Origin of the sequence: Acinetobacter sp. OYA S30 (assembly GCF_033599315.1) — a bacterium.
In the GTDB taxonomy this organism is placed as follows: Bacteria; Pseudomonadota; Gammaproteobacteria; order Pseudomonadales; family Moraxellaceae; genus Acinetobacter; species Acinetobacter baumannii.
In genome coordinates, this window is sequence record NZ_JAWVAV010000007.1 from 1 (window position 1) to 57,671 (window position 57,671).

General features: G+C 39.4%; 55 protein-coding genes and 1 tRNA gene (1 of these 56 running past the window's edge). 24 read left to right on the top strand and 32 right to left on the bottom strand.

What is annotated here, in order from left to right; all coding sequences use genetic code 11:
• Positions 1-162: 162 nt before the first annotated feature.
• The 3 genes from R5R67_RS05315 to R5R67_RS05325 form a co-directional block, all read right to left on the bottom strand.
• Positions 163-1,536, bottom strand: coding sequence for a dihydrolipoyl dehydrogenase (locus R5R67_RS05315; RefSeq protein WP_000459892.1), 1,374 nt, complete (start codon positions 1,534-1,536; stop codon positions 163-165).
• Between the two features lie 86 nt (positions 1,537-1,622).
• On the bottom strand, positions 1,623-2,816 hold the full coding sequence (locus R5R67_RS05320) for a hypothetical protein (RefSeq protein ID WP_000779314.1): 1,194 nt from the start codon (positions 2,814-2,816) through the stop codon (positions 1,623-1,625).
• A gap of 357 nt (positions 2,817-3,173) precedes the next feature.
• The gene (locus R5R67_RS05325; RefSeq protein ID WP_001293924.1) at positions 3,174-3,509 is read right to left on the bottom strand and encodes a TIGR01244 family sulfur transferase; all 336 of its coding nucleotides are present in this window, start codon (positions 3,507-3,509) and stop codon (positions 3,174-3,176) included.
• Between the two features lie 192 nt (positions 3,510-3,701).
• On the opposite strand from R5R67_RS05325, the gene R5R67_RS05330 reads away from it, so the two are divergent.
• Genes R5R67_RS05330 through R5R67_RS05340 form a run of 3 tightly spaced genes read left to right on the top strand, consistent with a single transcriptional unit; the run spans position 3,702 to position 5,460 of the window.
• Complete coding sequence (locus R5R67_RS05330) at positions 3,702-4,598, top strand: alpha/beta hydrolase (protein WP_000543478.1); 897 nt, start codon at positions 3,702-3,704, stop codon at positions 4,596-4,598.
• A complete protein-coding gene (gene trxC, locus R5R67_RS05335; RefSeq protein WP_000587652.1) occupies positions 4,599-5,036 on the top strand; it encodes a thioredoxin TrxC in 438 nt (145 codons plus the stop codon).
• A 1-nt stretch (position 5,037) separates the two neighbouring features.
• Positions 5,038-5,460 carry an acyl-CoA thioesterase gene (locus R5R67_RS05340; RefSeq protein ID WP_001287657.1) on the top strand — a complete coding sequence of 141 codons (423 nt, stop codon included), beginning with the start codon at positions 5,038-5,040 and terminating at the stop codon, positions 5,458-5,460.
• Between the two features lie 39 nt (positions 5,461-5,499).
• Here the strand turns inward: R5R67_RS05340 and R5R67_RS05345 are convergent, their stop codons facing one another.
• Together R5R67_RS05345 and R5R67_RS05350 are read right to left on the bottom strand one after the other, a co-directional pair.
• Positions 5,500-5,994, bottom strand: a complete 495-nt coding sequence (locus tag R5R67_RS05345) for a DUF4442 domain-containing protein (RefSeq protein WP_000083574.1) — start codon at positions 5,992-5,994, stop codon at positions 5,500-5,502.
• Between the two features lie 35 nt (positions 5,995-6,029).
• Positions 6,030-6,518, bottom strand: coding sequence for a YajQ family cyclic di-GMP-binding protein (locus R5R67_RS05350; protein WP_001138893.1), 489 nt, complete (start codon positions 6,516-6,518; stop codon positions 6,030-6,032).
• A 91-nt stretch (positions 6,519-6,609) separates the two neighbouring features.
• On the opposite strand from R5R67_RS05350, the gene R5R67_RS05355 reads away from it, so the two are divergent.
• On the top strand, positions 6,610-6,924 hold the full coding sequence (locus R5R67_RS05355; RefSeq protein WP_000619820.1) for a rhodanese-like domain-containing protein: 315 nt from the start codon (positions 6,610-6,612) through the stop codon (positions 6,922-6,924).
• 51 nt (positions 6,925-6,975) lie between these two features.
• Here the strand turns inward: R5R67_RS05355 and mnmC are convergent, their stop codons facing one another.
• Genes mnmC through R5R67_RS05375 form a run of 4 tightly spaced genes read right to left on the bottom strand, consistent with a single transcriptional unit; the run spans position 6,976 to position 10,306 of the window.
• Complete coding sequence (gene mnmC / locus R5R67_RS05360; protein WP_002098102.1) at positions 6,976-8,847, bottom strand: FAD-dependent 5-carboxymethylaminomethyl-2-thiouridine(34) oxidoreductase MnmC; 1,872 nt, start codon at positions 8,845-8,847, stop codon at positions 6,976-6,978.
• Positions 8,848-8,870: 23 nt separating this feature from the next.
• Positions 8,871-9,350 (bottom strand): hypothetical protein, encoded by a 480-nt coding sequence (locus R5R67_RS05365; RefSeq protein ID WP_001175201.1) that lies wholly within the window; start codon positions 9,348-9,350, stop codon positions 8,871-8,873.
• Positions 9,351-9,354: 4 nt separating this feature from the next.
• Positions 9,355-9,657: a YciI family protein gene (locus R5R67_RS05370; protein WP_001115787.1), complete on the bottom strand. Its 303-nt coding sequence runs from the start codon at positions 9,655-9,657 to the stop codon at positions 9,355-9,357.
• A 34-nt stretch (positions 9,658-9,691) separates the two neighbouring features.
• Complete coding sequence (locus R5R67_RS05375) at positions 9,692-10,306, bottom strand: septation protein IspZ (protein ID WP_000645707.1); 615 nt, start codon at positions 10,304-10,306, stop codon at positions 9,692-9,694.
• Between the two features lie 44 nt (positions 10,307-10,350).
• Between R5R67_RS05375 and R5R67_RS05380 the strand changes: the two genes are divergently transcribed.
• Positions 10,351-11,202 carry a PHP domain-containing protein gene (locus R5R67_RS05380; RefSeq protein ID WP_001161525.1) on the top strand — a complete coding sequence of 284 codons (852 nt, stop codon included), beginning with the start codon at positions 10,351-10,353 and terminating at the stop codon, positions 11,200-11,202.
• A 7-nt stretch (positions 11,203-11,209) separates the two neighbouring features.
• Here the strand turns inward: R5R67_RS05380 and R5R67_RS05385 are convergent, their stop codons facing one another.
• A complete protein-coding gene (locus R5R67_RS05385; protein ID WP_000637023.1) occupies positions 11,210-12,121 on the bottom strand; it encodes a bestrophin family protein in 912 nt (303 codons plus the stop codon).
• Between the two features lie 61 nt (positions 12,122-12,182).
• Positions 12,183-12,902: a RadC family protein gene (radC, locus tag R5R67_RS05390; protein WP_085920667.1), complete on the bottom strand. Its 720-nt coding sequence runs from the start codon at positions 12,900-12,902 to the stop codon at positions 12,183-12,185.
• A gap of 100 nt (positions 12,903-13,002) precedes the next feature.
• Between radC and coaBC the strand changes: the two genes are divergently transcribed.
• Positions 13,003-14,256: a bifunctional phosphopantothenoylcysteine decarboxylase/phosphopantothenate--cysteine ligase CoaBC gene (gene coaBC / locus R5R67_RS05395; RefSeq protein ID WP_000006958.1), complete on the top strand. Its 1,254-nt coding sequence runs from the start codon at positions 13,003-13,005 to the stop codon at positions 14,254-14,256.
• A 63-nt stretch (positions 14,257-14,319) separates the two neighbouring features.
• On the opposite strand, the gene secF is transcribed toward coaBC, so the two are convergent.
• The 7 genes from secF to queA form a co-directional block, all read right to left on the bottom strand.
• Positions 14,320-15,285 (bottom strand): protein translocase subunit SecF, encoded by a 966-nt coding sequence (secF, locus tag R5R67_RS05400; RefSeq protein WP_002040532.1) that lies wholly within the window; start codon positions 15,283-15,285, stop codon positions 14,320-14,322.
• An 8-nt stretch (positions 15,286-15,293) separates the two neighbouring features.
• A complete protein-coding gene (gene secD, locus R5R67_RS05405) occupies positions 15,294-17,195 on the bottom strand; it encodes a protein translocase subunit SecD (RefSeq protein ID WP_001270222.1) in 1,902 nt (633 codons plus the stop codon).
• 51 nt (positions 17,196-17,246) lie between these two features.
• Entirely contained in the window at positions 17,247-17,576 is a 330-nt protein-coding gene (yajC, locus tag R5R67_RS05410) for a preprotein translocase subunit YajC (protein ID WP_000051669.1), read from the bottom strand.
• 98 nt (positions 17,577-17,674) lie between these two features.
• The gene (gene tgt / locus R5R67_RS05415) at positions 17,675-18,808 is read right to left on the bottom strand and encodes a tRNA guanosine(34) transglycosylase Tgt (RefSeq protein WP_000667229.1); all 1,134 of its coding nucleotides are present in this window, start codon (positions 18,806-18,808) and stop codon (positions 17,675-17,677) included.
• Between the two features lie 175 nt (positions 18,809-18,983).
• Positions 18,984-19,553: a LemA family protein gene (locus R5R67_RS05420; RefSeq protein ID WP_000147159.1), complete on the bottom strand. Its 570-nt coding sequence runs from the start codon at positions 19,551-19,553 to the stop codon at positions 18,984-18,986.
• Positions 19,554-19,645: 92 nt separating this feature from the next.
• On the bottom strand, positions 19,646-20,674 hold the full coding sequence (locus R5R67_RS05425; RefSeq protein WP_001121104.1) for a hypothetical protein: 1,029 nt from the start codon (positions 20,672-20,674) through the stop codon (positions 19,646-19,648).
• Between the two features lie 153 nt (positions 20,675-20,827).
• Positions 20,828-21,865: a tRNA preQ1(34) S-adenosylmethionine ribosyltransferase-isomerase QueA gene (gene queA, locus R5R67_RS05430; protein WP_001177136.1), complete on the bottom strand. Its 1,038-nt coding sequence runs from the start codon at positions 21,863-21,865 to the stop codon at positions 20,828-20,830.
• Positions 21,866-22,047: 182 nt separating this feature from the next.
• Here queA and R5R67_RS05435 point away from each other — a divergent pair.
• The 12 genes from R5R67_RS05435 to rfbC all read left to right on the top strand — a co-directional run bounded on the left by R5R67_RS05435 (position 22,048) and on the right by rfbC (position 35,054).
• Positions 22,048-22,134: transfer RNA gene (locus R5R67_RS05435), tRNA-Leu, on the top strand.
• 534 nt (positions 22,135-22,668) lie between these two features.
• Positions 22,669-23,937, top strand: a complete 1,269-nt coding sequence (locus tag R5R67_RS05440) for a sensor histidine kinase (RefSeq protein WP_000194115.1) — start codon at positions 22,669-22,671, stop codon at positions 23,935-23,937.
• A 68-nt stretch (positions 23,938-24,005) separates the two neighbouring features.
• A complete protein-coding gene (gene glnE / locus R5R67_RS05445) occupies positions 24,006-26,756 on the top strand; it encodes a bifunctional [glutamate--ammonia ligase]-adenylyl-L-tyrosine phosphorylase/[glutamate--ammonia-ligase] adenylyltransferase (RefSeq protein ID WP_000990837.1) in 2,751 nt (916 codons plus the stop codon).
• Between the two features lie 24 nt (positions 26,757-26,780).
• Positions 26,781-27,707 (top strand): branched-chain amino acid transaminase, encoded by a 927-nt coding sequence (locus tag R5R67_RS05450; protein WP_001046506.1) that lies wholly within the window; start codon positions 26,781-26,783, stop codon positions 27,705-27,707.
• Between the two features lie 67 nt (positions 27,708-27,774).
• Positions 27,775-28,662, top strand: a complete 888-nt coding sequence (locus R5R67_RS05455; RefSeq protein ID WP_000548416.1) for a mitochondrial fission ELM1 family protein — start codon at positions 27,775-27,777, stop codon at positions 28,660-28,662.
• 13 nt (positions 28,663-28,675) lie between these two features.
• On the top strand, positions 28,676-29,485 hold the full coding sequence (locus R5R67_RS05460) for a polysaccharide deacetylase family protein (RefSeq protein WP_000639362.1): 810 nt from the start codon (positions 28,676-28,678) through the stop codon (positions 29,483-29,485).
• A 2-nt stretch (positions 29,486-29,487) separates the two neighbouring features.
• Positions 29,488-30,471, top strand: coding sequence for a glycosyltransferase (locus R5R67_RS05465; RefSeq protein WP_000705224.1), 984 nt, complete (start codon positions 29,488-29,490; stop codon positions 30,469-30,471).
• Between the two features lie 12 nt (positions 30,472-30,483).
• Complete coding sequence (locus R5R67_RS05470) at positions 30,484-31,527, top strand: ELM1/GtrOC1 family putative glycosyltransferase (RefSeq protein WP_000068590.1); 1,044 nt, start codon at positions 30,484-30,486, stop codon at positions 31,525-31,527.
• Positions 31,528-31,662: 135 nt separating this feature from the next.
• The gene (gene rfbB, locus R5R67_RS05475; protein WP_000670932.1) at positions 31,663-32,730 is read left to right on the top strand and encodes a dTDP-glucose 4,6-dehydratase; all 1,068 of its coding nucleotides are present in this window, start codon (positions 31,663-31,665) and stop codon (positions 32,728-32,730) included.
• Positions 32,731-32,732: 2 nt separating this feature from the next.
• A complete protein-coding gene (rfbD, locus tag R5R67_RS05480; RefSeq protein ID WP_000698332.1) occupies positions 32,733-33,626 on the top strand; it encodes a dTDP-4-dehydrorhamnose reductase in 894 nt (297 codons plus the stop codon).
• On the top strand, positions 33,623-34,513 hold the full coding sequence (gene rfbA / locus R5R67_RS05485; RefSeq protein WP_000054001.1) for a glucose-1-phosphate thymidylyltransferase RfbA: 891 nt from the start codon (positions 33,623-33,625) through the stop codon (positions 34,511-34,513). The genes rfbD and rfbA overlap by 4 nt, the downstream gene beginning before the upstream one ends.
• Positions 34,503-35,054 (top strand): dTDP-4-dehydrorhamnose 3,5-epimerase, encoded by a 552-nt coding sequence (gene rfbC / locus R5R67_RS05490; RefSeq protein ID WP_001195722.1) that lies wholly within the window; start codon positions 34,503-34,505, stop codon positions 35,052-35,054. The genes rfbA and rfbC overlap by 11 nt, the downstream gene beginning before the upstream one ends.
• A 27-nt stretch (positions 35,055-35,081) precedes the next feature.
• Here rfbC and R5R67_RS05495 read toward each other — a convergent pair whose 3' ends face one another.
• The 5 genes from R5R67_RS05495 to R5R67_RS05515 all read right to left on the bottom strand — a co-directional run bounded on the left by R5R67_RS05495 (position 35,082) and on the right by R5R67_RS05515 (position 40,147).
• On the bottom strand, positions 35,082-36,101 hold the full coding sequence (locus R5R67_RS05495; RefSeq protein WP_000498151.1) for a glycosyltransferase family 2 protein: 1,020 nt from the start codon (positions 36,099-36,101) through the stop codon (positions 35,082-35,084).
• 37 nt (positions 36,102-36,138) lie between these two features.
• Entirely contained in the window at positions 36,139-37,077 is a 939-nt protein-coding gene (locus R5R67_RS05500) for a glycosyltransferase (protein ID WP_001170031.1), read from the bottom strand.
• Positions 37,077-37,295 (bottom strand): hypothetical protein, encoded by a 219-nt coding sequence (locus R5R67_RS05505; RefSeq protein WP_001251491.1) that lies wholly within the window; start codon positions 37,293-37,295, stop codon positions 37,077-37,079. Before R5R67_RS05505 ends, R5R67_RS05500 begins: the two co-directional genes overlap by 1 nt.
• Positions 37,296-37,433: 138 nt before the next feature.
• Positions 37,434-39,212, bottom strand: coding sequence for an aspartate--tRNA ligase (aspS, locus tag R5R67_RS05510; protein WP_000986451.1), 1,779 nt, complete (start codon positions 39,210-39,212; stop codon positions 37,434-37,436).
• 170 nt (positions 39,213-39,382) lie between these two features.
• Positions 39,383-40,147, bottom strand: a complete 765-nt coding sequence (locus R5R67_RS05515) for a DUF4184 family protein (protein ID WP_001116951.1) — start codon at positions 40,145-40,147, stop codon at positions 39,383-39,385.
• A 135-nt stretch (positions 40,148-40,282) separates the two neighbouring features.
• Here R5R67_RS05515 and znuD point away from each other — a divergent pair, with 135 nt between their 5' ends.
• Positions 40,283-42,358 carry a zinc piracy TonB-dependent receptor ZnuD gene (znuD, locus tag R5R67_RS05520; RefSeq protein ID WP_000899879.1) on the top strand — a complete coding sequence of 692 codons (2,076 nt, stop codon included), beginning with the start codon at positions 40,283-40,285 and terminating at the stop codon, positions 42,356-42,358.
• Between the two features lie 75 nt (positions 42,359-42,433).
• Positions 42,434-43,897 (top strand): phospholipase D family protein, encoded by a 1,464-nt coding sequence (locus R5R67_RS05525; RefSeq protein WP_001218064.1) that lies wholly within the window; start codon positions 42,434-42,436, stop codon positions 43,895-43,897.
• A gap of 315 nt (positions 43,898-44,212) precedes the next feature.
• Here the strand turns inward: R5R67_RS05525 and R5R67_RS05530 are convergent, their stop codons facing one another.
• Positions 44,213-44,659, bottom strand: coding sequence for a hypothetical protein (locus R5R67_RS05530; protein WP_001290064.1), 447 nt, complete (start codon positions 44,657-44,659; stop codon positions 44,213-44,215).
• Positions 44,660-44,823: 164 nt separating this feature from the next.
• On the opposite strand from R5R67_RS05530, the gene R5R67_RS05535 reads away from it, so the two are divergent.
• Complete coding sequence (locus tag R5R67_RS05535) at positions 44,824-45,207, top strand: RcnB family protein (protein WP_000743005.1); 384 nt, start codon at positions 44,824-44,826, stop codon at positions 45,205-45,207.
• Between the two features lie 37 nt (positions 45,208-45,244).
• On the opposite strand, the gene R5R67_RS05540 is transcribed toward R5R67_RS05535, so the two are convergent.
• The 4 genes from R5R67_RS05540 to R5R67_RS05555 all read right to left on the bottom strand — a co-directional run bounded on the left by R5R67_RS05540 (position 45,245) and on the right by R5R67_RS05555 (position 50,267).
• Positions 45,245-45,727, bottom strand: coding sequence for a phosphate-starvation-inducible protein PsiE (locus tag R5R67_RS05540; RefSeq protein ID WP_001113289.1), 483 nt, complete (start codon positions 45,725-45,727; stop codon positions 45,245-45,247).
• A 118-nt stretch (positions 45,728-45,845) separates the two neighbouring features.
• Positions 45,846-47,627 carry an acyl-CoA dehydrogenase C-terminal domain-containing protein gene (locus tag R5R67_RS05545; protein WP_001123421.1) on the bottom strand — a complete coding sequence of 594 codons (1,782 nt, stop codon included), beginning with the start codon at positions 47,625-47,627 and terminating at the stop codon, positions 45,846-45,848.
• Positions 47,628-47,794: 167 nt separating this feature from the next.
• Entirely contained in the window at positions 47,795-49,597 is a 1,803-nt protein-coding gene (locus R5R67_RS05550) for an acyl-CoA dehydrogenase C-terminal domain-containing protein (protein ID WP_001136744.1), read from the bottom strand.
• A gap of 289 nt (positions 49,598-49,886) precedes the next feature.
• On the bottom strand, positions 49,887-50,267 hold the full coding sequence (locus R5R67_RS05555; RefSeq protein WP_000784268.1) for a hypothetical protein: 381 nt from the start codon (positions 50,265-50,267) through the stop codon (positions 49,887-49,889).
• A gap of 131 nt (positions 50,268-50,398) precedes the next feature.
• Here R5R67_RS05555 and baeS point away from each other — a divergent pair, with 131 nt between their 5' ends.
• Entirely contained in the window at positions 50,399-52,057 is a 1,659-nt protein-coding gene (gene baeS / locus R5R67_RS05560) for a sensor histidine kinase efflux regulator BaeS (protein WP_005119692.1), read from the top strand.
• A gap of 19 nt (positions 52,058-52,076) precedes the next feature.
• Positions 52,077-52,763, top strand: coding sequence for a response regulator (locus tag R5R67_RS05565; protein ID WP_000680577.1), 687 nt, complete (start codon positions 52,077-52,079; stop codon positions 52,761-52,763).
• A gap of 63 nt (positions 52,764-52,826) precedes the next feature.
• Here the strand turns inward: R5R67_RS05565 and R5R67_RS05570 are convergent, their stop codons facing one another.
• Positions 52,827-54,269, bottom strand: a complete 1,443-nt coding sequence (locus tag R5R67_RS05570) for a protein adenylyltransferase SelO (protein ID WP_001160199.1) — start codon at positions 54,267-54,269, stop codon at positions 52,827-52,829.
• Between the two features lie 113 nt (positions 54,270-54,382).
• Positions 54,383-55,555 (bottom strand): acyl-CoA desaturase, encoded by a 1,173-nt coding sequence (locus tag R5R67_RS05575; RefSeq protein WP_000199593.1) that lies wholly within the window; start codon positions 55,553-55,555, stop codon positions 54,383-54,385.
• A gap of 208 nt (positions 55,556-55,763) precedes the next feature.
• Between R5R67_RS05575 and R5R67_RS05580 the strand changes: the two genes are divergently transcribed.
• The gene (locus tag R5R67_RS05580) at positions 55,764-56,294 is read left to right on the top strand and encodes an META domain-containing protein (RefSeq protein ID WP_000701693.1); all 531 of its coding nucleotides are present in this window, start codon (positions 55,764-55,766) and stop codon (positions 56,292-56,294) included.
• A 28-nt stretch (positions 56,295-56,322) separates the two neighbouring features.
• Here R5R67_RS05580 and R5R67_RS05585 read toward each other — a convergent pair whose 3' ends face one another.
• Both R5R67_RS05585 and R5R67_RS05590 read right to left on the bottom strand, forming a co-directional pair.
• A complete protein-coding gene (locus R5R67_RS05585; RefSeq protein WP_001220104.1) occupies positions 56,323-57,036 on the bottom strand; it encodes a glycerophosphodiester phosphodiesterase in 714 nt (237 codons plus the stop codon).
• A 72-nt stretch (positions 57,037-57,108) separates the two neighbouring features.
• Positions 57,109-57,671, bottom strand: partial view of a cob(I)yrinic acid a,c-diamide adenosyltransferase gene (locus tag R5R67_RS05590; RefSeq protein ID WP_000509974.1) — the 3' portion only. It continues 16 nt past the right edge of the window; 563 of the gene's 579 nt are visible here — the last part of the coding sequence; its start codon lies beyond the right edge, outside the window; the stop codon is at positions 57,109-57,111.

The following is a 57,671-nucleotide window of genomic DNA, read 5'->3' on the forward strand; positions in this document are numbered from 1 at the left end:
GTATGGAAAAGGGGTAAAAGTGGCTAGGTAATAAAAATAAACTGTGTATTATCTAGCTGAACAAACTTAGCCTCAATCAAGCAAAAATGTAGCACTCAACAGAAGAAGGCTTCTTGAAGTATAAAGAGCTAACTTTGCAAGAGAGCTCTCTTTTAATAATAATTATTTCAACTGTCTGCGAGCATGTTTAAGAGCAGTACGCAGGCCTTCTTCTAGTGTTGGGTGATAGAAAGGTTTCTCTAAAATATCATTTAAAGTTAGCTCTTCTCCAATAATCCAGCTTAATAGATGAGCCATATGTTCTGTAGCTTCGGTAAATAACTCTGCACCAAGCAATTTCTGACTTTCTCGCTCTATATAAACTTCAATAGCACCCTTATTTTTCCCGAGTACGATAGCTCTACCTTGTCTTTCATAAGATGCTTCACCTGTAACAAAATCTAGTCCATTATCTTTAAGTTGTTTATAACTTTGTCCCACAATTGCCATTTCTGGATGACTAAATACAATTCCTAAGGGAGGGAGGGTCTTAACTGAATTAAGCTGTGGATAATTTAAACAGTTATGAACAACTTTTTTGCCTTCATGGGCAGCTTCATGTTGTAAAGGCGTAGAGGTGTACGCATCACCAGCAATAAAAATTGGATAGTTATCTAATTGTTTAGTTTTTGCATTTACAGGTAGTAATTTAATATCTTTAAAAGATTTATCAATATTTTCTAGCTTTAGCGTGTCAAGTAAGCTAGAACGACCTGTTGCAGATAACACATACTCAGTTTGGATAGATTCCTCTTTTTCATCAATTTTATAATTCAATATAACGCCATCAGAAGTAGACTTAACCTCATGAGGCAATGTCTCAAATAAAAAATTTAACTCTTTACTCAGTTCTTCTTGAGCGAGCTGTTGTAGCTTAGGACTAGTAAATATCCCGATTCTTTTACTACGAGCAAATATAGTGGTTTCTATACCCAAACGATGCATGGCTTGGGCAATCTCTAAGGCAATTACTCCACTTCCAATAATAGCAATAGACTTGGGTAGGGTGTTTAATTCAAATATTTGATCTGTAGTAATAAGACAATCACCTAATTCTTGTTTCCAACTTTGGTCATAATTAGGTGTAGAGCCTACTGCTAAAATAAAACCTTTTGACTGATACCGTTTACCATTTACTTCAATAGTTTTTGCATCAATAAAATGAGCTTTACCCGAAATTTTATGTTCAGTGGGCCATTGTTCGACATCTTTTACTGCGGCCTTAGTAAAACGATCACGTAAGGTTCTCACATGCTCCATAACCTGATCAGTATTAATATCTGCTGAAGCACTCAGCCCAACCTCTTGAGCATTTTGTATATCATGCATACGGTTTGCAGTAGAGATTAAGACTTTACTTGGCATACATCCTACACGTGCGCAAGTGGTATCCCAAGGGCCATCATTTATAATTAAAAGATTATTAGTGTATTTTACTGCTTCTTTATAAGCGCTAATACCAGCCGTACCCGCGCCAATGATAATAAGATCGAACATTCTTAATGGGCTGTTTTTTAGAGATAGACATATAGAATATATAGAAAAACCCTCCTAAGCAGAGGGTTTGTTTTGCTTATTTTGACTTAAAATGTAAATTTTTCCGCGAATGGTGATTTTAAAGTAGTTGAAACAACTCCATTTTGATTAGTAGATTGACCTTCAATACTTACGCCATTAATTACATGTTTAAAGTCTAAAGTACTTCCATTCAAATCTTGTTTAAAAGTAAAAATATTTTGTCCTTCTAAATAAATACTACCATTAAACTTCTGTATATTCGTCGTTGGAGCCTCATTCTCAACTCTACTTCCTTCAATACCAGTAATATTTGGTAAGCTTAATACTTGATTCTTACCTAATCTCACTCTATATGTTGCGTTATTCGTATTGCCAGGAGTTGAGTTTACAACAAATGATATTGGTTCTGCGAAAGGAACATTAGGATTATCATTGATAAGTACATTGAAACCAGAACCACCTTGGATTACATAGAGATCGCCATCAGTTGAGGTATTATCTTTATATACGCTCATTGCGCCTGTGGTAACTTCTTTTTCATTTGGCTGGCCTGTCTGTGGATCTTGGACCATGGTAGTTGTAGTAATTTTATAATCGCTTGTGGTTGAGTTAATTAAGACAAATCTTTTTTGTTTAGTTTGTTGAAGTCCCCATGACTGTTGGAATGGATATGCAAAGGCTCCAGTAATAGTCACATCCTGGAAGTTTTTATCCTTATTTTCATTCTCAAAAATATAAATTCTGGTATTAGATTGATATTCCTGTAAATTTGGAGAAATATTATCAGAAGCAAGCTTAATATTCTTTAAATCATCTGCTGTAATATCAAAATCCCAATCATTATAACCTGTAAGTAAGGATTTAATTTCTTCACCTTTAAATACGTAGCAAGCGCGATAATCTGTAGTACTATTAATAAAACATTTTTCACGATAATGATCATTATATTTAGTAAGGTCCACTTTTCTAATATCTAAAGTTAACTTGAGCGGGCCTTGTGCAAAAGTATCTAATGCATGATCGATATAACCTTTTGATAAGCTTTCATTATTAAGATCATATGAACCAAATAAATATTTTCCTTCTTGCTTTACACTATTTAAAACAGAATTAGCAAGTTCTTGATCGGTTGAAGGTGTAGTTGGTGTTGTCGTTGAACCCGAGTCTGAGTTTTGATTATAGTAGCCATCACCACCTCCACCACAAGCTGATAAGAAAACAGCTAAAGTAAGCCCACATACCCCTTGAGTAAGTTTCATCATTATCCCCATTAAAATGATAAGTTATTTAAAATAATTTTTAGTTTTACAAAATAACATATATTTCATGAGCTTGCTCAGGATATTTACATCAAGAAAATTTAATTAAATGCTTGTTCCCATACTTACCCCGACAGTAGGGCGTACTTGCATAGATGAACATGCGCTGAGAATAAGGCAGCTTACTAATAACAAAATCAATTTATTCATAAAATAACTAAGAAAATAAAAAGTAACTTAACTACTTTAGCTGAAGACTGTTTGTATATCTGTTGAATTGATGCAGTTGTATATATTTTTTATTAAAAAAAGCTCTATCTTTAAATAAAAATAGAGCTTATGAATTTATTTATTCATTTAATCATCTAACAAATCCATTTGTTTGGCTAATTGATAAAGATTGTTTGAACGGTTTCCAGTACGGCAGAACATGAGAACCGGTTTCGGAAGTTCATTATAGTGATTTGCAAAAGTACGAACATCAAGTTCAGTAATTTGGCCAGCTACAACAGGCTGATAAACATAATCTAGGCCAGCTTGGCGTGCTGCTTCTTCAATTTGAGCACTGGTAGGTTGTTCCGGACCACCTTCCATGTCAGGGCGGTTATTAATAATAGATTTAAAGCCTTTTTCTACAACTTGACCCACATGTTCTGGGCCAATTTGACCTGCGAAACCAACATTCTCTGACATTTCGTCACTCCAAAATTTAATAAAACCTCTTATGCTGTATCATAGCATTAAGCTTAACCTGAGATACAAGACACTAAAACGTTGTTCCTACATAGATAAAATTTATGTAAAAGAACAGCTCTAGATTTTTAAAAGGCGATCAGGATGTTTTTTGTAAATTCATTACTTCGACCATAATGCCACGGAGCACATATGCACGCTTATACGGTTGAGCCTTTATATGTTCCATGTGATCAGGAAATGATTGCAGCTGACTTTTATATTCCAAAAACAAATAATAAATCTGCGGTAATTATCATGGCACATGGTTTTGCCGGATTGCGTCAATTCAAACTCATTCAATATGCCCAGCGTTTTGCTCAAGCTGGCTATGCGGTTATTTTATTTGATTACCGATATTGGGGTGGAAGTACAGGTAAGCCCCGAGAGATGATTTCTATCAACTCTCAACTAGAAGACTGGAAGACCATGATCCAATACGCTTCTACGTGTAAATTTATAGATAACCGAAGAATTGTGTTGTGGGGAACATCCTTAAGTGGGGGATATGCTTTAAGCCTAGCTTCTGAATTAAAGAATATTCAGGCCATTATGGTACAAATTCCATATGTTGATGGTGCGGAAACAGCAAAATTATATCCACTACAGCGTTATCCCCAAGCTTTAAAGTTGTCGAGCCAAGATTATATGGGTTCAAAAATGGGCCTTAACCCTAAAAGGTTGCCTGTGGTAGATCAATATAAATTGTGCTTTATGCCAACAGCAGATAGCTATTATGGTTATTTATCGATTGTGAATCCGGATTATTACTGGAGTGGAGAAGTCCCGGCACGCGTGTTTTTTAATTTGATGCGTTATCGCCCAATTCAACTTGTACGTCAAATTAATATTCCAGTTTTATTTATTGCGGCTCAGCATGATTCTTTGATTCCAATTGAGTCTAGTCGTGAAGCTGCGACTAATATTGCTCCTTTTGTGAGTTATCATGAATGGGATATGAAACATTTTGATATCTATCACGGTTCATGGTTTGAAAAAGCAGTGACGACCCAATTAGAATTTTTACATCAGCATATAGGAGTGATGTAAATGATTATTGTATGTGCATCGTGCGGTGCAAAAAATAGAGTACCAGAGGAAAAACTTACCGCTCAACCGAGTTGTGGACAATGTCATCAGCCATTACTCCCGCTTGAGCCAATTGAGTTAAATGAACAAAACTTTAGCAACTACATCACAAATAGTGATCTGCCTATTTTGATAGATTTATGGGCAGAATGGTGCGGACCTTGTAAAATGATGGCGCCACATTTTGCACAAGTTGCAAAACAAAATCCACGTGTCATTTTTGCCAAGATTAATACCGAAGAGTCTCCTCGCTTAAGCCAAGCATTTAATGTGAGAAGTATTCCTACCCTTGTATTAATGAATAAAACCACAGAAGTTGCTCGAATGAGCGGCGCATTACGCGCGCCTGAATTGCAACAGTGGCTAGATCAACAACTTCAAACGAATTTCGGGAGCTAAGGTGTCAGAAGCTTATACCAAACCAGAAGGAATTTTATCCTTACAAACGATTGCCATGCCAGCAGATACAAACTGGAGTGGTGATGTGTTTGGTGGGTGGATCGTGTCACAAATGGACTTGGCTGGAGCAATTCACGCGGAGCGTTTTAGTCGTGGTCGCTGTGCTACGATTTCCATTAATCAGATGACCTTTTTGGTTCCGGTAAAAGTAGGTTTTGTCATTAGCTGCTATACCAAAATCCTAAAAGTGGGTAATACCTCTATTCAAATGCAAATTGAAGTTTGGGATAGCCATGATGACTCTCGTGCCCCAATTCGTATTACTGAAGGGGTCTTTACCTTTGTTGCAGTAGATGTAAAAGGCAACAAACGTCAGATTCCTGAGGAAGCGAAACAGAAATTTCTTGCCTCTCAAGAATCGTAATAAAAAAGCCCAAATTTGAATTTGGGCTTTTTTATATCTTTATTTCTTACGTTTAGGTAACCATGCCCATAACATTTGGCATTGAATCGGTTCATTACCTGCATCATCAATGACCGTAACTGGAATAACAAGTTCACCTTTCTCATAATCAGCAATATATTTTTGCTGTTCGGTAGAGAGAGTCGCTGTTGCTGTTAAACCACCTTCAACCACTTTTAAATAATCAACATGTAATGATTTGATTAATAAAATACGGTTATCTGGAATATGTAAACCCGTTAGAAAACCTGTTGCAGTTTCTGCTAAAAGTGCCATAGCCGCAGCATGGACTCCTTTAATATGGTTCTGCATATTTTTTTGATTTTCTAAGCGAACCGTCACATGGTTTACATCTACTTCCAGATAGCGAATGTTTGCTGTACCCACCATTGGCACAATGCGGCCAAATGCCTTGCTCCAAAGCGTACTCCGAATACCTTTAGGGAATTTTGAAGTTGCTTTTACCAGTTTTAATAGACGATTGGATTGAGACATGGGATTACCTTAATTGGGAATGTCATGCTAAGACATTAATCTTTAAAGTTATTAAATTGTAATGGCAGACCAAATTGTTGTTCACGTAAAAAAGCCATCACTTGTTGTAAAGTGTCACGCTTTTTATCAGTTACACGGATTTTATCGCCTTGAATAGATGATTGCACTTTGATACCACTTTCTTTAATGGCTTTATTAATTTTTTTTGCTGTATCAGAGTCAAGGCCATCTTTTAGTTTAATCACTTGTACAAAATTTTTGCCTGATGCTGTTGCTTTCTGTGGATCAAGCGCTTGCACATCAATTTTACGTTTATAAAAGTGATTTTCTAACATGTTATAAACTTGTTCACACTGGAAATCACTTTCTGTACTGATTTTTATCTCTTTATTTTTTTCATTTAATTCGATAGAAACATCATGACCACGGAAGTCAAAACGTGTTGCAATCTCTTTTTGGGTGTTTTGTACAGCGTGATTAACTTCAAATAACTCTAATTCAGAAACAATATCGAAAGAAGGCATAGTTTAGACCTTTACAAAGTGAAAGAATATTTGAGATGCTAAGAGGGTTTTCTTCATTTGCCAAGTGTTGTTTACATCAAAGGAGTGCACAATGATCCGTAAACAAGAAATTACAACATTTGAGTTCCCAGAAAATGCTGTTATCTGGGATGTCCGTGATTCAAGTGCTTATGCAGAAGGGCATGTTAAAGGTGCGGTAAGCCGCCCAATTAATGATTTAAATGCTGATATTTTGAACCAGGTCGCTGCGGATCAGCCGATTTATATTTTATGTGGTGGTGGTAGCAAAGCTCCTCGTGCAGCTGAGAAACTAGAAGGCTTAGATGCCTCGCGTGAATATGTCGTGCTGATGGGAGGGACGCGTGCAGCTCGTGACGCAGGTTTACCTCTAGAGCAGGGCGCATAAAAAAAGCACCTTCGGGTGCTTTTTTATTGGGACCAAATTTTCTCAAGTGCACTATTGAGATTTAAAATAAGGTTTCTTAGGTTTAACTTTCTTTTGAAAACGTTGGGCATCTAATTTCTGTAATAGGCTTTTGGGAACAGGACAAGCTTCTCCTAAAATTTGGGCCACTAAAACTTCACTACAAAGCGGTGCAAATAAAAAGCCCTTTGAGCCTAAACCTGCAAAAGTAGAAATACGGCTTTCCTTCTGCATTTTTCCCACAAGTGGAAAATAATCTGGACTTTGAGCGCGAACTGATGCTCGTCCTTGCCATTGTTCGACTGGCGGTAATTGTTTTGCATAATGAGGGAAAACGCTGTGGATTAATTCAAAGTTATGCACATGGTCATCAAGCAGTACTTCTTGATCGTCTCGGTTTGGGTAGAAAGAAGCCCCTAGAATAAGTTCAGACGTATTCAGTTGCATACAATAACCGCCATAGCTATAGGCTTCGTTTAAAGGTAAGGTTGCAAAAGAATTATCAACCCAGCTCACCTGTCCACGTATAGATTTTAATAGCGGATAATTTTCAAATAAAGCAGCACTTTCTCTGGCGCAGCACACCACGACATGATCAGCCTCTAAAGTAGTTTCATTACCACTTTTTAATTGAAATTTATTTTCAAAAGAAACAAATGTCGTGATATTGGCAATTTTCAGTTCAATACCTGGATGTTGCAAAATTTCATCACGTAATTGGTGCGGAGAAACTGCTCCAGCTTCGGTCAATAAAATGTGTGGATAGTCTGATTCAAGTGAGCTTGTTTGCCGCGTGACAATATCAGCAGGATATTGATTAGTAAGATCGAGAAGATCTTGTGCATTTTTTAAAGCCATTTGCTGTATTTGAATCGGGCGAAAGGCTTGAAAATTTTTATAGAAATTTAACGCATGTTGCCAGCTTAAAGTCATGAGATGCTCATGGCTTTGTTCAATTGGGCATAGTTTCGGATTAAGCAATGCCAATGGATTGCCAGAAGCACCTGATAACGGCGCTGTACGCTCAAATAGAGTGACCTGATGCCCACGTTGAGCAAATGCCCAAGCTGTGCTTAAACCTGCAATCCCAGCGCCAATTACGGCGATACGCTGCTGAGTGGAATGGAAAGTATCGCTAACTGGTTCTAATAAAATTTCTTCATTTACAGGTGCTTTCCAAACGGCTTTAAGCATTTCCCTTTTATGACCAAAACCGCGAGGACGAGAAATATCGATTCCGTGAGCCTTTAGTCCACGTTTGAGGACACCAGCTACACTAAATGAGGCAAAGGTAGTGCCATAGTTGGAAAGCCGAACAATATTATTTAAAACATTTTGTTCCCACATGTCCGGATTACAAGAAGGCGCAAAACCATCTAGAAACCAAGCATTCACTACCTTCGTTTTTACCATACTTGGAAAAATATCTTGTGCATCTCCTAACCATAGGTCGATGCTGAAGCGCTCTTCTGGAAAACTTAAACGATGGCAGCCTGCAAGAGGTAAGGGATATTGCTCAATAAGTTGTTTGGAAAGCGGTTTAAGTTCATCCCATACATTTAAAGCACGAATGAGATCAGCTTTGCTTAAAGGAAACTTTTCGACGCTAATTGCATGTAAATGACTGTGGTTATTTGGACGAACTTGTTGCCATAGTTGCCAGAGCGCAAGAATATTTAAACCAGTGCCGAACCCGGTTTCTCCTACACTGAAATATTCAAAATCTTGTAAATTGGCTAATCGTTCTGATAGGTCATTGCCATTTAAAAATACATGCCGTGTTTCAAGCAGACCATTATCTTTAGAAAAATAGACATCACCAAATTGTTTGGAAATGGGAACTTCAATACCATCAATAGATTCCCAATCCAGCTCAGCAGTTTGTATACGGTTTGATTTGTTCATTCGGTTTAATAAGCCGCTCAGGATTACCACTGACGTCGACGTTTGGTGTAAACATAACTCGCAATAAAGAAGCCAAGCAGTACACCACCTGCAAGAGTTACTGCGCCATATAAGAACATTTGAGCACTACGTTCACTTTGTAAAACTTGTACCTGAACAGACAAGTTATCGTTCTTTAGCTGCAATTCTTGGTTTTGTGCTAGCGCTTCAAGGTTTGCATGTTCTAGCTGTTTTAGACGAGATGCTTGATCTTGAACTAAAGCCTTAATTTTTGCATCTTGCTGTTGCTTGTTCTTTGCGATTTGTTCTGCTGTAAGCGGTTGTGTTGTGGTTGGTGCTGTTGTAGTCGCGGGTTTAGCTACAGTTGCAGAAGTAGGTGCTGGTTTAGCATTTTGTGTTGACGCTGCAGTTGGAGGCGTTGCTGGTGTCGCAGCAGGTTCAACTGCTCCGGCAGTTGAACATATCAAACACAAGCCAAGAAAGCTTTTGGTTGCAAGCTGCATGCGTTTACCCTTTTGGAAATGCTTTATTAAATGGTTTGACATCAACATGACTATAGATGCCTTCTTTCAAAAATGGTTCTTCTTTTAACCATTCATCTAAGGCTTCACGTGTATCAAACTCTACAATCATGGTGCTGCCATAAAAACCAGCTTGCGGGTCATTAGGGTCTTTTGGCATCGCTCCAGCAGCAACTAGACGACCTTCATCATCAAGTTTTTGCAAACGTTCGATATGTTGAGGACGTACTGCTAAACGTTTCTCTAGAGTTCCTTCGTTATCGGTACAGCTTAGAACAAAAAAAGGCATGTCATCGTATCTCTATAATCAATCCGAAACCACATTAAGCATCTGGTGACTTAAAATGTTTACGTAAAATAATGAACTGAATAATGATAAATGAAAACATGACAATCATGTCACCAAATGCAGTAAATTCGCCCCAATATTTTCCGCCGTGGAATAAAAACGCAAAGAAAACATGTAAACCAGACATCACGACAAACATAGCTGCCCAAGCAAAGTTTAAATTTTTCCAACCTTTTTCGCTTAAGGCTAAAATCGGATCAAATAAACGTTGAATAAGAGGCTTACGGTCTTTACCAAACCAAGGTGAAACTAAGAAAGCACCTGCAAAAACTAGATTCAAAATAGCGGCTTTTAAGCGGATGTAAAAATCATCGCTCAACATAAGGGTAATACCACCAAAAATGACTGTCATGAACAGCACAATCCATTGCTGTTTATCTAGACGGAACTTTTGCATGATGAACAACGCACCATACACTACCAGCATTGAAATAATTAAACCGGTAGTAGCGACAAGAATATTATTATTATCAACACCGCCAGCAGACCCGATCAGTTTGAGTAAAGGATGCTGTGTATCGGCTGGATCAACTGTCTTATATAAATAAAAGAAAATAATTAATGGAACAAAGTCCAGTAGTGCTTTCATGTTAGAGTATCTGATCAGGTTTGGTGAATGGCATAGTATAAAAGATGCAAGGCATAGATTTACATACACATAGCAATATTTCTGATGGAACTTTGTCTCCGGAATTGCTAGTGCAAGCTGCTGTCGATGTGAAGTTGCATACTTTAGCGCTAACCGATCACGATACGATGGATGGATTACAGCGTGCAAGAAAGGCTGCACAACCCCATGATTTGCAAATTATTTCTGGTGTAGAGATTTCAAGCCAGTGGTCACGACCAAGCACGAAAAAAAGCTATGGCGTACATATTGTGGCTTTAAATATGCAAGATGAAGCTCCAATTTTAGAAGCATTAGAACAACAAAAAAGAATTAGAGCACAAAGGGCTGAAGTTATTTGTGAACTATTAAAAAAATGTATTGGCTTTGATATTTATCAAGATGTGCTCGATAAAGTTGAAAATCAACCAGACCGGATTACCAGAACCCATATTGCTAAAACCTTAGTTGAAAAGAATGTAGTAAGTCGTCCTCAACAAGCTTTTGATCGTTTTTTAAAAGAAGGGAAGCGTGCTTTTGTAAAGTTTGAAGGATTGGGTTTAAAAGAAACCATTGAGGTTATTCATAACAGTAAAGGCTTGGCAGTTTTAGCTCATCCAACCCGTTATGATTTATCGGCTACAAATACCCGGTATTTGATTGAGATATTTGCAAGTTATGGTGGAGATGCGGTGGAGCTGCCGCCTCCTGTAGATCCTTTATCTACTCGCCAAATGATTGATCGTATGATTGACCAGCATCATTTGGCTATTTCAATTGGTAGCGATTTTCATGGTGAAAATATGCCGTGGATTAAATTAGGAAACACCCCTAAACCAGCGAGTAACCAGCAAGGCATTTGGGAGCGTTTTATCTAATCGGATTTTAGAGCAAGTTGTTATCTTGAGCTTGAATTGGAGGAGGTGTGGGCTTACCAAGTGTCCCCAAAAGCTCAATTTCGATACTACGTACCATTGCATCTAAAGGTAAATCATTACTTTGCGTACCAAATGGTTCCTCAATTTCGGTACTTAAAGCATCAAGCCCTAAAAATGTATAAGCCAAAATTCCAACCAGTAAAGGCGTTGCTAAACCAAGTAAAGATCCTAAGCTAAATGGCAACATAAAACAGAAAAAATAAACAGTACGGTTAAGCAAAACTGAATAAGCAAACGGAATAGGAGTATTTGCAATACGGTCACAGCCAGTTTGTACGACACTTAGATCTGCAACATTCTTATTCATTTGAGCATAAATAATATCTGAAATTTCCCCTTCTTTAAGCGCTTGTAATAATTCCCATTGAATAAGGCTAAGCGTATATTGCGGTGCGTTATTCTGTTGGTAAAGTTGGGTCAATGCCTGTTGGCTCATGCCACTGGTTTGTATTAGCTCGGTGGGGTTGGCTGTTTGACGACGTAAACGGTCACGTAACACATTGGCAAATACAATAACGTGCTGAATGACACGTTCACGGCGGGCTTGAGTTAAAATCCGGCAGTCACGGTCGAAATGTCGCGAAGTCGCAATCAGGACCCCCCATAATTTTCGGGCTTCCCACCAGCGGTCATAACATGCAGTATTCTTAAAACCTAAAAAAATAGAAAGTACGACACCAATTAAAGTAAAGCCAACTAAAGGAATTTCTGGAAAACGATAGAGGTTAATATATTCAACCCCACCAATGATTGCCGAAATCAGCATTACTACCCCTAAAGAGGGCAAAATTTTAGGTAATATCGTCCCTCGCCAAGAGAATAAAACTTTAAAAATACTGGGCTGTTCACGAACAATCATTTTATTTTAAACGTCGCTATTTTTGTTTTGATATTCTAAGCTTAGTGAAGCTTTGTCAATATCATTGAACGGCTATTGAAGTAGGGTTGAGCAGTTGTTGTTCAGCAAATGAAAAGCTACCTTCTGGCGAGATAATAAAATGGTCCAGTAAGCGAATTTCAACAAGCTGACAGGCCTGTTCAAGTTGCTGTGTGAGTTTAATATCTTCAGGCGAGGGCTGTGGGGAACCAAATGGGTGGTTATGTGCTATTACTAATTGGCAAGCGTGCTGTTGTAAGGCATAACGTAAGGTTTGATTCACTGAAACAGCGCAGTGTTGAACTGAACCAAAAAATAACTTTTTAAAATGTAGTTTTCTCAACTCGGCATCTAAGCAAAGTACCGCAAAGACTTCTTGTTTTTCACCTTTTAATTCGTAACGCAAATAATCTAGAACTAAATGAGAAGAATGAAGGCTTAGCTCAGTCTGACTAAAATGATAGTCGAGGTAACGCCGTCCAAGCTCTTTTACGGCCAGTAATTGGGAATACTTGGTAGCTCCAATACCATTAAATTGAGCTAATTCATTGTAAGATGCATCGAAAACAGCGTTTAGACTACCAAACTGTTGAATCAGTAAACGTGCGAGCTCTACTGCTGAATGTTGACGTGAACCTGAGCGAAGAAAGATCGCGAGTAGTTCAGAGTCAGAAAGGCTTTGAGGGCCTTGTTGTAATAACCGTTCTCTTGGCCGTTCTTGTTCTGGCCAATTTTTAATAGAAGTATTCATATTCCCCAGCAATATTCTGCTTAAAAATTTATTTTGTTTGCCCAATCAATCTTGGGTCTGCGCGTATTTAATGCTATTGTGAGCGCCACTGCAACAGAAAGGTATCCTGTTCGTGAGCTTTGATTTAAGTGTTATTCCTCATAAAAACATTGTTTTAGCTGTTACAGGTGGGATTGCTGCCTATAAGAGTGCCATTTTGGTCCGTCGTCTTAAAGATTATGGTTTTGACGTTCGGGTTGTGATGACACACGGGGCTCAAGCATTTATTACACCTCTAACCTTTCAGGCTCTTTCAGGAAATCCTGTACATACCGAGCTTTTAGACCCTGAGGCTGAAGCTGGAATGGGCCATATTGAATTGGCTCGTTGGGCTGATTTATTACTGGTTGCTCCAGCAAGCTGTGACACATTAGCTAAGTTTGCTAATGGTTTGGCAGATGACTTACTCAGTACTTTATTTTTAGCAACTAAAGCGCCTGTGTGGGTCGCTCCTGCGATGAACCAGCAAATGTGGGCTGCAAAAGCAACTCAGCGTAATTTACAAACTCTGGTTGAAGATGGCGTGCATGTGATTATGCCAGATGCAGGGGAGCAGGCGTGTGGTGATGTAGGCTTAGGCCGTATGCCAGAACCAGAAGAAATTGCAAGGCAAGTGGCGGGTTATTTCCATCAAGCCCAACGTGCAATTGCTGAAAAATTTGGGTTGTTGGCAGGTAAGCGAGTTGTAATTACTGCCGGACCAACCCGTGAAGCGATTGACCCTGTCCGTTATATCTCAAATCATAGTACTGGAAAAATGGGCTTTGCTTTAGCTGCGGCATGTTATGCAGCAGGCGCAAAAGTCACCTTAATTGCTGGTCCCGTAAGTTTAGATACTCCAAACGGTGTTCAACGTGTAAATGTTGCTTCGGCTCGACAAATGTTAGATGTCAGTATGGAGTCGCTTGAGACTGGCTGTGACATCTTTATTGCGACGGCGGCTGTAGCTGATTATCGCGTCGCCGAAGTGGCAGAGCATAAAATTAAGAAAGCAGGGGATGAGCTGAATGTTTCCCTTGTAAAAAATCCGGATATTGTGGCAACCATTGCAGCTCAGGAAAAACGTCCATTTATGGTGGGCTTTGCTGCCGAAACGCAGAATGTTGAAGAATATGCAGCAGGGAAACTCGTTGCTAAAAAGCTAGATATGATTGCATGTAACGATGTTTCTCGCGCCGATATTGGCTTTGCTTCTGATGAAAATGCGATGACAGTATTTTTTGCTGAAAGTTACCATATGAAAAAACGTGAGTTAGAAAAAGCATCTAAGCAAGAAATTTCTCAACAATTGGTTGAAGCTATTTCGGATGCTTTACGCCGTAAATAATTTTTGAACCACATAAAAAAACCGCGAATAAATCGCGGTTTTTTTATAGTCTTATTTAGACAATCAAGGGATTTCATCTTCAAATTCAGGTTTGACCTGAACAATGAAGTCTTGACGGTTAAGACCACGCCATAAGGCAAATGCTGTACCGATATAAATCGAAGAGTAAGTACCGACAAAGACACCGACAAACATTGCAACAGAGAACCAGTGTAAGCCATCACCACCTAAGAACATCATTGCAAGTACTACGAGCAATAAGGTCATTGAGGTATGGATGGTACGGCGTAAAGTCTCAGTTAACGCAATATCAACGATTTCACGTGGAGTTGCACCGCGAATTTTACGGAAATTTTCACGGATACGGTCTGAAACAACGATGTTATCGTTAAGCGAGAAACCAATCACCGCAAGTACCGCAGCTAAAACTGTCAGGTCAAATGGCCATTGGAATAAAGCAAATGCACCAATAATGATGATGATGTCATGGAATAAAGACATCACGGCACCCATTGCGAGTTTGAACTCAAAGCGAATGGTGACATAGATCAACATTAAAATCAGCGCAAGTGCAACAGCACCAGCCGAACGAACATAAAGCTCGTTACCTACCTGACCGCCTACAGAGTCCACTTTATGAACTTCTGCTGCATTGTTTGGTAATTGCACAGCTTTGGTAATCGCATTATTAAGATCTTCAACCTTAATATCTTGTACTGGCATACGAACAAGTAAGTCTTTATTACTACCTAAAGTTTGTACTACAGCATCTTTAAAACCAGCTTTGTCGAGAGCCTGAATAACTTCTGCCTGATTTGCTGGCTGAGCATAGTTAAGCTCGGCTGAAACACCACCTGTAAAATCCAAACCTAAGTTAAGACCTTTGGTCGCAATAAAGAAAATGCTCGCTAAAGTAATAAGGATCGAGAAGATTGCTGCAGGTTTAGCAATCTTCATGAACGGGATGATTTTTGTATCATCCGGACGACCATATTGTTTTGAAGGCTGTTGAGTCACTTTAGTCATCATAGATCTCCTTAAATGCTCAACTTTTTCAAGTTACGGCGTTTACCATAAATGATTTGTACAATCGCACGCGTTACTGTAATTGCAGTAAACATTGAGCAAATAATACCGATCATTAATGTCACGGCGAAACCTTTAATCGGGCCAGTACCGATTGCAAACAGAATGAATGCAACAAGGAACGTTGTTAAGTTCGAGTCGAAAATAGTGTTATAGGCTCGATCATAACCCGCCACAATGGCCTGTTTAGGTGAGGCCCCCCAGAGCATTTCTTCTCGAATACGTTCACATATCAGTACGTTGGCGTCGACGGCCATACCAATGGTAATGACGATACCCGCAATACCCGGTAAGGTGAGGGAAGCACCTATCCAAGACATAATGGTTAAAATCATTGCCAAGTTAAATACAAGTGCAAAGTTCGCGATTAAACCAAATAGACGGAAGAATACGACCATCCAGATTGCAACAAGCAAGAAACCGATTTGCGTTGATAGTACACCTTTATCAATGTTTTCTTGACCAAGGCTTGGACCAACAACACGCTCTTCAACGAAGTACATTGGCGCAGCTAAAGCACCGGCACGAAGCATTAACGCAAGTTCAGATGCTTCTTGAGGTGAACTTAAACCAGTAATACGGAAAGTTGAACCTAAAACGGCTTGAACGGTTGCGGCATTAATCACGACAGACTCGGTATATGGTGTACGAACTTCTGTTTGAGCACCAGTTTTTGGATCTGTAACGTAGCTAATCTTTTGTTTATTTTCGATGAACAATACCGCCATGCGTTTTCCAACTGCATTACGGGTTGCATCTGACATCAGCTTACCGCCAGCACTATCGAGCGTAATATTTACTTCGGCACCACCAGAGTCTTGGCTAAAGCCAGAACTTGCATTTTGAACGCGTTCACCAGTCAAGATACGGTTACGTTGCAACAACAGTTGGCGACCACTATCTAAAGACTGATAAGCAAAAACTTCCGTACCTGGAGGTAACGGTTGACCATTATATTTACCCGTATATGGATCAATATATTGATCATTTAAGTCAGATACCAAACGGAATTCGAGGTTAGCAGTACGGCCTAAAACACGTTTAGCTTCTGCTGTATCTTGAACACCCGGTAATTCAACGACAATACGGTTGCTACCCTGACTTTGTACTAAAGCTTCTGCAACACCAAGTTCGTTAATACGATTACGTAGTGTTGTTAAGTTCTGATTAACTGCATAAGCCTGAATTTCTTGACGACGTACATCAGTATAAGTGAGCTTTAAGATTGAACCTGTCGTGCTCGCTAATGCCTGTTGGGTATATTCATTACCATTACGGCGTAAAAAATCCATTGCTGCATCACGATCCGCATTGTCAGCAAACTGAACAGTGATCACATTATTATTTAACGCAAGATTGTTAAATTTAATTTTGTTTTCACGGAACTGACGACGCAAATCAGTGGCAGAGGTTTCCATACGTTGGGAAATGGCTTTGTCCATATCTACTTCAAGCAAGAAGTGGACACCACCACGTAAGTCCAAACCAAGTTTCATTGGTTTCGCCCCAATTTTTTGCAACCATTCTGGAGTTGTTGGTGCAAGGTTTAGGGCTACAACATATTGATCACCTAAGTCACGGCGTAATACTTCTTTTGCTTTCAATTGCGCTTCAGAAGAGCTGACACGCAAGAGAGCAGCATTATTTGTAAAAGTATTATCGTGGCTTGCAATATTTGCTGTTTTTAAAATTTGCTCTGCTTTTTGCACCACACTTTGATCAATTTGGGTACCAGCTTTGGCACCGGAAATTTGAACGGCGGGCTCATCCGGATATAGACTAGGCAGTGCGTATAATGTACTGACTACCAGAACAACCAGAATCAGTAAATATTTCCATGCAGGGTAACGCATTCGCTTTCTTCTTAAATGAAAAAGCCGTGCTAAAGCACGACTGTTTTATGATTAAAGGTTATTTAGAGTGCCTTCTGGTAATACAGAAATTACGCTGGCACGCTGAATTTTTACTTCTACACCACGGTTAAGTTCAACAACCGCATAGTCACCTTCAAGTTTAGTTACTTTGCCCATTAAACCGCCAGCAAAGACAACTTCGCTACCAACACCCAAGCTTTCGATTAAAGAACGGTGTTCTTTTGCACGTTTTGCTTGAGGACGCCAAATTAAGAAATAGAAGATTGCAACGAATACAACAATCATCAAAATGTTTGGTAAAAGGCCAGGGCTTTGGGCTGCTGCTGGAGCTGCATGTGCAGTAGAAATGAACAAGCTCATTTTAATTTCCTAAAGTTAAAAAATATGAGTCAGATACCTGACATAATCCTAATTCGTTTTGCAATTTACCTTGTCTTGAGGTTGAGCGCAAATCTCGCTTATTCATCGACAGGGCATGGTGGAACTTCTAATCCGCGGCGGGCATAAAAGTCCTGAACAAATTCATCAAAAGTGCCATTGTCTAATGCATCACGCATACCTTCAGTTAAACGTTGGTAATAACGTAAGTTATGAATGGTACCAAGCATAGACGCCAACATCTCTCCACACTTCTCAAGGTGGAACAGGTAAGCACGAGTAAAGTTCTTACAGGTATAGCAATCGCAGTGTGGGTCAAGTGGTCCTTGGTCATGACGATATTTACTATTACGAATACGTACCAGACCATCAGTGACAAAATAATGACCATTACGTGCATTACGTGTTGGCATTACACAGTCAAACATATCGACACCACGGCGCACCGCTTCAACGATATCTTCAGGTTTACCTACACCCATCAGGTAACGTGGTTTGTCATGCGGCATCTTGTTTGGAAGATAATCTAAAACCTTGATCATCTCTTCTTTTGGTTCACCAACTGACAAACCACCAATTGCGTAACCGTCAAAGCCGATTTCAAGTAAGCCATTTAAAGACTCATCACGTAAGTCTTCATACATGCCGCCTTGAATAATGCCAAATAACGCATTTTTATTTTTAAGTTCATCGTGGTGATGAGCCTTACAGCGTTTTGCCCAGCGCAAAGAAAGCTGTAATGATTTTTGTGCTTCTTCATGTGTCGCAGGATAAGGCGTACATTCATCAAAAATCATGACAATGTCAGAGTTCAATACATGCTGAATTTCCATTGAAATTTCAGGCGATAAAAAGACTTTTGAACCATCAATCGGAGAACGGAAAGTAACACCTTCTTCCTTAATTTTACGCATAGCGCCAAGACTAAATACTTGGAAGCCGCCAGAGTCAGTCAAAATTGGCTTATTCCATTTAATAAAGTCGTGCAAGCCGCCGTGTTGCTTGATCACTTCAAGGCCCGGACGCAAATATAAATGGAAGGTATTACCTAAAATAATTTGTGCCTGAATATCTTCAATATCACGTGGCAGCATGCCTTTGACTGTACCGTAAGTCCCCACCGGCATAAAAACAGGGGTTTCAACAACACCATGTTCTAAAGTTAAACGACCACGACGGGCACGACCCGACTGACCTAATTTTTCAAACTTCATTTAAAAATCCTGAACAATAGCAAGCAATGCCGTAGGGCAGTGCAAGGGCGAAAAAACAGTTCGCTGCTAAAAAGAGGGCTATTTTCCTTGATTCTGCGACGTAGTTCTACTACTAAATGTAGCTGACTATAAAATCGGTCAAATTTCTGGGTGACCGATTGTTTTTTTATTTCGACTAAAAGTTCGGTTTATAGTCAAAATTGTCAGTAGCCAAGTTATCTCGAAAAGGACGAATTGTTTTTTTAGATAAAGTCATCGTATTGATAATATTATTTGGGAACACTTCAATCTGATTATTAAATACTTCGACGTTGCGGTTAAAAATGGTGATTGCCGCGCCGACATTTTCGTTTTGTTCCTGAATATCATCCATCATTTTGCTATAGAGTATATCTGCTTTTAGTTCAGGATAATTTTCAACCACCACATTTAGGCTGCGGATTAGCTCTTTACTCATTTTTTCGATCTGTTGTAATTGAGCAATATCAGTATGATCGACATTCAAACTTAGAATTTGCTGACGTAAAGCAGTTACTTGTTCTAAAGTTGACTTCTCGAACTGAGTATATTGATTGAGTGTGGTTTCTAGTGCTTCAAGTGTTTTTACTTTCTGGCGTTCGAAATTTGCAACCTCAGCCCAAGCGCGTTTGGTCGCATTGAAATAACGCACAATGTTATTGCGAATGTGGATGCCCCACGCAATCAGTACGACGAAAATCCCCAAGAAAATGAATAAGCCTGTCATTTTTACTCCTCTTATTGTTATTCCCTCATTATGCCCTCTAACTTCTTATTTTTTTAATAAGTTGCCAGTTCAGCAGTAGCAGTACGAGAGATTTATTTAATTAAATTAAGCATGAATTGCTGAAATTTTTCATATTGCGGCATGGTCATGGTACGTAAATGTCCACGTAATGCTGGAATATCATGAATTTCACTACGTTTGCGGGTGGTTTGAAAAAGATCTTGCTCACCGAGATAACATAATATTTGCTCTTCATGATGATAAATTAAATCCCCTCTAAAATGTTGAAAAAAATCATGAAGTTTTAACGTTAGACTTGGGCTCATTTCTTTAGCTAACTGGTGCTGGTTGGTTCCGAAAATACTCAGTTCTTGGTTAATGAGAATGTCGCTACTTTGCCATTCGCTTAAGTATGGTTCAAAAAAGCGAGAACGTTGATTACTTACAGCAATACCTAAAGCTGGTATTTGAAAAATAAAAGCGCCCCATAAGTCTTTATGAATCTCTTTTACTATTTTTTTATCGCTGTTCTGGTCTTGAAGAATAGGTAAATTATTTACATAGTGGTATTTAAATAGCAGGACTTGATGATCTGTAATGCCGTCATTCCATGTTACTGAAGCAAACTCGGTAATTTCATTCGCTTCATTGCCTCGGTTAAAAAGTGGAAAGTGTTGTTTTAATTTGCTTAAGACTAAAATGGGTTGGGCTTGTATTGGAAGATAAGCTGGTAACTGCTGAAACTTTAGGCCATAACGTAAAGCAGTCATACGCTGTTCTAAATAATGAATAACTTCAGTTAAAGGTTTTTGCGGTTCATAGAGCAAATAGGCGAGGAAACCAGTTAAAAATGCCCATAATAGACTCCAAATATATTGAATATGAGGATGAAAAAAATATCCAAACAATAGCGTCGTAATACTACAAATACTTAATAAATACGACAGGGTATTCACAAAACGAAGGTTATGATCTTCACGCCATGGATGTAACGCGTTTAAGAGTTCTTGATCTGTTTGTGACTTTTGTCCAGCATCCCAAAGTCGGGCAATATTACGAAAGACTTGTGTATTTTTTTTACGTCTTATATGAAGTGCTTGTTGTATGGTATCAATCGGCATGAAAGTAATGAGTTGATTATCATAAAGTGCTAACTCTAGATTATCTTTTAAATTGAAAGAGATAAATAGAAATACTAAGACTATTTTTATTTTAATTATAGATGCTGGGTTAAACCTCGAATTAACTTATAAGATTTAACCCAGCTTTAATCTTTAAACTTCTAATTTATCAATCAGCATTGCATCGCCATAACTAAAGAAGCGATAGCGATCTTTAACGGCATGTTCATAAGCAGCCAAAATATTTTCTCTATTTGACAATGCTGAAACTAACATGAGCAGGGTAGACTCAGGTAAATGGAAGTTAGTAATTAAACGGTCTACGATGCAGAACTCATAACCTGGATAAATAAAGATTTGCGTATCACCAGTCCATGCTGCAATTTTTCCGCCATGCGCTTGAGCTGCACTTTCTAAAGCACGTGTTGCAGTTGTACCGACAGCAATCACTTTATTACCGCGTGCTTTAGTTGCCAAAATTAAATCAATAGTTTCTTGAGGAACATCACACCATTCACTGTGCATGACATGATTCGTAATGTCATCAGTACGTACAGGCATAAAAGTACCTGCACCGACGTGAAGAGTCACAAAGGTTTTCTTAACGCCTTTTTGATCTAACTCTGCTAACAACTCTTCGTCAAAATGCAAGCTTGCTGTTGGGGCAGCCACACTGGCAATTTTTTCTGGATTATGGAAAACCGTTTGATAGCGTTCAGTGTCAATTTCTTCTGCTTCACGATTGAAGTAAGGCGGAATAGGTAACTGACCATATTGCTCAAGTACTGGCAAAATTGGTTGGGAAAACTCAACGACAAATAAGTTTTCGTGACGGCCACGCACAATCACGGGAATATTGTCCGCACCAACAAAAAGCTCAGCCCCTGCTTTAGGTGAATTGCTCGCTTTAATATGGCAATACGCTGTGGTGTGGTTCAGCATACGCTCAACCAAAATTTCAATAGCACCACCTGTAGCACGTTTCCCTTTAAGTCGAGCTTTCATGACTTTGGTATCGTTGAGTACCAATAAATCGCCTTCTTCGAACAGATCAATAATATCTGTGAACATATGATCGTGATATTGGCCCTTAGCATCTAAATGCAATAAACGCGAAGCACTACGTGTTTCGAGTGGGTAACGGGCAATAAGTTCATCGGGTAGTTCAAAGGAAAAGTCAGACAGTTGCATATTTGAGAAAAAACACCGCAAAAATTGCGCCTAGTATAAACTTTTTCGCTTTTTAATGGCTGTGCTTCTGGCCTAAATCATGAAAAATGTTTAAATGATCTAAAAGTGAACGATAATATTCACTTAGGGTTTGACAAGTTTTGCAAACGCGCTAATATACGCAACACAAACATACTTCCTCTCCCGAGGTGGTGAAATTGGTAGACGCGGCGGACTCAAAATCCGCTGTCAGAGATGACGTGTCGGTTCGAGTCCGACCCTCGGGACCAAGATTCAGAATCTTATGATTCTACGAAAACCCCTAAACTGACGGTTTAGGGGTTTTTTGTTGGATATAAAAAAGTTCCTAGACTTTAAGAAATTATGAGCTACTTGCTTTGGTTCCGAGGGTCGGGATCAAATCGCTTATAAATTTAGAGCTATTAAAAGTCTTTTAATTTTTCAATTTAAGAAAACTTTATTTAAATATGAAATGCATTTGATAAAAGCAAAATTTGAGTCGAAGTTAAGGTTTCATATTTATAAGATGATTTAAGTTAATTTTTATCTCTTTTTTAGCTAATTTTGACTTCTTATTTCTTATTACTTACAACTCTTTCTTCCAAAAAAATTGTTGTATTTTTCTAAAGCATACCCACTTTATGTATCTGAAAACCTTTAATTGAAACTTCACATTTCTATTTCGAAAAGAAAGTTGCTCTTTTAATGTAATGTGTTAAAGTTTGTAGTAGATCATAATGATTATAAGTACATTCTTCAAAAGAGCGGTTCCGACCAACAATGACAAAATCTGTGAGGCGGGCATGACACAGCGATTAGAACTACATCAGGTAGAGCAGTTAACAGCTTGTAAGATATCACTATTACTTGGATTAAATGCCGAGCAGAATTATATTGAGCAATTTTTCCGGTTTAGTCTTCGCCTGTTGAAGTGTCAAAAAGCTTTGCTTACTTTTAATCAGGAACCTTATTTTTGGCATCATTGCCCGGATGGCATGACTGCAATTTCCTTTAAACCTTCAAGACACCTAAAACAATGTTTTGCTAAACAACAGGTGATTCATCACAATCATCCTTCTTATCAAAATTTAATCAACTATTTAAAAGAGTTAAATATTGAATGTGGGCGTGCCTTAGCTGTCCATTTGGTGCAGCCTGACCAGACATCTATGGGATTTGCAGTTTTCTTCGATGATGATGAAACTTGTTTTGAAGATGATCAAATTCAGTTGCTTCTCGATTACTGTTCTAGTTTTATGCAACAAGTCGAGTTGAAGTTTAATTATGAAGAATTAAATGAACTCTATGAGCAGCAAGTCGCGCTGAACTCGAGTAAAACAAAGTTCTTTTCCATTATTTCGCATGACTTGCGGGCACCATTTCATGGCTTGTTAGGTTTCTCCGAAGTGTTAGCTAAAGAACGTGAAACACTGGATGAGTCGAGTATTCAAAACATTGCCGATTATTTATACGACACTTCTCAATCGACCTATAACTTACTTGAAAGTTTGCTGACATGGGCAATGGCCGAAGGTGGTCGCTTTGTTTATCACCCAATTAATTTTAAGCTTAGACAAGTGAGCAATATTGTTTGTGATGTGCTGCATACTTTAGCTTTAAAGAAAAATATTGAATTGGTAAATGCGGTTTCCGAAGATTTAAAAATCTATGCCGATATCAATATGATGACTTCCGTGATCCAAAACTTGGTGTCAAATGCATTGAAATTTACCGATGTTGACGGCTCTGGAAAAGTGTTCATTGAAGCAAAGCAGGTGGGTACAAATGTCGAAATCACTGTGCGTGATACAGGGCTTGGCATGACTGAACAGCAAATGGCAAATTTATTCCATCCGCGTATTACAGCAAGCTTTAAAGGCACCGCTGGGGAAAAAGGTGCGGGTTTAGGTTTGAGCTTATGTAAGCGTTTTGTCGAGATTAATCAGGGGAAAATTAGTGTAACTTCCCAAAAAGGAGTGGGAACGACATTTAAAGTTTTATTACCCTCTGCTCAAGAAGTTCCTGAACATCATATAGAACAACAAAATACATCTGAAGCAAAATTGGTTTAATCCCTTTTCCTACTACTACTTGAACTGCTATAACTAAAAAGAGAGTCTGAGGAAAAGAGCTTTTTTATATGAATGCGGAGCAGTTACAAAAAACATTGCGTGCCAGCCAATATGCTGAACAAGTTTTAGGATTACATCAGGCTGTTTTAGAACAAGATTATCAAATAGATCAATTTGCTGCACCGCTCTCAACAGAACAAATTTACCAACTTGTAGACACCACGCTTGATGGAATTGGCGATGAAATAACGTGGATGCGTGCGCTTCGTATACTGCGCAGTCGTTTAATGTTTCGCTGGATCTGGCAAGATGCCAATCAACTGACGGATGTAGTTACACTTACTCGTGAACTTTCAGACTTTGCAGATGCAAGTATTTGTGCCGCAAAGGCTTTTGCTCGTGTTGCATTGGTTGCTAAACACGGCGAACCATTAAGTTATTCAGGCAAAGTTCAAGATTTGATTGTGGTTGCCATGGGTAAGCTTGGGGCACAGGAATTAAATTTATCAAGTGATATCGACCTGATTTTTGCTTTTGATGAGCAAGGCGAAACCAACGGTCGTAAATGTATTGATGTACAGCAGTTCTGTATTTTGTGGGGACAAAAACTTATTTATTTACTTGAACATATCACCGCAGATGGTTTTGTGTTTCGAGTAGACATGCGTTTACGGCCTTGGGGAGATGGCTCAGCATTAGCGATTAGTCATGCAGCTTTAGAAAAATATTTAAGTCAGCATGGCCGTGAATGGGAACGTTACGCATGGATTAAGGCACGCGTAGTCACTGGGGGTAAAGAAGGGCAAGACTTATTAGAAATGACACGTCCTTTTGTATTCCGTCGTTATGTCGATTACACCGCTTTTGCTGCCATGCGCGATATGAAAGCGATGATTGAGCGCGAAGTATTACGTCGGCATATTGAAGATGACATTAAGCTCGGGGCAGGCGGTATACGCGAAATTGAGTTTATTGTTCAGGTGTTCCAGCTTATTTACGGCGGTTCTAAACGTGAGCTGCAAGATCGTCAATGTTTGGTCAGTCTTGAACATATTGGTGAGGCAGGCTTGTTAGAGAAACAGGCCGTACTAGAGCTTGAAGATGCTTACCTGTTTTTGCGCCGTGTTGAACATGCAATTCAAGCCTTGAATGATCAGCAAACGCAACTATTACCAGAAGAAACAGATTTACGACAACGCATTATAGATACCTTGGGTTTTACGAGTTGGAATGAATTTATTGATGTTCTGAACGAGAAACGCCAAAAAGTAAAAGTTCAGTTTAAGCAGCTCATTGAAGACACAAGTTCCAATGCAGCTACCGAGAACTTTGGGCAGTTAGAGCAGCAGCTAGATGAAGTGTTAGATGATAATGCAAAAAATCTGATTCATGAGTTCTGGCATGGTCATGCACTTAAAAAACTTCCTTCCAATGCCGTGCAGCGTTTAAAAACGTTTTGGCCCCATTTAATTGAAGCCATTTTACAGTCTGAACAACCACAAACTGCATTATTACGTTTAATGCCACTGATTGAATCAGTCATGCGTCGAACCGTCTATTTGGTAATGCTGATTGAAAGTAAAGGGGCATTACAACGCTTAGTAAAAATGGCGACAGTGAGCCCGTGGATTTGTGAAGAGTTAACGCAATATCCGGTATTGCTGGATGAGTTCTTGTCGATGGACTTTGAATTACCAAAACGTAAGGACTTGGAAGACTCATTACGTCAGCAATTACTTCGTATCGAAATTGATCAGGTCGAAGATCAAATGCGGGTACTTCGCTTGTTTAAAAAGAGTAATGTGTTAACGGTCGCTGCAAGTGATGTGTTAGCTGAAAGTCCTCTTATGAAGGTCTCTGATGCTTTGACAGATATTGCAGAAGTCAGTGTTAATGCAACTCTTAATTTAGCTTATCAGACCGTAGCAAAGCGTCATGGTTACCCAAAAGATGTCGAGGGAAAACGTTGTTCACTCGATTATAAAGCCTTTGCTGTCATTGGTTATGGCAAGGTGGGTGGTATTGAACTGGGCTATGGTTCGGACTTAGATCTGGTCTTTATTCACTATCTAGATGAACAAGCCGACACGGATGGTACTAAGTCAATAACTGGTTTTGAGTTTGCCATGCGTGTCGCTCAAAAGTTTATGTCTTTAATGACCACTCAAACGCTTGATGGCCGCGTTTATGAAATTGATACACGTTTAAGACCTTCAGGTGAGGCAGGTTTATTGGTGACAAGCCTGAAAGCCTATGAGCATTATCAGTTGAAAAGTGCATGGCTTTGGGAGCATCAGGCATTAGTTCGTGCACGTTCTATTGCAGGTGATGAAGCGCTTTGCCAAAAATTTGAAATATTTCGCCGCGAGATATTGACTCAATCTAGAGATGAGGCTTATGTTCGTGAGGAAGTGCTGAAAATGCGTCAGAAAATGAAAGACCACTTAGGTTCATCTTCTGAACAAAAAAAACATGGTATTTTTCATTTAAAACAGGACGCAGGTGGTATCGTAGATATCGAATTTATGGCACAGTATGCTGTACTTGCATGGAGCGGGACGAAACCCGATCTCGCCCATTATTCTGATAATGTAAGAATATTAGAAGATGCTGCTAAAGCAGACTGCTTATCCAGTGAAGATGCCACAGCATTAATTCGAGCCTATCTTAGTGAACGTGCCGAAAGCCACCGCTTAGCCCTTGCGAATCAATCCATGCAAGTAAGCGCAGCGGACTGGCGTAGTACCCGTGCGGTCGTTTGCAATTTATGGCAAAGATTAATAGACCCAACCGCCTCGGTTGAGTTGGATAGTGAATGATTTTATAACAATTTGGAGTGTTCCATGAATTTGGCTGATCGTGATGGTTTTATTTGGCAAGATGGACAATTAATTGATTGGCGTGATGCAAAGATTCACGTTTTAACCCATACTTTACACTACAGTATGGGCGTATTTGAGGGTGTTCGTGCTTATGAAACTCCTAAAGGTACTGCAATTTTCCGTCTTCAAGACCACACAAAACGTTTGTTAAATTCAGCAAAAATTTATCAAATGAAAGTGCCGTATGATCAAGCAGCGCTTGAACAAGCACAAATCGATGTTGTTCGTGAAAATAAATTAGCTTCTTGCTATTTACGTCCACTGATCTGGATCGGTTCAGAGAAACTTGGTATTGCAGCAACAAATAACACTATTCATGCCGCTGTTGCAGCATGGGCATGGGGTGCATATCTTGGTGATGAAGCAATGGCGAAAGGTATTCGCGTTAAAACTTCATCATTTACTCACCATCATCCAAACGTGACCATGTGTAAAGCAAAAGCATCTGGTAACTACACGTTGTCAATTCTTGCTCACCAAGAAGTTGCACATTCTGGTTACGATGAAGCAATGCTTATGGATCCACAAGGTTATGTGTGCCAAGGTTCTGGTGAAAACGTATTCTTGATTAAAGATGGCGTTTTACACACTCCAGATATTGCGGGTGGTGCACTTGACGGTATTACACGCCAAACCGTGATGACGATTGCTAAAGATCTTGGTTATGAAGTTGTTGAGCGTCGTATTACGCGTGACGAATTCTATATTGCCGATGAAGCATTCTTCACAGGTACTGCTGCTGAAGTAACACCAATTCGTGAATACGATGACCGTCAAATCGGTGCGGGCTGCCGTGGCCCAATTACCACTGAAATCCAAAAGACTTTCTTTGATGCAGTTCAAGGTAAAAATCCAAAATATGAACACTGGTTAACTTACGTAAAATAAGTTAATCCGTTAACATGAAAAGGCGAACGTTGGTTTCGCCTTTTTATTTTTGGGTTAGGGAGCTTTTATGCATATTGTCTATGTCTCTGATGGTAAAGCAGGGCATCGCTCACAAGCTTTAGGCTTGTTTCAGGCGATGCAAAGACAGCAGGCAAATGCAACTTTTGAAGAAGTCTCTATTAATGACTTGCCTATTCTTTCTCTAATCAAAACGCTTTTTTCTTCAAAAAAATCTCTATTTCAACAGGCACCCGATTTTATATTTGGTGTTGGAAGTCATACACATTTTCGTGTCTGGTTGCTCGGTAAAATTTTCAAAAAGGCTAAGACCATTATTTTAATGAAGCCAAATTTACCGACGGTTTGGTTTAATTATGCTGTGATTCCAGAGCACGACGGTATTCCTGCGAATAATCGAGTGATTGTTACGCGTGGGGCATTAAATCCCATTCGTAATGAAAAACGCCATCAAGCTTCTAGAATTTTAATTGCATTAGGTGGTTCGTCAAAACGGCATCAATGGAACCAAGAAAAAGTATTATTAAGCGTGCAAAAGATTGTTGAGAATAATCCGGATGCCGAAATCATTCTAACGACTTCACGTCGAACACCAGCAGAGTTTATTGATATTTTAAGACAACAAAGTTTTGCCCAGCATTTACAAATATTTCCGGTTGAGCAAACACCTCAAGGCTGGATTTTTGAAGAGATGCAAAAAGCAGAAGCTGTATGGGTAACAGAAGATAGCGTTTCTATGGTTTTTGAAGCACTTACTGCGGGTTGTCGCGTAGGGGTCATAGCAATCGATCGGTTGAAAGACGATAGAATTACGCACTCGATTGATCAAATGATACAATCACAACTAATCTCACAGAATACTTGTGTCGTACAGTTACCACAACCTTATGCTTTTAAAGAAGCAGACCGTGTGGCAACATATCTTTTAGCGAAATAATGAGTTTGGCATTGTGATTTATATCCTGATTTTACTGGTTTTGCTTACCGTGTTATTTAGCTATAAGTATGCGTGGTGGAAGCCAGCAGTGGATTGGAATCGACCACGTGTATTGATGTATCACATGGTACGAGACCATATTAATGGTGCCAAATTTAATAAGCTTCGGGTCAAGCCCGCTGAGTTTGAAAAGCAAGTTGCTTGGATGAAAGCGCAAGGCTTCCATTTTGTAACGATGCACGAATTGCAAGAGAACTGGGGAAATCACCCAGCCAAAACAGTTGCCATTACCTTTGATGATGGTTATTTAGACAACTTACAAAATGCTTATCCGATTTTAGAAAAATATCAGGCCAAGGCAACCATATATGTGGTGGTTGATCGTCATGATCGTGATTGGTCAACCTATAAAAAAGAACATCATAATAGTGGTGAACTCATGCGTGAAGCTAAGTTGAATGATGCTCAAGTCAAGCAACTGGCAGATAGCGAACTGATCGAAATTGGTTCACATACGTTAACGCATGCTAATTTAAACAAACTGGATGATACGGATTGTTTAAAAGAACTAACTGATTCAAAGCAGTGGCTTGAACAACTGATAGAAAAGCCAGTAACCAGTTTTGCTTACCCATTTGGTATTTACTCAGACCGAGATGTTAAACTGGCAAAACAGTCAGGGTATAGCAATGCAGTGACCACAATCGAAGGCATTGATGATGAACAGCCGGACTTTATGCAACTACAACGTATTAAGATCAGCGGAAAAGATTCATTATTTGCCGTCAAGCTTCGTTTAAAACTTGGTACGCGTGAGGGCTAATCATGAAAATTACGCTTGTGATGGCGAGTGATGAGGAAGGTGGCCTAGAAAAGCATGTACTTGAGCTGGCTGCTGGTTTATCACAAGCACATAAAGTTTCTTTAATTGCACATCAGAAATATCAAAGTCAGGTGGAAAGTTCGGTGAACTTTGTTGCTTTTGATATGAGTGGCAGTCGTTATAACCCGTGGACGAAATATCTGCTTAAAAAAACAATATTGGGGACAGAACCACAAGTGCTACATGCTCATGCTTCTAAAACGGCCAAACTGTTGCAAGGCATGATTGCAGGTTTTGATTTCCCTTGTGTGGTGACTATCCATGGTGCAAAGAAAAAGATTGATTCTTACTTAGCATTTGATCATATCATTTGTGTGAGTAAGCGACTCGCGCAGATTGTGGGGCAGCCGGAAAAACTCAGTGTGGTCTATAATGGTATTTCTTTGAATATGCCTGCTCAATCATTTGTAAAAAATAGAAAATTTATTGCCATTGGGCGTTTAAATGAAGTGAAAGGTTTCGATCTTTTACTGGCTGCTTGGCGGAACATTTCACACCAATTAACTATTGTTGGTGATGGTGAAGAACGAGAAAAGTTAGAGCAATTGATTCAAGAGTACCAATTAGCTGATCGGGTTCACTTGTATGGGTATAGTGACAATATTCACCCATTGATTACAGACCATGAGGCTTTGATTGTGTCTTCCTTGCGTGAAGGGGGTCCGTATACACTTGCTGAAAGTTTATTGCTTCAACGTCCTGTAATAGGAACTGATGTCGGAATGATGGCTGAGTTTATTCCTGTTGAGTTTCTATGTGAACCAAATAATATTGAAGCATTGCAACAAGTGATTCAAAACTATTTGGATGTGGTAGTCCCTGAAGCAAGTTTTAAAAAGGCTTATGCTCTGGCACAGGAACAACTGACTTTTACAAAGATGATTGATCATACGGTCCAAGTCTATCAATCATTGCTTTCAGCATAGGATGATAGATTAATGGCACAACAAAAACCTTTTATCCTAGCGTTGACCGATGGTAAAGCAGGCCATGAAACTCAAACTCAAGGAATAGTGCAACTACTGAATCAACAGCAAGAGTATCAGGTCGAATGGGTTCAATTAAATCTACCTAAAAAATGGTTGTATCGTGTTCTGAAGTTACTGATCAAGTTTTCAATAAATACAGAGTGGTTACGTTATTTTTTTGATGCCCAAACCCTAAGAGCATTAGAGCAGAAACAGGTTGCTTATATTGTATCGGCAGGGGGAAACACTCTACTTGCCAATCTATTGCTCAAACAACATTTGCTCAAAGATCAACCTGTAAAAAATCTGGTCGCGAGTTCATTACGGGGGATTCGCGCTAACTTGTTTGATGTGGTATTTACTATTCATGAACAACAAGCTGTTTTGCCTCATTATTTTTACTATCCAATTGCACCGAATAAAATGAGTGCTTTACCTCTAACACGCGAGCAGGCCCGAGAACATTTGGGTATTCAAAATGCTGAACAAACGATTACAATTTTGATTGGTGCTGACACTAAAACAGTAAAGATTGGTAAGGCGGCACAATGGGCAACTGTTTTACAGCAGGTTCGAAAGCAATATCCTACAGCGAGATTGTTACTGACGACATCACGAAGAACATCGGTTACTTTTGAAAAAGAATTGCAGAAACTTGCCGAGCAGTATGGCATTTTTCAGCCTCATGACCAGTTAACATGGGTAGCACAAGGCCAAAACTGTGATATCAAAGATTATATTAAAGCAGCTGACTGGATTCTAACGAGTCCGGACTCGACTTCGATGGTGGCAGAAGTGGTCATGTCAGGAAGTAAGTTGCTGGTACTTTATGATGAGCAGTCCATGCAGGATGAACAGATTAAGCACCAATTAAAGTTTTTAGCACAGCAACATTGGCTATATTTATTAACTGTTTCAGATTCTTATCAAATCTCTCAGGTTGTTCAAGAGTTAGAGATGCAAGATCATACCAGCGAAATAACTCGGAAGTTAAATCGGGTTTTGGACAAATAAGTTTAGCTAAGTATTTATATTTTATTTTTTGTAATAATGGTCAAACTGCGTAGGGCTTTCTGAGGTTAACGCTAAATTAAATAGGAAATAGGTGATAAAATCCGTGACTAAGAAAATGGAGTTACATGATTTATTATGAAGTTCTTGGTTACTGGTGGTGCAGGTTTTATTGGTTCGGCGGTGGTTCGTCATATTGTTCAAAATACTGAACATGAAGTATTAAATGTCGATAAGCTCACTTATGCGGGAAATCTAGAGTCTTTAAGCTCTGTTGCCGATCACCCACGTTATCAGTTTTCTCAGACCGATATTTGTGACCGTACAGCTTTAGATGAATTATTTAAAAGTTTTCAACCTGATGTAGTGATGCATCTTGCTGCTGAATCGCACGTAGATCGTTCAATTTCAGGACCTTATGCTTTTATTGAGACCAACATTATTGGTACATACCAAATGTTGGAAGCAAGCCGTACTTATTGGTTAACCCTTGATGGTTCAAAAAAGGAAACATTCCGCTTCCATCATATTTCAACCGATGAAGTCTATGGTGATTTAGAAGGTACAACCGACCTATTTACCGAAACAACATCGTATTCACCAAGTTCACCATATTCTGCAAGCAAAGCCAGCTCAGACCATTTAGTCCGTGCATGGAACCGTACTTATGGTTTACCAGTGTTGGTGACCAACTGTTCAAATAACTATGGGCCATTTCATTTCCCGGAAAAATTGATTCCGCTTATGATTTTAAATGCTTTGCAAGCCAAGCCACTCCCTGTATATGGCAATGGTCAGCAAATTCGTGACTGGTTATTTGTAGAAGACCATGCACGAGCACTCTTTACTGTTGCAACGCAAGGTGTGGTTGGGGAAACTTATAATATTGGCGGTCACAATGAAAAAGCCAATATCGAAGTTGTTCATGCGATTTGCACATTACTTGAAGAATTGGCACCGAATAAGCCGGAAGGTGTAGCACAGTACAAAGATTTAATTACCTATGTCAAAGATCGCCCAGGTCACGATGTGCGCTATGCAATTGATGCGACAAAAATTAAAAATGACTTAGGCTGGGTTCCGCAAGAATCGTTTGAGACGGGCCTGCGTAAAACCGTTGAATGGTATTTAAGTAATACTGAATGGGTTGCACACGTTCAAAGTGGCGAATATCAGTCTTGGTTAAACAAGCAATATCAAGGATAACTATGAAGATCTTATTGCTTGGAAAAAATGGACAAGTTGGGTGGGAGCTACAGCGAGCGCTTGCTCCTTTGGGCGAGGTAGTTGCATTAGACCGTCATGGTTTAAATGGTCTATCTGGCGATATGACTCAACCATCGGCAATTTTTGACACGATTGTGGCGCTAAAACCCGATGTAGTCGTTAATGCTTCTGCTTATACAGCTGTTGATTTGGCTGAAACTGAGCAGGATTCGGCTGATCTTGTGAATCATCAAACTGTAAAGGCTATAGCCGATGCATGTTTGCAAATTAAAGCTTTATTTGTGCATTACTCTACCGATTATGTTTTTGACGGGGCAGGTGAAACAGCTTTTGTTGAAACAGATGCAATTGCACCATTAAATGTCTATGGTAAAACCAAGGCATTAGGCGAACAGGCAATTGTTGAGAGTGGCTGTCAGCATCTAATTTTCAGAACATCATGGGTCTATGCAAGTAAAGGAAAAAACTTCTTGAAAACGATGTTGAACTTGGCTCAGCAACGTGAAGAGTTGTCGATTATTGATGATCAGATTGGTGCTCCAACTTCTGCTGAGCTAATTGCTGATATTACTGCACATGCTATTCCTCAAGTCGTAGCCGATGTGAGTAAAGCTGGTGTCTATCATTTGGTGGCGAGTGGTGAAACATCATGGTTTGGCTACGCAAGTTATGTATTTGAGCAAGCACGGTCATTAGGACAGGCGCTGATTGTACAAAAGGTTAATCCAATTCCAACAAAGGCTTACCCAACACCAGCAACCAGACCACACAATTCAAGATTGAACAACCAAAAAATACAGCATGTTTTTAAACTCTGTCTACCTAACTGGCAAGATGGTGTAAAGCGAACCATAGTGGAGCTATTAAATAAATGAGTCTCAAACGTAAAGGTATTATTTTAGCGGGTGGTTCAGGTACACGCTTACATCCAATTACCAAAGGTGTATCGAAACAGCTTTTGCCAATTTACGATAAACCAATGGTTTACTATCCATTGTCTGTATTGATGCTTGCCGGTATTCGTGAAGTCTTATTGATTTCGACACCAGAAGATTTACCCCAATATGAAAAACTGCTCGGTGATGGTTCTCAATTTGGTATTGAACTTACTTATAAAGTACAACCTTCTCCAGATGGTTTGGCACAGGCATTTTTAATTGGTGAAGAGTTTATTGGTCAAGATAATGTTTGTTTGATCTTGGGTGACAATATTTACTATGGTCAAAGTTTTGGCAAACAATTAGAAGCTGCGAGTAATCGAGAGCATGGTGCAACAGTATTTGGTTACCATGTGACAGACCCAGAGCGTTTTGGTGTTGTCGAGTTTGACCCAACTGGAAAAGTTCTCAGCATTGAAGAAAAACCATTAAAGCCAAAATCACCTTATGCCGTGACGGGTTTGTACTTCTATGACAATCGTGTTGTAGAGTTTGCTAAACAAGTGAAGCCATCTGCACGTGGCGAACTTGAAATTACTGACATCAATAATGCATATCTGAAAGATGGTTCATTGAATGTGGAGCTTTTAGGGCGAGGGTTTGCATGGTTGGATACGGGCACGCATGAATCGCTTTTAGAAGCAGGTCACTTTATCTATACTGTAGAAAAGCGTCAGTCATTAAAAGTCGCATGTTTAGAGGAAATTGGTTTCAATCAAGGTTGGATTAGCAAAGAGAAACTTTTAGAAAGTGCTGAAGCTTTGAAAAAAACAGAATATGGTCAATATTTGAAAAAAATCTGGGAAGAGTCAAATGCAGGTTGAAACGACTAAAATAGAAGGGCTTTTGATTCTACATCCAAATGTATTTGGTGATGATCGCGGCTGGTTTATGGAAAGCTTTAATCAGCAACGTTTTGCACAAGCACTTGAACAATTAAACTTGCCTGTTCCAACTTTTGTACAAGATAACCATTCATTGTCTCAAAAGAGTGTGTTACGTGGGTTGCATTATCAAAATGCACCTTATGCGCAAGGAAAACTGGTACGTGTTGTACAAGGTCGTGTTTGGGATGTTGCGGTAGATATTCGACCTGACTCAAAAACTTATGGTGAATGGGTTGGTGTTGAACTGAGTGCAGAAAATAAAACCATGTTTTGGATACCGGAAGGTTTTGCTCATGGCTTTATCGCACTTGAAGACAATACCCAGTTTTTGTACAAAACCACCAATTACTACAATAAAGAAAGTGAAGGCACTATTATTTGGAATGATCCAACACTAGCGATTAACTGGCCTCTTGATGAGGTTGGTGAGGTGTTGGTGAGTGATAAAGATCAGATTGCAGATGCATTTAAAGCATAAAAAAAGAGGAGTTTATCTCCTCTTTTTTTATCGAGGCTGTTTCAATATTATTTTATATGGTGCGACTAAACAGGTTGATAAAATGAACTGAATAAGTAATTTGAGTATGTAAAAAGGGACAACATAAAAAGGTAGAGTTTGTAGTGCAGTGATACTCGTTGGAATAATTCGATCATAATAGCGACGACGAATTGCCAAAGAAGCATTTTTTCTCAATTCTTTAGATAAGCTCTGCTGGTTAATACAGTAAGCCTTTTTGGCTTCTGGATGTGTCTTGGAATAGTCTTTTAAGAATTGAGACATGCTTTGGCGGAGCAAAATCACTTGCCGTCTTACTTCAAAATGATCTTTTTTCTTTTTGGCTTGGGCAATAACACTGGTGTCATGGTAGCGGAAATAATTTAAACACTCATGCGTAAAGAAGATGTCACCTTGCGATACGATTTTTGCCCAAATTTCCCAATCACCAATAAAGCGTAGACTTGGATTAGCTCCACCTACATCGAAATAAGTCTGTTTTTTAAAAATGACACCACTGGCATTTGGAATGGTGTTTTGAGCATTTAAAAATCTTTCGATATATTCGAGACCATTCATTTCAAAATCATTTTCAAATAATTTTGAATCAACTTGATCAGTAAAATCTTTCCATGAACCCGTGACTTCACCTTGTGCATTCATTCGATGAGATTGGCTGTAGGCAAGAACAAGCTTAGGATTTTTTTCAAAATGAGGGACTAATTTTTCCAAAAATTGTAAGTCGGCAACATCATCAGACTCTGCAATCCAGATCAGATCGCCTTTTGCTAGATGCATGCCTTTGTTCCATTGGCAAAATGTTGAGCCTGAATTTTGTTCATTGATGATGCAATGTGAAACTTTCGGATGGCTTTTGTATTTCGCTAAAATTTCGGCACTATGATCGGGTGATAGATCATCTAAAAGAATCACTTCAAATTGCGAATAGCTTTGGTTAAGAATGCTCTCAATTCTGTCTTCTAAATATTGGTCATGGTTATAACTTGGAACAATAACACTAACAAACACGTGAGGGTGGCCTATACAAAATTAAAAAAGCTAAAACTTAAGCTTGAAGCAATAAGTCAACGACGGTCTCTATCCTATTTTTATAAGTATGACTCTGTTGAACTTTATACATGGCTGCTTCAGCGCTGATTATTGGATCTTTTAACTTCAATTGCAATTCTTGCGGATTCTCAAATGAAATAATTTCATTTTTGATATCAAAAGCATAGTTTAGATCTTCAACATACTCGCTTACCAAAATACAACCACAAGCCGGAGCTTCGAAACAACGCATATTCATACCTTGACGAATATTTTTCTTGTTAATGACATTCAAGATGTAACGATGCGTTCTGTAGAGTTCGGCAACTTCAGTCAAAGGAATATTGTGAGGGTGAACAATACTGTTTGATTTGCTGAGTTTATCCCATCCTTTCCCATAGACAGTGAGGGGAAGGGGAATCTGTTCAATGAGCTCTTGTCGATCAGGCGACCATGCGCCTACAAATAAAAGACGATCATCTTTTTGTTCATTGCTAGAAAAGAAGACATTTGGATTATAAGCAAGAGGCAGATAAATGGCATGATTTAGTCCCATTGCTCTCGCATCTTCGATAAAGCTAGAATCGGTAAAGCAATATAAATCAATGACGTCTTTAGATTTTAATAAGCGTTCATCAAAAAAGTCACCAATCCAATGTGCTTTTTTGCATGGAAAGTCTGCCAAAACTTGCAGTAAATGATCATTAAAATAAAAAAGATCGGCAATGAGAATCAAATCTGGCTGAAACGTTTGCAGTTTCTTTTTGAGTAAATTTGCCGTATATATATCTTTGTTTGGTAATAGCTTTTTCAGAAACCGATCGGTGGTATTGTTATGATTTAAGGCAAAGCCTTGGATTTCATAATCAGGGCTTTGATGGGCAGCAGCAAGAATATTTTCGTACCACTGCAAAATACCGCTGCGTTTACCAATGATGAGCAGTTTCTTTTGCATTACTTTTTATCCGCATTACCTTTGAGCACCATATAAATCAGTGCAACAAAGATAAGTAATGCACCGACTAAACTGCTTACACAGAAATAAAGAATACGTTGGTTCGTCGTGAGGTTAAATAATTCATTCGCAAGGATGTAGCGCATGAAAAACCATTGTGCGAGGGAGAATACAATCACGACTAAAGCATGTCGTCGTACATCTGGGCGCATAGCCATAAAGCTGACCTCTAAATTAAAAGCTCCTTATTATGCCACTGACCAGCTTATTCGCAAAGCATAGCTTAGGTAAGTCGAATATATATCTTATTTCTAATAAAAAACCCTGCAATTGCAGGGTTTTTTATTAAAGAGCAATTAAGCTTCTTTCTTTTGTTGTTCACGTAAGCGGATGCCCAAGTCACGAAGCTGGTTTGCTTCAACAGGAGCCGGTGCTTGAGTAAGTGGACATTCAGCAGTTTTCGTTTTAGGGAACGCAATAACATCACGAATTGAAGTCGCGCCAGTCATAAGCATTACTAAACGGTCAAGACCAAATGCCAAACCACCGTGAGGAGGTGCACCGTAACGAAGCGCATTGAGTAAGAAGCTGAATTTTTCTTCTGCTTCTTCATCGGAAATACCAAGCGCTTCAAAAATCGCTTTTTGCATTTCTAATGTGTAAATACGAAGTGAACCACCACCAACTTCAGTACCGTTCAATACCATGTCGTAAGCAACAGAAAGTGCTTCGCCTGGATTGCTCTTCACGTCTTCTACGCTAGATTTAGGTAATGTGAATGGATGGTGTACAGAAGTCCATTTGCCATCGTCAGTTTCTTCAAACATTGGGAAGTCAACAACCCAAAGTGGAGCCCACTCACAAGTCGCAAGATTCAAGTCATGACCGATTTTGACACGAAGCGCACCCATTGCATCATTTACAATTTTAGCTTTGTCCGCACCAAAGAATACGATATCACCATTTTCAGCGCCAACACGTTCAAGCAATTGCATTACAATTGGTTCGATGAATTTAACGATAGGAGATTGAAGACCTTCAATTCCTTTTTCGATTTCATTGACTTTAATGTACGCTAAGCCTTTTGCACCGTAGATACCGACAAATTTAGTGTATTCATCAATTTGACTACGTGTTAATGAACCTGCGCCCGGTACACGAAGTGCTGCAATACGGCCTTTAGGGTCTTTAGCTGGACCTGCAAATACTTTGAACTCAACTTCTTGCATTAAGTCTGCAACATCAACGAGTTTTAACGGAATACGCAAGTCTGGTTTGTCAGATGCATAATCACGCATTGCTTCGCTGTATGGCATACGGCGGAATTTTTCAAATTTTACGCCAAGCAAGTCGTTAAATAATTTAACAGTCATGCCTTCCATCAAATCCATAATGTCATCGTCGTTTAAGAACGATGTTTCAATGTCGATTTGAGTAAATTCAGGCTGACGGTCAGCACGTAAGTCTTCATCACGGAAACATTTCGCGATTTGGTAGTAGCGATCAATACCACCAACCATCAACAATTGTTTGAACAATTGTGGTGATTGTGGAAGTGCATAGAAGCTACCATTTTGTACACGGCTTGGTACTAAATAGTCACGCGCACCTTCAGGGGTTGCACGAGTTAAAATCGGAGTTTCAACGTCTAAGAAACCATGATCGTCTAAATAGTTACGAATCAAGTTGGTTACTTTAGAACGGAAGCGTAAACGCTCTAACATTTCTGGACGACGGATGTCCAAGAAACGATATTTTAAACGGTGTTCTTCTGACACGTTAATAGTGTCATCATTTAATGGGAATGGTGGAGTTTCAGATGCAGCAAGAACTTCGATTTCTTTGCCTAAAACTTCGATTTGACCACTCACCATATTTGGGTTTTCAGTACCTTCATAACGGCGACGAACACGACCTGTAATTTTTAATACATATTCAGAACGTGCTTTATCTGCAGTTGCAAATGCTTCTGGAGTATCTGGGTCAATAACCACTTGAACGAGACCATCACGGTCACGCATATCAAGGAAAATAACACCGCCATGGTCACGGCGACGATGTACCCAACCGCATAATGTAACGGTCTGGTCGATTTGGGCTTCAGTTAAAGAGCCACAGTAATGAGTTCGCATCATGATGAAGATTATCCAAACTATATTGGCTGAAAAGACGGATGCGTAAACCGCGCACCGTCAAAAAAATAAGTTTTCGATTATGCCCTGTTGAATGGCATGCCACAAGAACTAGATCAAAAAACAGCTATAATTTAGCTAAAAATGAGCAATTTGGCAGCAAGTTTAGCTATTTAGCCCATTCTTTGTTGTCGATCTAAAAATAAGAATAATAGACATCCTAAACTAAACGTACTTAACCAACCTTGCATAAACTCATTAATAGAGCGGCCAGTAAAATAATAGGTATCAGAATGCCAAACCTCATGGGGAATATAACGGGCATAGTCCCAAAACGAAAATAAGCCTAAAAGTGTAGATAAAGCAAATAAACACCAAGCAAAAATTTTAATTTTATAATTTACTTTCCAATGCTGTTTATGGCGCTGATAGTAATGAATACTCATCCAGCCTAAAAAAGGTAATGCCAGAGCAGAAGAACCGAGTTGAAGAAGGCGATGCAATGGATAAGGGCGGCCAAACAAGTGAACAGTTTGCGATAAAAAGTCTTGAAATATAAAAGTTCTAAAGTCTGAGTGCGTAAGCCCATCCCAAATGAGATGTGTTGCTACACCAATGAGTAGAGCAATTATGATTCCAATAAAAAAGCTAAAAAAATGTCTAAAAGAATCTAGTTTTAAATCGTGTTGGATACCAAAAAAACGGTAAACCACAGGTCGATAAAGTAAATACCAAATGACACAGAATAATAACCCTAATGTAAGGTTAGGGTAGAAAAGCCCCTTCCATTGATGGGTCAGCATACCTGATTGCATTGTAAATAAGCGGTAAAGATCGGGCGTCATACTGCCAATTGCTAAGGCGGCAATGGGTAACGTATTTCGGCTCAATTTAGCAAGTGGAGGGGCGATAACTGCATGGGAGATTGTAAAAGGCATTAGAAAAGAAAGCTTCTCACATCATCAAAAAGTTGAGTCTATCGAAACATGTCATTAGCGAATGTTTTTTATTGCAAAACAACTGAAATGTTATAATATAACAAAACAAAAGGCGTACGATTAGAGACTCACCTCATGTTGTTCTATAAAAATATTTTGACCTTATCCATTTTGGCTGCCATATCCATACCTGTATTTGCAGCAGAAAATGAAAATGTTGAGAAGTTAGAAACTATCCGCATCAAGGCGCACCCCCTTGAGCAAACTTCAAAAGATTTTGCAGTCGCAGATACTGTAGTTGACCAAAAGCATTTAACTGAAGGGGCCGCCACTATTGGGGATGCGCTCAATAGTGAGGTGGGGATTTATGCGAATCAGTTTGGGGCTGGTTCAAGTCGTCCGGTGATTCGTGGCCAAGATGGACCACGTGTTAAAGTTCTTCAAAATTCATCTGAAAATGTGGATGTCTCAACTTTGTCTCCTGATCATGCTGTAACAGTAGATCCAGTTCTCGCAAAACAAGTTGAAGTGATTCGTGGACCCTCTACTTTATTGTTTGGTGCGGGAACTGTTGGTGGTTTAGTCAACGTTATTGATAACAAGATCCCTACACAAATGCCTGAAAATGGTTATGAAGGACAAGTTGGCTTACGTTACAACACTGGAAGTGATGAAAAGCTGGCGAGTGCTGGTGTAACTGTAGGGTTGGGAAGCCAAGTTGCATTACGTGTTGAGGGGTTAACACGTGATGCGAATAACTATATTGCACCAAACTATATTCATGAAGGTGAAAAAGAGCGCCGTGTAGACAATACCTTTGCACAAGGTGATTCAGTGAATGTGGGGTTGTCTTGGATTTATGATCGCGGTTATACGGGTATTTCGTATAGTAACCGTCGAGACCAGTATGGTTTACCGGGGCATAGCCATGAATATGAAACCTGTAGCGCTCATTTAACAGGTAGACCACATTTACATTGTGATGCTCATGAGCATGATCATGAAGAGGGTGAAGAGGCTCATGCCCATGAAGAACATGAGCACGAACATGGCGGCCCATGGATTGACTTAAAATCTGAGCGTTATGATTTTAAAACCGAGTTAAATGATCCATTTGCAGGCTTCCAAAAGTTACGTGCCCAAGCGAGCTATACTGACTATCAGCATGATGAAATTGAAGAAGGGACAATCGCGACTCGATTCCAAAACAAAGGTTATGATGGGCGTATTGAGTTAGTCCATAATCCTATTGCTGATTGGGAAGGGGTAATTGGTACCCAGTTAGGCCAACAAAAACTAAATTTAACTGGTGAAGAAGCATTTATGGCACCAACCACTACCAAAAAGTGGAGTGTTTTTGCTTTAGAACATAAACAATGGAAAGATGTTCATTTTGAACTTTCTGCTCGTGCAGATCAGCAAGAAATAGATGTAGATGATAACTCTAAACAAGATTTTGACGGTTCTGCTTTTTCCTATGCAGGTGCTGCCAACTGGGAGTTTGCGCCAAATTATAAGCTTTCATTTGTAGCATCACACCAAGAGCGTCTACCTCTTGCACAAGAGTTATATGCAAATGGTGCCCATTTTGCGACCAATACTTATGAGTTAGGAAATGATCAACTCAGTAAGGAAAAATCAAATAATGTTGAGTTAGGTTTGCATTTTGATAATGACAAACTCGATTATCATCTTCATGTTTACCATAACTGGTTTGATGACTACATCTATGCGCAAACCCTTGACCGTTATAAAGACTTCCGTTTAGTTCAATACACTCAAGATAAAGCTCGTTTCTATGGTGCTGAGGGTGAAATTGGTTATCAAATTACGCCAATGTACAAGATCAGTGCTTTTGGCGATTACGTGCGCGGTAAGATTGATGCCGAGGGCAATGCTCCACGTATTCCGGCTGGGCGTTTAGGTACTAAAGTTGATGCAGATTTTGGTGACGGTTTTAGTGGTTCTGCTGAGTACTATCATGTCTTTAATCAAGATAAGATTGCGGCTTATGAAACCGAAACAGAAGGCTACAACATGCTCAATTTAGGGGTAGCATACTCTGGACAATATGGTGCAAAAACAGATTATCGCGTTTATTTAAAAGCGAATAACTTGTTAGATGACACGGTTTATCAACATGCGTCGTTCTTATCAAATATCCCGCAAGTTGGACGTAACTTTACCGTCGGTGTAGATTTTAGTTTCTAAGGCTTCAACACGAAACTAAACTTGAAAAATCAAGCCAAAAGACCTAATTTGAAACTATCAAGTTAGGTCTTTTTTATGCGTATTTTTCAGCGAATTCATCAAAAGTTAAATTGGTCAGGACGTCGTTATATGGCGGTCATACTTTGCGTTGTTGCTATTGCATATCTTGCATCGGCAATTTATCACACAGTGAAACCATTGCCGCAAGGAATTAACTTTAGTGGCAAGCTCAGACATGCCGATGTTAAATTTTTAGCCGATAAAACGTATATTGATGCGAATGGGCAACAACAGGTTGATCAGCACATCTTTGATGAAATCTTGAAAATGATTGATGAAGCAAAAACCACGATTGTGGTGGATATGTTCTTGTTTAATTCAGAAGTGGGTGACTCGAAACTCAAGCAAAGACCATTGATGCAAGAGCTCACTGATGCACTAATTAGTAAGAAAAGACAGAACCGCCAAATTCAGGTTGTTATGATTACCGACCCGATTAATTCGGTATATGGTGGACTAAGCCCTGAACACTACCGTCAATTACGCCAAGCTGGTGTTGATGTCATCGAAACGAATCTGGCACCTTTACGTGCTTCTAACCCATTCTGGTCAGGGTTTTGGTACATCTGTTGCCAAAATATTGGCAATAATCCAGAGAAAGGCTGGTTACCCAACCCATTTGGCGATGAAAAAATTACGCTACGTAGTTATTTGAACTTATTTAACTTTAAAGCAAACCATCGTAAAACTGTTGTCGTTGATACCGATGCGGGTTGGAAGTCATTGGTGACCTCAGCAAATCCGCATGATGGTAGTTCGCGCCATTCTAATGTGGCATTGGTGGTAAATGGAGCCACAGCTGCTGATGTACTCCAAACCGAAGCTGCTGTTGCGCAAATGTCAGGAAGTAGTTCACCATCACTTATATTAGGCGATTTTGAAAAAGACGTTAGCAAGCCTCAAGTTCAAGTGCTAACTGAAGGGGCAATCTATGAAGCTGTATTAAAATTAATTAATACGGCTAAACCTAAAGAACATCTTGATTTAAGTATGTTCTATTTGTCTGAACGTAAGATTATTAAAGCTCTAAAAAGTGCCCAAGAACGTGGCGTTATTGTTCGTGTTTTACTCGATCCAAATAAAGATGCGTTTGGTAGACAAAAGAATGGTATCCCAAACCGTCAAGTAGCTTCAGAGTTACATGCTGCTGGCATTCCAATTCGTTGGTGTGATACTCATGGCGAGCAGAACCATAGCAAAATGATCTTGAAATATAATGCTCAACAAGCTGAGTTAATTGTAGGATCTGCCAATTTTACAGCCCGTAATTTAAAAAATTATAACCTTGAAACGGATATGTTGGTTGTAGGCAAAGTTCAAGATCAAGTCTTTAAAGATGCTCAGAATTACTTCAATACTTCGTGGTCAAACCTACAAGGTAGACAGATGAGCGTGGACTATGCGAAGTATGCTGATGAGTCTAAAGTGAAGTATTGGATTTATCGTTTTATGGAATGGTCAGGTTTATCGACTTTTTAATTACTATCTTGAAGTTTTCCAAAAAAAATGGCTTGTGCTTAGAGTCATCCACAACCTGAGCGAGGGAAAGCAAACATCGTTTGCTTCGAGCGCAAGACAAACAAAGTGCGTAGTTCAAACTCAAGCATAGCTTTCGCCTTGCGGTACGGCAAAGATTATTAATCTTTGCTATCCGTACCTCAGGTTTTGTGGATGACAAATGCTTTTGGTTACTTTGGGCGAAACCAAAGTAACGAATTAGCTACTACAAATAGAAATTAAAGCGGTAAGACCCCGTCGTGCTAATTAAAAATAGAAAATAAAACTTTGAATATTTTAAGGCGCTGGCGGAATCAACTGATCCAACGCTTTATCATCTAACTTTTCTATTTCACTCAAATCCGTCTTAATTTTCCACTGCGACTCATCATCTACAGGATTCGGCAAACGCGCTTCAAGCCAATCACAAACCACATCTGGAGAAAACTCAGGGTGATTACACTGAATAACCCATGATAAAAAATCTTTTGCTTCACCATTCATGTAAGGTGGTGGAGACACAGGAAAGAATAAAGTAGGTAAACGTTCATTCGTCGACAGGTAATTTAAAACATGACCTAGTTCTTGAACGGTTTGCCATGCGAGAGGGTGTTGTACATCAATACTGAACTTAAACCACCAAGCGTGTTCGCCATCTGCTCCATGAGCCATGATACGGGCTTCTTGTACACTTGGAACTTTGCAGAAAAATTGATGAAGACGTTCAAAACTGATTTCAGACACAGCAATTGACCTAGCTTGAAAAATGCTAATGGTAGCACAGATACAGATTCTTCATATTTTCTTTATAGTCATTACAAACAATATCAATCAAAGCCATTTTATTCATGGTTTCTCCTTGACTCTCTCTTAATCTAGCTTCAGATCAAGATAAAAAGGAATACTCCATGAAAAAGCCTATTGTTCTCGTACTTTCAACATTAATGTTGGGTATGTCGGCAACTGCGATGGCCGATTCAAATCATCGTTGGGATAACTATCACGGTAAAGACCATAATCGCTATGATCAGCGTCATGATTATCGTTATGACCACCGCAATGATCATAGAGCTCCTGTTTGGTCACACTATGAGCGTGGCAACCATTATGGCCGATATGTAGCCTTTAAGCGCGGTGATCGTATTCCTGTGGAATACCGTAATAGCCGTTATTATGTCTCAGATTGGCGTGCACATCGCTTATATGCACCACCACGTGGATATCACTGGGTGAAAACTCCTAACCAATACTTATTGGTTGACTCGAAACATCACATTTATCGAGTTCGTTAAATGTAAAATAAAAAATGGCCAGCTTAGGGCCATTTTTTTATGCCAACTCGTCATCTTGCGGTTGGGGTGTTTTTAAAGAAGTAGGCGTTTTTGAATGTTTTTCTTTCATAACAGATGGGTAGTGCCAAGAAGCAAAACGGACAACTAAAATAGATAAGGCTAAAATAAGAATTGAGCCAGTAATAATGACTTGATCAAGGTCAGCTTTATGGTCATGTTGGATATCAGAAATCAGTAAACGTGTTAGGGCTGTAATGGCGACATAAATAAGAAAACGTACAGGCATATGATTAGTTTTAAAGTAAATTCCAACCATTGCCCCAAGTTCTAGGTAAATAAATAACAATAAGATGTCATCGATTGATGCATATTTTTTGACGGTCAGAATTTCAAAAACGGTATGAGCAGCAGACCAAGCAATCATACAGCCTATAATAAATAAGGCTAAATAATGAAAAGCCTCAACAGCATAATGTCCAAACCGATCAAGGATTCTTTCAAACTTTTTGGGATCAGGCATAGTAAAATCTTTTTTGATATGAGAATGTTTAGAAATTAAACAAATTTTGTGCCAATGGAAATAGTAAATTCAAAATAAAAAACGCCTGATTTTTCAGGCGCTTTTATAAAAAATTTAATTACGCTTGGTTTGTAAAGTAATCTTCACTAAAGCCCATAATTAAGTCTGAACCCGCTTTGATTTTAGCAATACGTGCATCAATATCCGGCAAGATACGTTCAACAAAGTATTGAGCCAATGCAAGTTTGTTTTGGTAGAAATCACCAGACTTATCTTTAGCAGCGGCAGCAATTTTTGCAAACATATAAGAGAAGCTGAGTAGACCCACTGCATGTAAGTAATCAACAGCAGCAGAGTTCGGGAACTCTACGTTCTCTGCAGCTTGCTCAATAATAAACTGAGTGATTGCTTCGATTTCAGTTGCAGCATCTAAAGTTGCATCTTTAATGAAGTTCAAATCAGTGTCTAAATCATTTGCAAAGTCACGAATTTCAGTGATGTATTCAGCAATGAAAGCGCCGCCACATTTAATGGTTTTACGACCAATTAAATCTTGAGACTGAACGCCGTTGGTTCCTTCGTAGATTTGAGCAATACGAAGGTCACGAATACATTGTTCCATACCCCATTCACGGATGTAACCGTGACCACCAAAAACCATTTGAGCATCTAATGTCGCTTGGAATGCTGTATCTGTGAGGTAAGCTTTTGCAATTGGAGTTAAAAGCGCAACACGGTCATTGGCTTTTTTCACTGCTGCTGCATCAGTTGAGAATTTAGTGATATCGAGTTGTTGACCTACATAGACTGCAAATGCACGAGAAGCTTCGTTGTTTGCACGTACATTTAACAACATACGACGTACATCACCATGCACTAAAATGCTGTCAGCAGGTTTGCTTGGTGATTGAACACCAGCTGCACTACGACCTTGTAAACGGTCAGTCGCGTATTGAGCAGCATTTTGATAAGCAAATTCAGAAGCACCTAAACCTTGAATACCCATTGATAAACGTTCGTAGTTCATCATAACGAACATGGCAGCAAGGCCTTCGTTTTCTTTACCAACGAGGTAACCTTTCGCACCGTCAAAGTTCATCACACAAGTTGCAGATGCTTTGATCCCCATTTTATGTTCAATAGAGCCTGGACCGACATGGTTGCGGTCGCCTAAAGAACCATCTTCATTTACAAGGTATTTCGGTACGATAAATAGTGAGATACCACGTGAACCAGCAGGGGCATCTGGAGTTTTAGCAAGTACCAAGTGAATGATGTTTTCCGCTAAATCGTTGTCACCACCTGTAATGAAGATTTTAGTACCTGTAATGTTATAAGTACCATCTTCATTGCGCTCGGCTTTAGTTTTGATAATACCTAAGTCAGTACCGGCATGTGGTTCAGTCAAACACATGGTACCTGACCATTCACCTGAATAAATCTTAGGTAAATACGTTTCTTTTTGTTCTTGAGATGCGTAGCTGCTTAAAGCCATACCTGCACCCACTGAAAGAAGTGGGTAGAGCATGAAAGATGGATTTGTCGCGAATAACATTTCATCCGCAAGAACGGTAAGCATTTTTGGCATGCCTTGACCGCCCCATTCTTCATCTGCACCTAAGCCAATCCAACCACCTTCTGCATATTGACGAAATGCATCTTTAAAGCCAGCAGGAGTAAAGACTTCGCCGTTTTCGTAGCGAGCACCTTCTTCATCACCAGTACGGTTTAATGGATGAGTCACGTTCTGAGCAAATTTAGCCATTTCTTCTAAAATTGCTTCAGCTGTTGCAGCATCTACATGAGCGAGTTTCTCATTAGCCTGCCAAAATTGTTCTGCTTTAAATACATCATTTAAGATGAATTTCATATCAGCTAAAGGAGCATTGTAAATTGGCATAATCGTTCACCTTTTTTGTGCACATCGGCCTGTGCTAGATATCCTGTAAAACGAAATGGATATTGAATTTAAAATCTAAATTTATCATTGATTTTATAAAAAAAGGACCGTCAAAACTGAGCAGTCCTTTTTTGGTTTTTAACATTGCATATCGCAACTAACTATGATTAGAAAGCGAAATGTTCAGCATCTAATGCCATCAATGGGTCCAAACCACCTGCGATAACGTCTACATGAGAGCGTACACGCGGTAAAATTTTCTTGAAGTAGAAGCGAGCAGTAGTTACTTTCGCATTATAGAAATCAACATCGGTTGTACCCGCCGCTAATTTCTCTTGTGCTACAAGCGCCATACGAGCCCATAGATAAGCTAAAGTAACGTAACCAGAGAAGTAGAGATAATCTACAGCCGCTGCACCCACTTCATCCGGATTTTGCATTGCACGCATACCGATTTGCATAGTGAGGTCGCCCCATTCTTTGTTCAGCGCAGCAAGTGGCTCAACAAATTCTTTCATGGCAGCATTGTCTTTGTTTGCTTCTACAAACTTGTGAACAATCTTAGTAAAATCACGAAGCATTGCACCTTGAGTTTGTAAAACTTTACGGCCTAACAAGTCCAGTGCCTGAATTTCAGTTGTACCTTCATACAAGCAAGCAATACGTGTATCACGTACGATTTGCTCCATGCCATGCTCAGAAATGAAACCATGACCACCGAACACTTGAACACCGTGCTTAGCAGATTCAGAACCTGTTTCAGTTAAGAATGCTTTTGCAATTGGAGTCAATAAAGACAAGATGTTGTCAGCAAACTTACGCTCTTCTTCAGTTTCGCCTTTTTCAACGATATCTGCATATTGAGCAAGTAAGTACACAAGTGCACGACCACCTTCAGCAAATGCTTTTTGAGTTAAAAGCATGTTACGAACGGCAGGGTGAACGATAATTGGATCTGCTTCTTTTTCTGGAGCTTTAGGACCAGAAAGTGAACGCATAGCTAAACGTTCTTTCGCGTAAGTTAAAGCACCTTGGAAAGAAGACTCAGATGCAGATAAACCTTGAACCGCAGTACCAATACGTGCTGTGTTCATGAAGGTGAACATACAGTTCAAACCACGGTTTTCAGGGCCAATTAAATAACCTTTTGCTTGGTCAAAGTTAATGACACAAGTCGCGTTACCGTGAATACCCATTTTGTGTTCGATTGAACCACAACGTACGGCATTACGTTCGCCTAGAGTTCCGTCTGCATTGACATTGAACTTAGGAACGATGAATAACGAAATCCCTTTAGTTCCTTTTGGTGCGCCTGGTAGACGAGCAAGAACGATATGGATAATGTTTTCAGCCATGTCGTGTTCACCAGCAGAGATAAAGATTTTCTCGCCAGAGATTGCATAGCTACCATCTGCATTTGGTTCTGCTTTAGTACGGATAATACCTAAGTCTGAACCTGCATGAGATTCAGTTAAACACATCGTACCTGTCCAAACACCTGAAACAAGGTTTGGTAAGTAAGTATTTTTTTGCTCTTCAGAACCGTGATGTTCTAATGTACGTACTGCACCGTGAGACAAACCAGGGTACATACCCCATGCCCAGTTAGAGCTACCTACCATTTCTGAAATTGCGATACCTAAAGAGTTAGGTAAACCTTGACCACCGTATTGTTCTTCTGCTGATAAAGACGGGAAGCCAAGTTCGATGTATTTTTGATAAGCTTCTTTAAAGCCTGTTGGTGTAGTTACAACACCATCATTCCAAGTACAACCTTCACGGTCGCCAACTTGGTTTAAAGGAGAAAGTTCATTTTCACAGAAGTCTGCCGCAGCTTCTAAATATTGATCAACCAATTCACGGCTTACGTTACCTTGAAAGTCAGGTAATTTTGCATAGTGTTCTTCAGCATTTAATAATTCATGCAAAACGAATTGCATATCACGTAAGGGCGCTTTGTATTGTGGCATATCGGGTTCCTCAATACTGGTGAAACCAGAGTTATAATCCTAATCTACGATAATGTGCCATAAGGCACCTTGAACTATTACATCGTGCAACAACTTGCATAACTGTACAAGCACCTCGGGGCCTTTACTTTGTGACTGCAAAGTCAAGAAAAAAATACTTGAACTATGTAAGTGCTTTGAGTGTAAACACTTTTGATGAAGTTTAGATGAGACAAATAGTCAAAATCGTAAATAGTTATGTATAAACAAAAGGCGCCTTCTGGCGCCTTTTGTTTTACTGTTTTTAGAATTATTTTGCTTGAGTCGCTACTGGAGCAGGGGCATTGACTGGTGGTTGAGGACGTTTTGGCTCAAAGCGGAGGTTACATGTACCTTCAAGTGTTTTATCTCCAACTTGAACATTGACAGTTTGTCCAACAGCTTTACCTTCACATGCTTTTTGAATTTGCTCAAAACGAGCTTTACGCTCTGCACGGTGTTGTTCCCATGCTGCTTTTTGTTCAGGCGTAAATTCACGGTGTTTCATACGATGGTGGTGACCATCACGTGGGCCATCTTGCATCATGCCATGTTCTGGCTTAGGTGGTTGAGTTGTTGATTGACAAGCAGCCAAACTACCCATAGTTACAATTGCTGCACTGAATAATGCAATTTTAGCCGTCATTTTCATGGTTAAAACCCTTTAATGTTTGTTTTAAGATGGCTTAAAGATTAGATAATAAAGATGAAGAAACAATGGAGAGTTTTTCTTTTCGTTGTTGGTTACAATGCAAAATATAGAGTAAAAATGAGAGAGTGCTTTTGAACGTTCTACGTGTTCCCATAGCCTTGCGGTTATTTTTAACGGTTTTGCTTACCACGCTGTTAATTGCAACTGCGAGTTTGAGTGTTCTGCACTGGACGATGCAAAAGAACTTTGCCAAATATGTAGCCGATGTTGAAATGCAAAAGCTAGATCGGCTCATTACTAATCTGGGAAATGTATATACCGTTTATCATGATTGGGGGAATGCGATTCAGGCGCAAATCTTACAAATTGAAGGAACGGCAGCACCAGATGATTATGACCGTCTTTCCCAGTGGTGGTTACGCCGTCAATATGATATTGCCATTCAGCAGCATTCTTTCGATGAACACACTCTCATTAATATTTCTCCAGATGCGGGAACGGTAAATAAAAACTCTATTTTTAGTGATGAAGAACTACGTACACTTGAGCAAAACTTACCTTCGGAATATCAACCGTTTGAAGGTTTAAGATTCCCGCTAAGTGCAAACCAGTTTCGTCCAAGCGATGATAAAAACAAATCAAAAAAAGGAAGCCTCAAAGACATTGAGACGCAAAATGGTAAGAAGCGTTTTATTGCTTTACCAGACCGGCTGGGCTTAAGTTCTCGTTTATCTTTATATGATGCCAAACACCAGTTCGTAGTCGGTGAACCTCCATCTTCGGATCAGATGTCTTATCGCCCAATTATGGTTAATAGTCAGGTCGTGGGTTATTTAGGTCTAAAACCAGTTTTAGATAAAGAAGATGCTTTAAGTATTAATTTCTTCAGTAATCAAAAGCGCTATTTACTTTTAATTTATGCCTTAACATTGCTGTCGAGTTTAGTTGCAGCACTTTTAATGGCAACTTATTTTAAAAAGCCAATTCAGCGTCTATTAAATGCAACAAATGAGTTAACAAAAGGTAATTATCAACACCAAGTTGTGATTAAACGAAATGATGAGTTAGGTGATTTATCTACTCAATTAAATCATTTAGCTGAAATTTTACATCAGCATGAAGAATCACGACGTCAATGGGTTGCAGATACCTCTCATGAATTGAAAACTCCATTGGCTGTTTTGCAAGCGCAGATTGAAGCGATGCAAGATGGTATCCGAAAGGCAACACCTGAACATCTTGATGCCATGATGCGACAAGTTTCGAGTTTAAAGAAATTGACACAAGATCTGGCAGACTTGGCTCAGGCTGATGCTCAACAACTTAAATGTTATTTGAGTTCGGTTAATCCTTGGGAAGTTATACTGCAAGAAGTCGAAAATTTCAGACCTAAACTCGAACAAGCAGGGTTAGAAATTGAGGTGGAAGGTGAAGGTGCTTCTTTATTGTTAGACCGTGATCGATTTAAACAAATTATTGTTAATTTGATTGGTAATAGTATTCGCTATACTGAAACAGGTGGAAAGATTCATATTCATACAAGTCAAACGCCTCAGGAGTGGACTTTATATGTTGATGACAGTCCATTTGGTTTAAGTGATGAGCAATTATCACGTTTAGGTGAACGTTTTTATCGTGTCGATGATTCGCGTACGCGTAGTACAGGTGGAACAGGACTAGGCTTAGCTTTATCTTGTAAAATTGCGCAGGCGCTTGGTGGTACACTCAGTTTTGAACACTCACCATTAGGTGGTTTACGTTGTGTACTGACCTTTAAAAAGCAGAGTTAAATAAAAGGAAAAATGGCCCATGAAACATATTATGTTGGTTGAGGATGAAGTCGAGTTAGCGCATCTGGTGCGTGATTATCTTGAGGCTGCTGGGTTCGAAGTAAGCATGTTTCATGATGGTCAGGATGCTTACACGAGCTTTCAACAACGTAAACCTAATTTAATGATTCTGGACTTAATGGTTCCAAGAATGGATGGTTTAACGATTTGCCGTAAGGTACGTGAACAGTCAGATTTACCGATTATTATGGTGACAGCACGTACCGAAGAAATTGATCGTGTCTTAGGCCTAAACATGGGGGCAGATGATTATGTGTGCAAACCTTTTAGTCCAAAAGAACTGGTTGCTCGTGTACAGGCCGTTTTACGCCGTTTAGAACGTAAGGCTGAGCCAGAGCAAAATGATTCTTTCCGTATTGATAAAGCACAGCAAAGAATTTGGTATCAACAAAAATCTTTAAGTTTAACGCCAACAGAATTTCGCCTACTTGAGTTATTTTTAGAACATGTGGGGCAAGTTTATTCACGTGCACAATTATTAGATCATATTAATCCAGACAGCTTTGATGTTGCCGACCGAGTTATTGATAGCCATATTAAAAACTTGCGTCGAAAAATCACGGAAGTGGCCGAAACTGGTAACCGTCATGAGTGGATTCAAGCTGTTTATGGAGTAGGTTATCGCTTCGAATATCCAGAAGAATAATTGCTTAGAAAAGTTATGCTGTGGATAACCACAATGTTATCCACAGAAAATGTGGATAAAAAATTAAGAAGAACAGCTCACCGCGACATCAGGTACATCGCTTGGTAACGGACCTAAATCTTCCGGTTTTTCCAAATCTGATTGCTTTGTATAGGGATGGTTGAGTAGCTTGAATAAGCGATCAACCTCACTAAAATCATCTCGCTCCGCTGCCTCAATAGCTCGCTGTGCCATATGGTTACGTAAGATATAAATTGGATTTACCTGCTGCATGTTTGCATCAAGCTCATCAATATCTTGATATTCACGGATGTTTTGATACTGCGTAAGGAATGCATCAAATTGTCGAATATCAAGGCAGTCATCACGTAAAGCTTTGTATTCTTTATTTTGAAGGCGAATGAAGCTTTGGGTGTAATCGAGCTGCTCCGCTTGCAGAATACGCAAAAAGCTTAAGCCGCATTCAGTACTGTCTTTATGAAAATGAGGAAGCCCCATTTTTTGACATAACCCAGTGGTGTAATGCTCAATAAAAGTCGGCTCAAATTCTTCTAGGCAAGCGGCCAGCGCTTCTTTGAACTGCTCTTTATGCTCAGGTTCGGCAAGTGGAATGAGATTATTTAACCAAGTCCATAAGTTCCAGTGCGCAATACTCGGTTGGTTTTGATAGGTGTAACGCCCTTGGTAATCGGAATGGTTGTTAATCCAATTTGGTCGGAAACGTTCCATAAAACCGTATGGACCAAAATCGAGTGTAGAACCCGTAATATTTAAGTTATCGGTATTCATCACACCATGAGCAAAACCGACCAACTGCCATTTGGCGATCATAATGGCTGTATTTCTAATCACAGCTTTAGCAAAAGCTAAAATAGGTTGCTCTTCTTGTTGGCATTCTGGATAGTGCCATTCAATACATTTTTGAGTGAACTCGGCCAATAGCTCAGGTGCATATTGATTGATCCATTCAAAATGGCCTAAACGAATATGACATTCAGATGTTCTAAGTAACATTGCGCCAGGTTCTAGCTTTTCACGCTGTACACCTTGAGTGGAGCTTGTAAAACCTATTGCGTGACTAGAGGCAACCCCTAAAGCATTTAAAGCATGTCCTGCTAAATATTCACGAATAACAGAGCGTAAAACTGCTCGCCCATCTCCCATACGCGAATAGGGCGTAGGGCCTGCACCTTTTAAATGTAAATCTATAGTTTGGCCTTTTTTATTAAGAATCTGCGCAATGAGTAAGCCACGTCCGTCGCCTAGTTGACCGGCCCATTGCCCAAACTGATGGCCTGCATACACCATAGCCAAAGGCGGGAATTCCGAGAAGGTACGCTGACCACTGCAAATTTCAACCCAAGCCTGTTTTTCTTCATCTGTCCATTGTAACTCTTCGGCTAAAGCTAAATTAAAGTGTCCAGCCTTTGCACCACGAAGCGGAGAAGGTTGCTGGATATGAAAAAGCTTAGGATTGAGCGATGAATAAAGCGGATTAAATTGCATAGGCTGGACTAAATATTTGAGGCAAAATTCACTATACCATAGTTAAAAACAAGCCAAAAAAATAGCACCTGCAAAGTATGGCTCTACAGGTGCTATTTCGGGATAAAGACGTATTAGTCTGGTACGACGTTTGTGTTCTTTTTAATGTTACGCATTAAAGTTTCTAAACACTCACGGTGATGACTCAAACGATGTTCAAGCAATTGGAAATCAACTTTTAACTTATGATCCATTTTGTGAATCTTTTCAGCCATTGCTGCTTTCTTTGCTTGTAACTCTTGTTCTTTGAGTTTCGCCCAGTCATTTAAAGTATGTGTAAATGCTTCATACTCTTGAGCAATACGTTGCTTCATTTGACTAATGTCGGCATTTACATCATGACCATAAATAGCCAAGTCTTGTTCAGCATATTTAAACTTCATTGCCAATTCTGCTTTTTTAATATTAAAGCTTGGAATACGACGTAGGTTCTTTGCTAAACCAATCTTAGAGCATGTCCAGATTAGCCATTTTGTTGGATCATATTGCCACCATTTCACACCATTACGATAGTCGTACTGGAAAATATGGTGATAGTTGTGGTAACCCTCACCCCAAGTTGCAATCGCTAACCAGAAGTTATCGCGTGCTGAGTTTTCATCGGTATAAGGACGTTTACCGAACATGTGGCAAAGTGAGTTGATGAAGAATGTAACTTGATGACTAATGATTAAACGTAATAGACCACCAAGAAGTACAACACCCCATAAATCGCCAGTTGCCCAGCCAACCAAACCTAAAATACCAACGTGAACTGCTACGACCATCAAGGCATAGTATTTATGTTGGAACATCACCAGTTTGTCATTGAGTAAGTCTGGTGCATTTTTAAAATCTGGTTCAGATGGAGAATGATCGCGGATCATCCAACCCATATGGGCATACCAAAAGCCACGTTCAATTGAATATGGATCTTCATCTACATCGTCGACATGACGGTGATGGGTACGGTGACCAGATGCCCAAAACAGAATACTGTTTTGTACAGCAAATGTGCCGCCAATCATTAAAAGAATTTTAAGTGGTAACGACGCTTCATAAGCACGATGTGCCCAAAGACGATGGTAACCAGCAGTAATCCCCATGCTACTTAAAGCTAAAAGAAAAAATAAGCTTACCCATGCGCTTACACTAAAATCATAATAATACGCATAAATCGGGATTATGATTGCAGCAAGAATTGGTAAACCAATTAAGGTAATGCTAGCGGTCCAGTTAATTGGGGCCTTGAGTGGGGCGGAAGTCATATCCGGCAGCGCTCCTAGAAACCTTGTCATACAAGGTAAAAAGACAAATCGACATAGCAAAACCAATCTTCAAGATATATTGCTATTTTGCACATCATATTAGCACGTGCTTAGTGAGAATCACTAGCATTATTGTACAGATGTATTGAAAGAACCGTAACAGAATTAAACCATGCCTGACAACATTTCAGATAGGAGAAGTTGTGTAATGAAAATACAGCGATTGAGAAAAAAGAATAGCATTGATATTGCAAGGAAATTGCCATTGAAATGTCTTTTCATCGCAATCAGCCTTGTATTGGCAGCATGTCAAAGCACGCCGCAACCAAATAATCACAAAGGCCAAGTAAAACCAACACATCGTGTACAAACGCCAGTTGTGAAAAAGAAAGTGAGTCCAGATGGTGTTCAAGATATAGATTGGCAAATTACCCAGATAAATGGTCATAAGGCAAAATTCTTTAACCAGTGGCCGACTCTTTCATTGAACTCTACAGTCAAAACAGTAACTGGTCATACAGGATGTAATCGTGTTTTTGGACGATACACTTTTGATTTCAGCCAAAAGAAACTTGATATGGAAGTTAACGCAGGTCATTCGAGTTGTGATGGCGCGTTGGCTCAAGAAGCAGAATTGGTCGATTCTTTACAACGTATTAAACGCTTCCAGTTGGTAGGTAATACCTTATATCTACTTGATCAAAGCGGTCAGCGTTTGATTCAGGCCGAGAAAAAATAAAAGGTGGTCAGTACCACCTTTTTTATATTTAAAGAGCTTCAAGCATTGTGGTTGGAATATCTGTAATTAAGCCCTGAATATCTAAATCCCGTAGTCTTTTTGCTCTTTCTACATCGTTCACTGTCCAGACACTAATGTTCAAACCAGCTTGATGCGACAATTGAATCATTTCATCTGTTGCAAGTTGATCATGCCAGCCAATATGACAGCACCCATATTGATGAGCAAGTTCAATCGCCGTTGCTCCAACCGGAAGTTCAACTAACAATCCGCGTTTAAATTGAGAGTTGATATCACGTAAAGCGGTTAGAATTTGAAGATCAAAACTTGTGATGGTTACGACTTTCTCGAAACCTTGTAACTCAGCCTCAAGCTTTTGAATTAACTTTTCTGCTAATGCCATATCTCTTACAGCTTTAACTTCAACTTCAATATGATCAAAGTTATCAAGTAAATTTAAAACGCCTGTAAGAGTAGGGGTTGGTTCAGAGGTTGGCCAGTTAGGCCAATTTTGACGATGATCAAATGATAATGCTTGAGCCAATGTTGAATGCTCTACAATCTGGTCGACACCTGCCGTGCGCAAAAAATTATCATCATGAATAACGACCAACTCTTGATCTTGCAGCTGACGAATATCAAATTCGACACCACGAATACCTAAATTTTTAATGTGCTGAAAACCACCTAATGTATTTTCAGGAGCTTCTCGGCGTGCACCACGATGACCAATAATGCGCATAGATTTCTATTGTCCGTTCTTTTTGATAATGATCTCTTTAAACGTAGAGACCATTCTTAACTTAATCTATTTTTAAATCATCTCATTAATATTTTTTTGCCAAAGGACTTCTTGTCCACCTTCAGCACGCTGTAAAGCACGCGATGCGACAAATAACCAGTCAGATAGACGATTTAAAAGTTGAAGTGCAGTGGCTTGAATATTTTGATCGCGAGTTTGTACTGACATGAGCGATCGCTCTGCACGACGACAAACGGCACGGGCTTGATGGGCATAACTGCAAGATAAAGAACCAGATGGCAGAATAAATTCTTTTAGCATAGGCAAATCTTCATTCATACGGTCAATTTCTTTTTCAAGAAATTCAATACAAACGGGCTGAAGTAAATTGTAATTTGGAATACAAACTTCGCCGCCTAAGTCAAAAAGCCAATGTTGAATCAGACTTAAGCTTTTGTCCCAATCAGCTTTATTAGCCACTTGGCTAGCTGTAATTTGTGCACGGAGCACACCAATAATGGCATTTAGTTCATCGACATCACCCAGTGCCGCAATTCTTAGATCATCTTTAGCAACACGAGAGCCATCGCCTAAACCTGTGGTACCTGAATCGCCTGTGCGTGTATAGATTTTGC

Excerpts from the sequence above, each read along its gene's own strand:
- R5R67_RS05315 (WP_000459892.1), bottom strand. The coding sequence starts at position 1,536 with ATGTTCGATCTTATTATCATTGGCGCGGGTACGGCTGGTATTAGCGCT.
- R5R67_RS05320 (WP_000779314.1), bottom strand. The coding sequence starts at position 2,816 with ATGAAACTTACTCAAGGGGTATGTGGGCTTACTTTAGCTGTTTTCTTA.
- R5R67_RS05325 (WP_001293924.1), bottom strand. The coding sequence starts at position 3,509 with ATGTCAGAGAATGTTGGTTTCGCAGGTCAAATTGGCCCAGAACATGTG.
- R5R67_RS05330 (WP_000543478.1), top strand. The coding sequence starts at position 3,702 with ATGCACGCTTATACGGTTGAGCCTTTATATGTTCCATGTGATCAGGAA.
- trxC (WP_000587652.1), top strand. The coding sequence starts at position 4,599 with ATGATTATTGTATGTGCATCGTGCGGTGCAAAAAATAGAGTACCAGAG.
- R5R67_RS05345 (WP_000083574.1), bottom strand. The coding sequence starts at position 5,994 with ATGTCTCAATCCAATCGTCTATTAAAACTGGTAAAAGCAACTTCAAAA.
- R5R67_RS05350 (WP_001138893.1), bottom strand. The coding sequence starts at position 6,518 with ATGCCTTCTTTCGATATTGTTTCTGAATTAGAGTTATTTGAAGTTAAT.
- R5R67_RS05355 (WP_000619820.1), top strand. The coding sequence starts at position 6,610 with ATGATCCGTAAACAAGAAATTACAACATTTGAGTTCCCAGAAAATGCT.
- mnmC (WP_002098102.1), bottom strand. The coding sequence starts at position 8,847 with ATGAACAAATCAAACCGTATACAAACTGCTGAGCTGGATTGGGAATCT.
- R5R67_RS05365 (WP_001175201.1), bottom strand. The coding sequence starts at position 9,350 with ATGCAGCTTGCAACCAAAAGCTTTCTTGGCTTGTGTTTGATATGTTCA.
- R5R67_RS05370 (WP_001115787.1), bottom strand. The coding sequence starts at position 9,657 with ATGCCTTTTTTTGTTCTAAGCTGTACCGATAACGAAGGAACTCTAGAG.
- R5R67_RS05375 (WP_000645707.1), bottom strand. The coding sequence starts at position 10,306 with ATGAAAGCACTACTGGACTTTGTTCCATTAATTATTTTCTTTTATTTA.
- R5R67_RS05380 (WP_001161525.1), top strand. The coding sequence starts at position 10,351 with ATGCAAGGCATAGATTTACATACACATAGCAATATTTCTGATGGAACT.
- R5R67_RS05385 (WP_000637023.1), bottom strand. The coding sequence starts at position 12,121 with ATGATTGTTCGTGAACAGCCCAGTATTTTTAAAGTTTTATTCTCTTGG.
- secF (WP_002040532.1), bottom strand. The coding sequence starts at position 15,285 with ATGATGACTAAAGTGACTCAACAGCCTTCAAAACAATATGGTCGTCCG.
- secD (WP_001270222.1), bottom strand. The coding sequence starts at position 17,195 with ATGCGTTACCCTGCATGGAAATATTTACTGATTCTGGTTGTTCTGGTA.
- yajC (WP_000051669.1), bottom strand. The coding sequence starts at position 17,576 with ATGAGCTTGTTCATTTCTACTGCACATGCAGCTCCAGCAGCAGCCCAA.
- tgt (WP_000667229.1), bottom strand. The coding sequence starts at position 18,808 with ATGAAGTTTGAAAAATTAGGTCAGTCGGGTCGTGCCCGTCGTGGTCGT.
- R5R67_RS05420 (WP_000147159.1), bottom strand. The coding sequence starts at position 19,553 with ATGACAGGCTTATTCATTTTCTTGGGGATTTTCGTCGTACTGATTGCG.
- R5R67_RS05425 (WP_001121104.1), bottom strand. The coding sequence starts at position 20,674 with ATGCCGATTGATACCATACAACAAGCACTTCATATAAGACGTAAAAAA.
- queA (WP_001177136.1), bottom strand. The coding sequence starts at position 21,865 with ATGCAACTGTCTGACTTTTCCTTTGAACTACCCGATGAACTTATTGCC.
- R5R67_RS05440 (WP_000194115.1), top strand. The coding sequence starts at position 22,669 with ATGACACAGCGATTAGAACTACATCAGGTAGAGCAGTTAACAGCTTGT.
- glnE (WP_000990837.1), top strand. The coding sequence starts at position 24,006 with ATGAATGCGGAGCAGTTACAAAAAACATTGCGTGCCAGCCAATATGCT.
- R5R67_RS05450 (WP_001046506.1), top strand. The coding sequence starts at position 26,781 with ATGAATTTGGCTGATCGTGATGGTTTTATTTGGCAAGATGGACAATTA.
- R5R67_RS05455 (WP_000548416.1), top strand. The coding sequence starts at position 27,775 with ATGCATATTGTCTATGTCTCTGATGGTAAAGCAGGGCATCGCTCACAA.
- R5R67_RS05465 (WP_000705224.1), top strand. The coding sequence starts at position 29,488 with ATGAAAATTACGCTTGTGATGGCGAGTGATGAGGAAGGTGGCCTAGAA.
- R5R67_RS05470 (WP_000068590.1), top strand. The coding sequence starts at position 30,484 with ATGGCACAACAAAAACCTTTTATCCTAGCGTTGACCGATGGTAAAGCA.
- rfbB (WP_000670932.1), top strand. The coding sequence starts at position 31,663 with ATGAAGTTCTTGGTTACTGGTGGTGCAGGTTTTATTGGTTCGGCGGTG.
- rfbD (WP_000698332.1), top strand. The coding sequence starts at position 32,733 with ATGAAGATCTTATTGCTTGGAAAAAATGGACAAGTTGGGTGGGAGCTA.
- rfbA (WP_000054001.1), top strand. The coding sequence starts at position 33,623 with ATGAGTCTCAAACGTAAAGGTATTATTTTAGCGGGTGGTTCAGGTACA.
- rfbC (WP_001195722.1), top strand. The coding sequence starts at position 34,503 with ATGCAGGTTGAAACGACTAAAATAGAAGGGCTTTTGATTCTACATCCA.
- R5R67_RS05500 (WP_001170031.1), bottom strand. The coding sequence starts at position 37,077 with ATGCAAAAGAAACTGCTCATCATTGGTAAACGCAGCGGTATTTTGCAG.
- R5R67_RS05505 (WP_001251491.1), bottom strand. The coding sequence starts at position 37,295 with ATGGCTATGCGCCCAGATGTACGACGACATGCTTTAGTCGTGATTGTA.
- aspS (WP_000986451.1), bottom strand. The coding sequence starts at position 39,212 with ATGATGCGAACTCATTACTGTGGCTCTTTAACTGAAGCCCAAATCGAC.
- R5R67_RS05515 (WP_001116951.1), bottom strand. The coding sequence starts at position 40,147 with ATGCCTTTTACAATCTCCCATGCAGTTATCGCCCCTCCACTTGCTAAA.
- znuD (WP_000899879.1), top strand. The coding sequence starts at position 40,283 with ATGTTGTTCTATAAAAATATTTTGACCTTATCCATTTTGGCTGCCATA.
- R5R67_RS05525 (WP_001218064.1), top strand. The coding sequence starts at position 42,434 with ATGCGTATTTTTCAGCGAATTCATCAAAAGTTAAATTGGTCAGGACGT.
- R5R67_RS05535 (WP_000743005.1), top strand. The coding sequence starts at position 44,824 with ATGAAAAAGCCTATTGTTCTCGTACTTTCAACATTAATGTTGGGTATG.
- R5R67_RS05540 (WP_001113289.1), bottom strand. The coding sequence starts at position 45,727 with ATGCCTGATCCCAAAAAGTTTGAAAGAATCCTTGATCGGTTTGGACAT.
- R5R67_RS05545 (WP_001123421.1), bottom strand. The coding sequence starts at position 47,627 with ATGCCAATTTACAATGCTCCTTTAGCTGATATGAAATTCATCTTAAAT.
- R5R67_RS05550 (WP_001136744.1), bottom strand. The coding sequence starts at position 49,597 with ATGCCACAATACAAAGCGCCCTTACGTGATATGCAATTCGTTTTGCAT.
- R5R67_RS05555 (WP_000784268.1), bottom strand. The coding sequence starts at position 50,267 with ATGAAAATGACGGCTAAAATTGCATTATTCAGTGCAGCAATTGTAACT.
- R5R67_RS05565 (WP_000680577.1), top strand. The coding sequence starts at position 52,077 with ATGAAACATATTATGTTGGTTGAGGATGAAGTCGAGTTAGCGCATCTG.
- R5R67_RS05570 (WP_001160199.1), bottom strand. The coding sequence starts at position 54,269 with ATGCAATTTAATCCGCTTTATTCATCGCTCAATCCTAAGCTTTTTCAT.
- R5R67_RS05575 (WP_000199593.1), bottom strand. The coding sequence starts at position 55,555 with ATGACTTCCGCCCCACTCAAGGCCCCAATTAACTGGACCGCTAGCATT.
- R5R67_RS05580 (WP_000701693.1), top strand. The coding sequence starts at position 55,764 with ATGAAAATACAGCGATTGAGAAAAAAGAATAGCATTGATATTGCAAGG.
- R5R67_RS05585 (WP_001220104.1), bottom strand. The coding sequence starts at position 57,036 with ATGCGCATTATTGGTCATCGTGGTGCACGCCGAGAAGCTCCTGAAAAT.